This is a genomic window from Burkholderia sp. Bp8994 (assembly GCF_003853805.1).
Lineage (GTDB): Bacteria > Pseudomonadota > Gammaproteobacteria > Burkholderiales > Burkholderiaceae > Burkholderia.
This window is the reverse complement of record NZ_QTQH01000008.1, coordinates 112,174-166,404: the sequence shown is the minus strand read 5'-3', so window position 1 is coordinate 166,404 and position 54,231 is coordinate 112,174. Positions and strand designations below refer to the sequence as shown.

The 54,231-nt window shown below is 68.2% G+C and carries 58 protein-coding genes, 1 tRNA gene and 1 pseudogene (2 of these 60 cut by a window edge); 16 read left to right on the top strand and 44 right to left on the bottom strand.

Going from position 1 to position 54,231, the window contains the following annotated elements; translation table 11 throughout:
* The 4 genes in view from galE to DIE04_RS10745 are tightly spaced (at most 43 nt apart) and all read right to left on the bottom strand, a layout consistent with a single transcriptional unit that may run on beyond the window.
* On the bottom strand, window positions 1–651 hold the 5' portion of the coding sequence (gene galE, locus DIE04_RS10760) for a UDP-glucose 4-epimerase GalE (protein ID WP_044846276.1). 372 nt of this gene lie to the left of the window's left edge; 651 of the gene's 1,023 nt are visible here — the first part of the coding sequence; the start codon lies at window positions 649–651; the stop codon falls past the left edge of the window.
* Between the two features lie 14 nt (window positions 652–665).
* On the bottom strand, window positions 666–1,802 hold the full coding sequence (locus tag DIE04_RS10755; protein ID WP_124523347.1) for a glycosyltransferase family 4 protein: 1,137 nt from the start codon (window positions 1,800–1,802) through the stop codon (window positions 666–668).
* Between the two features lie 43 nt (window positions 1,803–1,845).
* On the bottom strand, window positions 1,846–2,670 hold the full coding sequence (locus DIE04_RS10750; RefSeq protein ID WP_044846274.1) for a glycosyltransferase: 825 nt from the start codon (window positions 2,668–2,670) through the stop codon (window positions 1,846–1,848).
* Entirely contained in the window at window positions 2,667–3,923 is a 1,257-nt protein-coding gene (locus tag DIE04_RS10745; RefSeq protein WP_124523345.1) for an oligosaccharide flippase family protein, read from the bottom strand. Before DIE04_RS10745 ends, DIE04_RS10750 begins: the two co-directional genes overlap by 4 nt.
* A 242-nt stretch (window positions 3,924–4,165) precedes the next feature.
* Between DIE04_RS10745 and DIE04_RS10740 the strand changes: the two genes are divergently transcribed.
* The 4 genes from DIE04_RS10740 (at window position 4,166) to waaA (ending at window position 9,063) form a co-directional block, all read left to right on the top strand.
* On the top strand, window positions 4,166–5,560 hold the full coding sequence (locus DIE04_RS10740) for a phosphomannomutase/phosphoglucomutase (RefSeq protein WP_124572996.1): 1,395 nt from the start codon (window positions 4,166–4,168) through the stop codon (window positions 5,558–5,560).
* Between the two features lie 177 nt (window positions 5,561–5,737).
* Entirely contained in the window at window positions 5,738–6,733 is a 996-nt protein-coding gene (waaC, locus tag DIE04_RS10735) for a lipopolysaccharide heptosyltransferase I (RefSeq protein WP_124487740.1), read from the top strand.
* 52 nt (window positions 6,734–6,785) lie between these two features.
* Window positions 6,786–7,670, top strand: coding sequence for a Kdo hydroxylase family protein (locus DIE04_RS10730; RefSeq protein WP_124521586.1), 885 nt, complete (start codon window positions 6,786–6,788; stop codon window positions 7,668–7,670).
* Between the two features lie 37 nt (window positions 7,671–7,707).
* On the top strand, window positions 7,708–9,063 hold the full coding sequence (gene waaA / locus DIE04_RS10725; RefSeq protein WP_124521588.1) for a lipid IV(A) 3-deoxy-D-manno-octulosonic acid transferase: 1,356 nt from the start codon (window positions 7,708–7,710) through the stop codon (window positions 9,061–9,063).
* Between the two features lie 61 nt (window positions 9,064–9,124).
* On the opposite strand, the gene ureG is transcribed toward waaA, so the two are convergent.
* The 16 genes from ureG to hemN form a co-directional block, all read right to left on the bottom strand.
* A complete protein-coding gene (ureG, locus tag DIE04_RS10720) occupies window positions 9,125–9,772 on the bottom strand; it encodes an urease accessory protein UreG (protein WP_044846268.1) in 648 nt (215 codons plus the stop codon).
* Between the two features lie 14 nt (window positions 9,773–9,786).
* Window positions 9,787–10,467: an urease accessory protein UreF gene (locus DIE04_RS10715; RefSeq protein WP_124522160.1), complete on the bottom strand. Its 681-nt coding sequence runs from the start codon at window positions 10,465–10,467 to the stop codon at window positions 9,787–9,789.
* Entirely contained in the window at window positions 10,454–11,062 is a 609-nt protein-coding gene (gene ureE / locus DIE04_RS10710; RefSeq protein ID WP_124572994.1) for an urease accessory protein UreE, read from the bottom strand. Before ureE ends, DIE04_RS10715 begins: the two co-directional genes overlap by 14 nt.
* An 18-nt stretch (window positions 11,063–11,080) precedes the next feature.
* The gene (gene ureC / locus DIE04_RS10705) at window positions 11,081–12,787 is read right to left on the bottom strand and encodes an urease subunit alpha (protein ID WP_044846265.1); all 1,707 of its coding nucleotides are present in this window, start codon (window positions 12,785–12,787) and stop codon (window positions 11,081–11,083) included.
* 28 nt (window positions 12,788–12,815) lie between these two features.
* Window positions 12,816–13,121, bottom strand: coding sequence for an urease subunit beta (locus DIE04_RS10700; protein ID WP_124521596.1), 306 nt, complete (start codon window positions 13,119–13,121; stop codon window positions 12,816–12,818).
* A 14-nt stretch (window positions 13,122–13,135) separates the two neighbouring features.
* A complete protein-coding gene (gene ureA / locus DIE04_RS10695) occupies window positions 13,136–13,438 on the bottom strand; it encodes an urease subunit gamma (protein WP_006406310.1) in 303 nt (100 codons plus the stop codon).
* 236 nt (window positions 13,439–13,674) lie between these two features.
* Window positions 13,675–14,550, bottom strand: coding sequence for an urease accessory protein UreD (locus DIE04_RS10690; protein ID WP_124521598.1), 876 nt, complete (start codon window positions 14,548–14,550; stop codon window positions 13,675–13,677).
* Window positions 14,551–14,723: 173 nt separating this feature from the next.
* Window positions 14,724–15,416: an urea ABC transporter ATP-binding subunit UrtE gene (gene urtE / locus DIE04_RS10685; protein WP_124521600.1), complete on the bottom strand. Its 693-nt coding sequence runs from the start codon at window positions 15,414–15,416 to the stop codon at window positions 14,724–14,726.
* Window positions 15,417–15,420: 4 nt separating this feature from the next.
* Entirely contained in the window at window positions 15,421–16,278 is an 858-nt protein-coding gene (gene urtD / locus DIE04_RS10680) for an urea ABC transporter ATP-binding protein UrtD (RefSeq protein WP_124521602.1), read from the bottom strand.
* Window positions 16,275–17,462, bottom strand: a complete 1,188-nt coding sequence (gene urtC / locus DIE04_RS10675) for an urea ABC transporter permease subunit UrtC (RefSeq protein WP_124572992.1) — start codon at window positions 17,460–17,462, stop codon at window positions 16,275–16,277. Before urtC ends, urtD begins: the two co-directional genes overlap by 4 nt.
* A 1-nt stretch (window position 17,463) precedes the next feature.
* Window positions 17,464–19,083, bottom strand: coding sequence for an urea ABC transporter permease subunit UrtB (gene urtB, locus DIE04_RS10670; RefSeq protein ID WP_124551309.1), 1,620 nt, complete (start codon window positions 19,081–19,083; stop codon window positions 17,464–17,466).
* 133 nt (window positions 19,084–19,216) lie between these two features.
* Entirely contained in the window at window positions 19,217–20,524 is a 1,308-nt protein-coding gene (gene urtA / locus DIE04_RS10665; RefSeq protein ID WP_124551310.1) for an urea ABC transporter substrate-binding protein, read from the bottom strand.
* 549 nt (window positions 20,525–21,073) lie between these two features.
* Entirely contained in the window at window positions 21,074–21,397 is a 324-nt protein-coding gene (locus DIE04_RS10660; RefSeq protein WP_006758748.1) for a rhodanese-like domain-containing protein, read from the bottom strand.
* A gap of 11 nt (window positions 21,398–21,408) precedes the next feature.
* A complete protein-coding gene (locus tag DIE04_RS10655; RefSeq protein WP_124487749.1) occupies window positions 21,409–22,065 on the bottom strand; it encodes a protein-L-isoaspartate O-methyltransferase in 657 nt (218 codons plus the stop codon).
* Between the two features lie 104 nt (window positions 22,066–22,169).
* Window positions 22,170–22,427 carry a hypothetical protein gene (locus DIE04_RS10650; protein WP_044846256.1) on the bottom strand — a complete coding sequence of 86 codons (258 nt, stop codon included), beginning with the start codon at window positions 22,425–22,427 and terminating at the stop codon, window positions 22,170–22,172.
* A gap of 72 nt (window positions 22,428–22,499) precedes the next feature.
* Complete coding sequence (gene hemN, locus DIE04_RS10645; RefSeq protein WP_124551311.1) at window positions 22,500–23,891, bottom strand: oxygen-independent coproporphyrinogen III oxidase; 1,392 nt, start codon at window positions 23,889–23,891, stop codon at window positions 22,500–22,502.
* A gap of 170 nt (window positions 23,892–24,061) precedes the next feature.
* On the opposite strand from hemN, the gene DIE04_RS10640 reads away from it, so the two are divergent.
* From DIE04_RS10640 to DIE04_RS10630, 3 genes are all read left to right on the top strand, one after another.
* Complete coding sequence (locus DIE04_RS10640) at window positions 24,062–24,373, top strand: YkgJ family cysteine cluster protein (protein WP_044846310.1); 312 nt, start codon at window positions 24,062–24,064, stop codon at window positions 24,371–24,373.
* A gap of 141 nt (window positions 24,374–24,514) precedes the next feature.
* Window positions 24,515–25,096, top strand: a complete 582-nt coding sequence (locus tag DIE04_RS10635) for a DUF1439 domain-containing protein (RefSeq protein WP_044846254.1) — start codon at window positions 24,515–24,517, stop codon at window positions 25,094–25,096.
* 78 nt (window positions 25,097–25,174) lie between these two features.
* Complete coding sequence (locus DIE04_RS10630; protein ID WP_044846253.1) at window positions 25,175–26,005, top strand: undecaprenyl-diphosphate phosphatase; 831 nt, start codon at window positions 25,175–25,177, stop codon at window positions 26,003–26,005.
* Between the two features lie 124 nt (window positions 26,006–26,129).
* Here the strand turns inward: DIE04_RS10630 and trmB are convergent, their stop codons facing one another.
* The 3 genes and pseudogenes from trmB to DIE04_RS10615 form a co-directional block, all read right to left on the bottom strand.
* Window positions 26,130–26,897 (bottom strand): tRNA (guanosine(46)-N7)-methyltransferase TrmB, encoded by a 768-nt coding sequence (gene trmB, locus DIE04_RS10625; protein ID WP_059605632.1) that lies wholly within the window; start codon window positions 26,895–26,897, stop codon window positions 26,130–26,132.
* Window positions 26,898–27,501: 604 nt separating this feature from the next.
* Window positions 27,502–28,218, bottom strand: a pseudogene (locus DIE04_RS10620) (tyrosine-type recombinase/integrase); the annotation flags it as partial.
* A gap of 226 nt (window positions 28,219–28,444) precedes the next feature.
* A tRNA-Gly gene (locus tag DIE04_RS10615) sits at window positions 28,445–28,519 on the bottom strand.
* A gap of 304 nt (window positions 28,520–28,823) precedes the next feature.
* Between DIE04_RS10615 and DIE04_RS10610 the strand changes: the two genes are divergently transcribed.
* The gene (locus tag DIE04_RS10610; protein WP_124522149.1) at window positions 28,824–29,168 is read left to right on the top strand and encodes a cupin domain-containing protein; all 345 of its coding nucleotides are present in this window, start codon (window positions 28,824–28,826) and stop codon (window positions 29,166–29,168) included.
* A 589-nt stretch (window positions 29,169–29,757) separates the two neighbouring features.
* Window positions 29,758–30,918 carry an enolase C-terminal domain-like protein gene (locus DIE04_RS10605; protein WP_124551319.1) on the top strand — a complete coding sequence of 387 codons (1,161 nt, stop codon included), beginning with the start codon at window positions 29,758–29,760 and terminating at the stop codon, window positions 30,916–30,918.
* Window positions 30,919–31,001: 83 nt separating this feature from the next.
* Here the strand turns inward: DIE04_RS10605 and DIE04_RS10600 are convergent, their stop codons facing one another.
* The 3 genes from DIE04_RS10600 to DIE04_RS10590 form a co-directional block, all read right to left on the bottom strand.
* Window positions 31,002–31,538 (bottom strand): chromate transporter, encoded by a 537-nt coding sequence (locus tag DIE04_RS10600; protein ID WP_124521610.1) that lies wholly within the window; start codon window positions 31,536–31,538, stop codon window positions 31,002–31,004.
* On the bottom strand, window positions 31,535–32,146 hold the full coding sequence (locus DIE04_RS10595) for a chromate transporter (RefSeq protein WP_124521619.1): 612 nt from the start codon (window positions 32,144–32,146) through the stop codon (window positions 31,535–31,537). The genes DIE04_RS10600 and DIE04_RS10595 overlap by 4 nt, the downstream gene beginning before the upstream one ends.
* Before the next feature lie 129 nt (window positions 32,147–32,275).
* A complete protein-coding gene (locus tag DIE04_RS10590) occupies window positions 32,276–33,031 on the bottom strand; it encodes a DeoR/GlpR family DNA-binding transcription regulator (RefSeq protein WP_124572988.1) in 756 nt (251 codons plus the stop codon).
* 81 nt (window positions 33,032–33,112) lie between these two features.
* Here DIE04_RS10590 and DIE04_RS10585 point away from each other — a divergent pair, with 81 nt between their 5' ends.
* Window positions 33,113–33,718, top strand: a complete 606-nt coding sequence (locus DIE04_RS10585; protein WP_124522144.1) for an NUDIX domain-containing protein — start codon at window positions 33,113–33,115, stop codon at window positions 33,716–33,718.
* 79 nt (window positions 33,719–33,797) lie between these two features.
* Window positions 33,798–34,682, top strand: coding sequence for a Sir2 family NAD-dependent protein deacetylase (locus tag DIE04_RS10580; protein ID WP_124521621.1), 885 nt, complete (start codon window positions 33,798–33,800; stop codon window positions 34,680–34,682).
* A 128-nt stretch (window positions 34,683–34,810) separates the two neighbouring features.
* On the opposite strand, the gene DIE04_RS10575 is transcribed toward DIE04_RS10580, so the two are convergent.
* Together DIE04_RS10575 and DIE04_RS10570 are read right to left on the bottom strand one after the other, a co-directional pair.
* Window positions 34,811–36,022 (bottom strand): S53 family peptidase, encoded by a 1,212-nt coding sequence (locus DIE04_RS10575; RefSeq protein WP_124521623.1) that lies wholly within the window; start codon window positions 36,020–36,022, stop codon window positions 34,811–34,813.
* Window positions 36,023–36,159: 137 nt separating this feature from the next.
* The gene (locus DIE04_RS10570) at window positions 36,160–36,378 is read right to left on the bottom strand and encodes a hypothetical protein (protein WP_124521625.1); all 219 of its coding nucleotides are present in this window, start codon (window positions 36,376–36,378) and stop codon (window positions 36,160–36,162) included.
* A 53-nt stretch (window positions 36,379–36,431) separates the two neighbouring features.
* On the opposite strand from DIE04_RS10570, the gene crcB reads away from it, so the two are divergent.
* Window positions 36,432–36,818, top strand: coding sequence for a fluoride efflux transporter CrcB (gene crcB / locus DIE04_RS10565; RefSeq protein ID WP_044846234.1), 387 nt, complete (start codon window positions 36,432–36,434; stop codon window positions 36,816–36,818).
* Window positions 36,819–36,842: 24 nt separating this feature from the next.
* Entirely contained in the window at window positions 36,843–37,193 is a 351-nt protein-coding gene (locus DIE04_RS10560; protein WP_124521627.1) for a DUF190 domain-containing protein, read from the top strand.
* Window positions 37,194–37,207: 14 nt separating this feature from the next.
* Here DIE04_RS10560 and DIE04_RS10555 read toward each other — a convergent pair whose 3' ends face one another.
* Window positions 37,208–37,771: a YggT family protein gene (locus tag DIE04_RS10555; protein ID WP_044846232.1), complete on the bottom strand. Its 564-nt coding sequence runs from the start codon at window positions 37,769–37,771 to the stop codon at window positions 37,208–37,210.
* A gap of 76 nt (window positions 37,772–37,847) precedes the next feature.
* Window positions 37,848–38,777 (bottom strand): Rossmann-like and DUF2520 domain-containing protein, encoded by a 930-nt coding sequence (locus tag DIE04_RS10550; protein ID WP_124521629.1) that lies wholly within the window; start codon window positions 38,775–38,777, stop codon window positions 37,848–37,850.
* Window positions 38,778–39,289: 512 nt separating this feature from the next.
* Between DIE04_RS10550 and DIE04_RS10540 the strand changes: the two genes are divergently transcribed.
* The gene (locus DIE04_RS10540) at window positions 39,290–39,583 is read left to right on the top strand and encodes a hypothetical protein (RefSeq protein ID WP_044846230.1); all 294 of its coding nucleotides are present in this window, start codon (window positions 39,290–39,292) and stop codon (window positions 39,581–39,583) included.
* A 103-nt stretch (window positions 39,584–39,686) separates the two neighbouring features.
* Here the strand turns inward: DIE04_RS10540 and DIE04_RS10535 are convergent, their stop codons facing one another.
* Complete coding sequence (locus DIE04_RS10535) at window positions 39,687–40,361, bottom strand: LysE family translocator (protein ID WP_124487761.1); 675 nt, start codon at window positions 40,359–40,361, stop codon at window positions 39,687–39,689.
* A gap of 34 nt (window positions 40,362–40,395) precedes the next feature.
* Complete coding sequence (locus DIE04_RS10530) at window positions 40,396–41,952, bottom strand: UbiD family decarboxylase (RefSeq protein ID WP_124487762.1); 1,557 nt, start codon at window positions 41,950–41,952, stop codon at window positions 40,396–40,398.
* Window positions 41,953–42,549: 597 nt separating this feature from the next.
* On the opposite strand from DIE04_RS10530, the gene DIE04_RS10525 reads away from it, so the two are divergent.
* On the top strand, window positions 42,550–43,677 hold the full coding sequence (locus tag DIE04_RS10525; protein WP_124521631.1) for a lytic transglycosylase domain-containing protein: 1,128 nt from the start codon (window positions 42,550–42,552) through the stop codon (window positions 43,675–43,677).
* Between the two features lie 119 nt (window positions 43,678–43,796).
* On the opposite strand, the gene DIE04_RS10520 is transcribed toward DIE04_RS10525, so the two are convergent.
* From DIE04_RS10520 to DIE04_RS10480, 9 genes are all read right to left on the bottom strand, one after another.
* Window positions 43,797–44,993, bottom strand: coding sequence for a pyridoxal phosphate-dependent aminotransferase (locus DIE04_RS10520; RefSeq protein ID WP_124521633.1), 1,197 nt, complete (start codon window positions 44,991–44,993; stop codon window positions 43,797–43,799).
* 69 nt (window positions 44,994–45,062) lie between these two features.
* Window positions 45,063–45,500, bottom strand: a complete 438-nt coding sequence (gene nusB / locus DIE04_RS10515; RefSeq protein ID WP_044846225.1) for a transcription antitermination factor NusB — start codon at window positions 45,498–45,500, stop codon at window positions 45,063–45,065.
* The gene (gene ribH, locus DIE04_RS10510) at window positions 45,497–46,015 is read right to left on the bottom strand and encodes a 6,7-dimethyl-8-ribityllumazine synthase (RefSeq protein WP_124521635.1); all 519 of its coding nucleotides are present in this window, start codon (window positions 46,013–46,015) and stop codon (window positions 45,497–45,499) included. Before ribH ends, nusB begins: the two co-directional genes overlap by 4 nt.
* 53 nt (window positions 46,016–46,068) lie before the next feature.
* Window positions 46,069–47,211 (bottom strand): bifunctional 3,4-dihydroxy-2-butanone-4-phosphate synthase/GTP cyclohydrolase II, encoded by a 1,143-nt coding sequence (gene ribBA / locus DIE04_RS10505; RefSeq protein ID WP_044846224.1) that lies wholly within the window; start codon window positions 47,209–47,211, stop codon window positions 46,069–46,071.
* A 187-nt stretch (window positions 47,212–47,398) separates the two neighbouring features.
* Window positions 47,399–47,917, bottom strand: coding sequence for a DUF1993 family protein (locus DIE04_RS10500; RefSeq protein WP_124487766.1), 519 nt, complete (start codon window positions 47,915–47,917; stop codon window positions 47,399–47,401).
* 182 nt (window positions 47,918–48,099) lie between these two features.
* Window positions 48,100–48,729: a riboflavin synthase gene (locus DIE04_RS10495; RefSeq protein WP_124521637.1), complete on the bottom strand. Its 630-nt coding sequence runs from the start codon at window positions 48,727–48,729 to the stop codon at window positions 48,100–48,102.
* A gap of 14 nt (window positions 48,730–48,743) precedes the next feature.
* Window positions 48,744–49,865: a bifunctional diaminohydroxyphosphoribosylaminopyrimidine deaminase/5-amino-6-(5-phosphoribosylamino)uracil reductase RibD gene (gene ribD / locus DIE04_RS10490; RefSeq protein ID WP_124487768.1), complete on the bottom strand. Its 1,122-nt coding sequence runs from the start codon at window positions 49,863–49,865 to the stop codon at window positions 48,744–48,746.
* Between the two features lie 15 nt (window positions 49,866–49,880).
* Window positions 49,881–51,164, bottom strand: a complete 1,284-nt coding sequence (hemL, locus tag DIE04_RS10485) for a glutamate-1-semialdehyde 2,1-aminomutase (RefSeq protein ID WP_124487769.1) — start codon at window positions 51,162–51,164, stop codon at window positions 49,881–49,883.
* Window positions 51,165–51,338: 174 nt separating this feature from the next.
* Window positions 51,339–51,791 (bottom strand): hypothetical protein, encoded by a 453-nt coding sequence (locus tag DIE04_RS10480; protein WP_124487770.1) that lies wholly within the window; start codon window positions 51,789–51,791, stop codon window positions 51,339–51,341.
* 247 nt (window positions 51,792–52,038) lie between these two features.
* On the opposite strand from DIE04_RS10480, the gene DIE04_RS10475 reads away from it, so the two are divergent.
* Entirely contained in the window at window positions 52,039–53,256 is a 1,218-nt protein-coding gene (locus DIE04_RS10475; protein WP_124487771.1) for a Bcr/CflA family multidrug efflux MFS transporter, read from the top strand.
* Window positions 53,257–53,276: 20 nt separating this feature from the next.
* Here DIE04_RS10475 and DIE04_RS10470 read toward each other — a convergent pair whose 3' ends face one another.
* The 3 genes from DIE04_RS10470 to DIE04_RS10460 form a co-directional block, all read right to left on the bottom strand.
* On the bottom strand, window positions 53,277–53,738 hold the full coding sequence (locus tag DIE04_RS10470) for a type VI secretion system amidase immunity protein Tai4 (protein WP_124487772.1): 462 nt from the start codon (window positions 53,736–53,738) through the stop codon (window positions 53,277–53,279).
* A gap of 73 nt (window positions 53,739–53,811) precedes the next feature.
* Window positions 53,812–54,168 (bottom strand): DUF1493 family protein, encoded by a 357-nt coding sequence (locus DIE04_RS10465; protein ID WP_124521639.1) that lies wholly within the window; start codon window positions 54,166–54,168, stop codon window positions 53,812–53,814.
* Window positions 54,168–54,231 carry the final stretch of an STM2901 family protein gene (locus DIE04_RS10460; protein ID WP_124487774.1) on the bottom strand. It continues 368 nt past the right edge of the window, so only the last 64 of its 432 coding nucleotides appear in the window; the start codon falls outside the window, past its right edge; the stop codon is at window positions 54,168–54,170. The genes DIE04_RS10465 and DIE04_RS10460 overlap by 1 nt, the downstream gene beginning before the upstream one ends.

Genomic DNA, 54,231 nt, shown 5'->3' with positions numbered 1-54,231 from the left:
CTTCTCGAGCTTGCCGACCGCGACCTGCGCGACGTACGGCATCAGGTTGTTCGGGATGCCGGCCGGATCCTCGCCGATCAGCCCGCTCGCATGCGCGCCGACCGGGTTGAAGTAGCGCAGCGTCGCGATGCGCCACGACGGGTCCGATACCTCGAGATCGCGCAGGACCTGCTCGGCGATCAGCTTCGACTGGCCGTACGGGTTGGTGGCCGACAACGGGAACGATTCGTCGATCGGCGAGCGCTCCGGCACGCCGTACACGGTCGCCGACGAGCTGAACACGAACTGCCGGACGTTGCGCTCGCGCATGATCTTGAGCACCGAGAGCAACCCGCCAAGGTTGTTCTGGTAATACTCGAGCGGCTTCGCGACCGATTCGCCGACCGCCTTGAGCGCCGCGAAATGGATCGTGCCCGTGATCGGATGCGCGTCGAACACCTTCGCGAGCGCGGCTTCGTCGCACACGTCGACCTGGTGGAACGCGGGCGTCCTGCCGGTGATCCGCTCGATGCGCCGGACGGACTCGGCCTTGCTGTTGACGAGGTTGTCGACGATCACGACATCGTAGCCGTTGTCGAGCAGCTCGACGGCCGTATGCGAGCCGATATAGCCCGCACCGCCGGTAACGAGGATGGTGCCTTTAGCGGTCATGCTGATGCGCTCCTTCAGAGTGTGATGCCGGTCAATGTATGAATGGTCTGCCGGTAGCGTTCGACGACTTGCTGCTCGTCGAATTCCGCGCTCACCTTGCGGCGGCCGCACGCGCCCATCGCGTCGCGTCCGGCGGTCCCGAGTTCGATCATGCGGATCAGCTGCTCCGCGAGGCTCGCACTGTCGCGCACGCGGCACAGGAAGCCGGTTTCGCCGTCGGCGACGACGTCGCGGCAACCCGGCACGTCGGTCGCGACGATCGGGCGGCCCATCGCGGACGCTTCCATCAGCGTGCGCGGCACGCCCTCGCGGTACGACGGCAGCACGACGCAGTCGGCCGCCGCGATGTGCGGGCGCACGTCGTGCGCCTCGCCAAGATACTCGACGACACCTTCGCCGACCCACACGTCGACGTCCGCGCGGCCGATCGCACTCGGATTGTCGACGCCGAGCGGCCCGAGCAGCTGGAAGCGCGCATCCGGGTAGCGATCCCGCACGACGCGCGCGGCCTCGACGTATTCGCGCACGCCCTTGTCCCACAGCAGCCGGCCGATCAGGATGAACACGGGGCCTCGGCCGGCGGGCAGCGGCACCGGTGCGAACTGGTCGAGATCGACGCCTTCGCCGTGCAGCAGCCGCGCGCGCTCGGGGTGCGCGAGCAGCTGCTCGTCGGTGAAGGTCGCGAGATCGTCGCGGTTCAGGAACCAGACTTCACGCGGAAAGCGGAACGCGAACCGGTACAGGCGCTTCGCGACGCTCGCCGCACGGCTTTTCTGGATGAACACATAGCCGAGGCCGGTCGTGACCGCGATCGACGGCACGCGCGCGAGCCACGCGGCGATCGACCCGTAGATGTTCGGCTTGATCGTGTAATGGAACACGAGATCGGGCTCGAGCGCGCGGTAATGGCGCACCAGCGCGGCAAGCGTGCCGAGATCCTCGCGCGGACTCGTGCCTTTCGACGCGACGGCGAGCGCGACGTAGCGGCAGCCCATCTGCTCGAGCAGCGGCACCGTGCGGTCGTGCGGCGCGATCACGATGACCTCGGCGCCGCGGGCGACGAGCGCACGGATCAGCCCGTGGCGGTACGTGTAGATCGCCCAGGCCGTGTTGCAGACGAGCGCGATGCGCAGCGAGGAGGTAGCGGACATGAAAAAAAGCAAAAAATAAAGCGTCGAAAATGCCGGAGGCGGGCTACGCGGACGGCCGCGCCGCGAACAGCGTCTGCTTGATCCGCTGCAGCGTACGGTACGGCGTCACGAAATGCAGCAGGTTCTTGGCGAGGCCGGCCCAGTCGTACGGGTTCAGCACGTTGAAGTGCCGCAGCAGCAGCGATAGCGTCGATATCAGCTGGCGGCGGCGCTTGGTCGCGCTGATCCCGCCCTCGTTGAGCTCGTAGTAGAGGCCGAGCTCGGGCAGGTTCGCGCAATCGTAGCGTTGCATTAACCGTAAAAAAAGATCGAGATCCTCGGCCGCGCGATACTTCGCGCGGTAATTGCCGACTTCGCGCACGGCGTCGATGCGCAGCATGACCGACGGATGCACGAGCGGCGAGCGCAGGAAGCGCGTGCGGCGCAGCGTGCGCGGGTCGGCGGGCGGGGTCAGCATGAAGCGCGGCTCGCCGGCACGCGACACGACCTGGGTCCACATGCCGACGCAGGCCACGCGCGGGTGCGCATCGAGATACGCGCGCTGCTTCGCGAGGCGCCGCGGCGCGGCGAGGTCGCCGGCGTCGATGCGGGCCGCGAAGCGGAAGCCGCGCGCCGCGAGCGCGTCGATGCCGGCCTCGAGCGCGCGCTCGATGCCGCCGTTGCGCGGCATGCGCAGCACCTCGACCGCAAGGCCGGGCAGGTCGGGCGCCACGATCGGCGGCGTGCTGCCGTCATCGACGATCAGCACGTGCACCGGCGCGTCCTCGCGAAACGACGCGAGGGTGCGCACGACGTCGTCGTGGCCGTTGTAGGCCGGCATCAGCACGGCCACGTCGTCGAGCGGGGGCGGGCAATCGGGAGACGTCATGGGCGCAGCTTGAAACGAATGTAATAAAAATTAACGGCGGCGGCGGCGAGATAGCCGGCCGCCAGCCCGACGAGCGCGCCGTACAGGCCGAGCCGGGGGATGGCGAACACGTTGACGAGCGCGGCGATCGCGAGCGCGAGCACCCATTTCGCCAGCAACACGAATTTTGCTTGATATTTGAGAACGATAAGATTGCCTATCGCCTCGATGCCGGCCGGCACGGACAGCCAGACCGCCCAGCGGAAGATGTCGACCGACGCCTCGTAACCGCGGCCGAACACCTTGCCGACGATGAGCGGCGCGGCCGCGTCCAGCACCAGCGCGCCGGCCATCATCAGGCCGGCGGTCATCGCGATCAGCCGGACGATGTTGCGGCGCAGCCGCGCGACGTCCTGCACGCGGTACACGAACGCGGGCGCGATGGTCTGCGCGAGCATCAGCGCGAGCGTGATCCAGTTCTCGTTGAGCTGCTGGGCCGCCGAGTAGCGGCCGAGATCGGCGAACGACACGTGACGCTCGAGCATCAGGCGGTCGAGCTTCAGGAACAGGTACATGCAGATCAGGCCTAGCCAGAACACGGTGCCGGCGGTGGCAAAGTGCCTGAACAGCGGTTTGTCGAACGTCCAGCCGAGCGCGCCGCCGTTACGATGGCGGAAGTAGAGCAGCAGCGCGAAGCCGATCACGGCGGCCTCCAGCGCCCACAGCCACGCGAAGCGGGCAGGGCCGGCGGCCGCGCGGACCAGCAGCCAGACGAGCAGCGCCTTCGCCAGCGCGGTGAGCATGCTGGTCACGAGCTGCGGCTTGCTGTAGGTCAGGCTCTGCAGCCACGCGTTGATCACGCCGACGAACGGCTCGCGGAACACCATCGTGACCGCGAGGCCCGCGAGCATCGCGCCGACCAGCGGGTCGAACGCGCCGGCGCCGATCGCGATCCAGGTCGCGACGAGCGCGACGGCGGACACGCCGATGCGCAGCACGAAGGCGCTGCCGAGCACCGCGCCGAGTTGCGCGGGCGGGCGCTGGACGATGGTCGGAACCAGGATTTCGGCGCCGCACACCCAGGTGAGCGGCGCCAGTACGAGGAGAAGCGTATTCGCATACTGCCATTTGCCGAACACGTCCGGCCCGAAATAACGGGCCAGAAGACCGCTGATCGCGATCGCGACGCCGATCTGCGTGAGCCGTTCGAGCCCCAGCCAGACGAGATTCGCGACGGCCTTCGCGACGTCCGGGTTGCCGAATCGCTTCAGCATGCGGGGCAGCCGCGCGAGCGGGAGGCGGCCGGCAGGGCGCCCGAAGGCGGCGGGTTGGCGGCGGCGGAGCGGCTAGGCATTAAAATGGACAAAATACGCGTCATCAAAACCCGCGATTATAAGTGGGATCGGGGCCGCTCCAGCCGTCCCGTTCCTTGTTCCGCAAGGCCCGCATGTACGATGGCCGGCATGCGCGAAAGGCGGCCAGATTATTTTCCATGCACGCAACCCAGAGAGAATCGATGATCTCCCAATCCATCTTCAAGGCATATGACATTCGCGGTGTGGTCGGCAAGACGCTCGACGCCGACACGGCGCGCGCGATCGGCCGGGCATTCGGCAGCGAAGTGCGCGCCCAGGGCGGCGACGCGGTCGTCGTCGCGCGCGACGGCCGCCTGTCGGGGCCCGAGCTCGTCGGCGCGCTCGCCGATGGCCTGCGTGCGGCAGGCGTCGACGTCGTCGACGTCGGCATGGTGCCCACGCCGGTCGGCTATTTCGCGGCGAGCGTGCCGCTCGCGCTGAAGGACGGCGAGCGCCGCGTCGATTCGTGCATCGTCGTCACCGGCAGCCACAACCCGCCCGACTACAACGGCTTCAAGATGGTGCTGCGCGGCGCGGCGATCTACGGCGAGCAGATCCAGGCGCTGTACCGCCGCATCGTCGACGAGCGCTATGAAACGGGCAGCGGCGCGTTCGAGCAGTTCGATGTCGCCGATCAGTACATCGCGCGCATCGTTGGCGACGTGAAGCTCGCGCGCCCGCTGAAGCTGGTCGTCGACGCCGGCAACGGCGTCGCGGGCCCGCTCGCGACGCGCCTGTTCAAGGCGCTCGGCTGCACGCTCGTCGAGCGCTTCACCGACATCGACGGCACGTTCCCGAACCACCACCCCGATCCCGCGCACCCGGAAAACCTGCAGGACGTGATCCAGGCGCTGAAGGATACCGACGCCGAACTCGGCTTCGCGTTCGACGGCGACGGCGACCGCCTGGGCGTCGTCACGAAGGACGGCCAGATCATCTTCCCGGACCGCCAGCTGATGCTGTTCGCGGAAGAAGTGCTGTCGCGCAACCCGGGCGCGCAGATCATCTACGACGTGAAGTGCACGCGCCATCTCGCGCAGTGGGTGAAGGCGAAGGGCGGCGAGCCGCTGATGTGGAAGACGGGCCATTCGCTCGTGAAGGCGAAGCTGCGCGAGACGGGCGCACCGCTCGCGGGCGAGATGAGCGGCCACGTGTTCTTCAAGGATCGCTGGTACGGCTTCGACGACGGTCTCTACACGGGCGCGCGCCTGCTCGAGATCCTCGCGAAGACGGCCGATCCGAGCGCGCTGCTCAACGCGCTGCCGGACGCGATGAGCACGCCGGAGCTGCAGCTCAAGCTCGAGGAGGGCGAGAACTTCCGCCTGATCGAGAAGCTGCAGAAGGAAGCGAAGTTCGACGGCGCCGACGAAGTCGTGACGATCGACGGCCTGCGCGTCGAGTACCCGGACGGCTTCGGCCTCGCGCGTTCGTCGAACACGACGCCGGTGGTCGTGCTGCGCTTTGAAGCGGAGACCAAGGAAGGGCTCGAGCGCATCCAGGCGGACTTCCGCCGCGTGCTGACGGCCGCGAAGCCGGACGTCGAGCTGCCGTTCTGAACCCCGGCGGCCTGCGGGCCGCCGCCGGTGCGACGACGGTAGAAGGATCGTCGCGCCATTCCCGAAAAGCGGCGCACGCTGACGGCGTGCGGCCGCTTTTTGCCTGTGTGCCTCCCCGGGCGCGATAAAATCGCGTCTTTATGCCTGTCGCCGGCTGTCCGCCGGCGTTTTTTCAGCGTGCAAAAGATCCTGATCGTGCGCGTGTCGTCGCTGGGCGACGTCGTGCACAACATGCCGGTGATCGCCGATATCCGGCGTCGCCATCCCGACGCGCAGATCGACTGGCTCGTCGAGGAGAGCTTCGTCGACCTCGTGCGGCTCGTCGACGGCGTGCGCGACGTGCTGCCGTTCTCGTTGCGCCGCTGGCGCAAGAAGCCGTTCTCGGGCGCGACGTGGCGCGAGATCCGCGCGTTCCGCAAGCGCCTCGCGGCCGAGCAGTACGACCTCGTGATCGACTGCCAGGGGCTCATCAAGACGGCCTGGGTCGCGAGCTGGGCGCGCGGCCCGCTCGCCGGCCTCGGCAATCGCACCGACGGCGCCGGCTACGAATGGCCGGTGCGCTTCTTCTATCGCAAGCGCGTGCCGATCGCGCCGCGCACGCACGTGGTCGAGCGTTCGCGCCAGCTGGTCGCGGCCGCGCTGGGCGACCCGGCGCCGACGCCGGCCGATCCGGTCGACTTCGGCCTCGATACGCGCGCGGCGGCGCGCGCGGTCGCGACGCTCGGCCTGAACCTGCCGGTGCCGTACGTGGTGTTCGTGCATGCGACGTCGCGCGCCGACAAGCAGTGGCCGGATGCCGCTTGGATCGAGCTCGGCCAGGCGCTCGTGCGGCGCGGCGCGTCGCTCGTGCTGCCGTGGGGCAACGACGCGGAGCGCGCGACCAGCGAGCGGCTCGCTCAGTCGTTCGGCGCGGCGGCGATCGTGCCGCCGAAGCTGTCGCTGCCGGCCGTCGTCGGCCTGATCGACGGCGCGGCCGCGACGGTCGGGGTTGATACAGGTCTGGTTCACATCGCGGCCGCGCTGAAGCGTCCGACGGTCGAACTGTACAATTTCGCGACGGCCTGGCGCACCGGCGGATACTGGTCGCCGAACGTCGTCAATCTCGGCACGGCGGGGCAGCCGCCGTCGATCGCGCAGGTGAAGGCGGCACTCGCGGGCTTCGGCCTGCTGTGATGCCCGTCATGCCTGTCCTGCCTGCCTTGCCTGTCACGCACGCGAACCGATCATGAGCGAATCCCAGATCATCGAAGTCCCGTCCGCCGACTGGAGCGGACACAACCTGTCGACGCCGCGCGAGCAGCTGCTCGCCGCGGTCGAGGAAGGCAAGGTGCTGTATTTCCCGCACCTGCGCTTCGCGATCGAAGGCGGCGAGGAAGCGTTGCTCGATCCGGCGCTCGCCGACCCGAAACGCAAGAACATCAGCCTCGCGCCGAACGGCGGCGCGCTCGTCGGCGTGCTCGGCGACAGCGTCACGCAATCGGCCGTGCGCGCGCTGGTCGCGCGCTTCCAGCAGCAGGCCGGCACGCTCGTCGACGGCCTGTTTCCCGAATACCGCGGCAAGCTGCGCGTCGCGCCGACGAGCCTGCGGCTGATGCAGGTCGAGACGCGCCAGACATCCTGGCGCAAGGACGACAGCCGGCTGCACGTCGACGCGTTCCCGTCGCGGCCGAACTACGGCGAGCGGATCCTGCGCGTGTTCACGAACGTGAACCCGGCCGGCGTGCCGCGCGTGTGGCGTGTCGGCGAGCCGTTCGAGGACGTCGCGAAGCGCTTCCTGCCGAAGATCCGGCCGCAGTTGCCGGGCTCGGCGTGGCTGTTGAACCTGCTGCACGTGACGAAGTCGCCGCGCAGCGCGTACGACCACCTGATGCTGAACCTGCACGACGGGATGAAAGCCGATCTCGACTACCAGAAGACTTGTCCACAGCAGACGATGCCGTTTCCGCCGGGCAGCGTGTGGATATGTTTCTCCGATCAGACTTCGCACGCTGTGATGTCCGGCCAGTTCATGCTCGAGCAGACCTTCTTCCTGCCGGTCGACGCGATGGTGCGTCGCGAATGCGCGCCGCTCGGGATTCTCGAGCGCCTGCAGGGCAGGGCGCTGGTTTGAGCGCGCCTTTTCACCGACGCAATACGAGGGCTGCTGCATGCTGAGGGCGATCTATCGCGCGCTGTGGTGGCTCGTCGCGCCGATCGCGGTGATCCGGCTCCTCGTGCGCTCGCGCAAGGAGCGCGGCTATCGCGAGCACATCGGCGAGCGCTTCGGCCACGTCGCCGGCCGTTCGCCGGACGATCGCGCGCCGCTGATCTGGGTGCATGCGGTGTCGGTCGGCGAGACGCGCGCCGCGCAGCCGCTGATCGACGCGCTGATGCGCGCGCGGCCCGACGCACGCATCCTGCTCACGCACATGACGCCGAGCGGCCGCGCGACCGGCGAGCAGATCTTCGGCGAGCGCGTGCTGCGCTGCTACCTGCCGTACGACATGCCGGGCGCGGTGCGGCGCTTCCTGCGCGCCTGGCGGCCGACGCTCGGCCTCGTGATGGAAACCGAGGTGTGGCCGACGCTGGTCGACGAGTGCCGCCGCGCGGACGTGCCGCTCGTGCTGACCAACGCGCGGATGTCCGCGCGCTCGCATCGGCGCGCGGCGAAGTTCGGCGCGGCGACGCGCGACGTGTTCGGCGGATTCTCGCGCGTGCTCGCGCAGAGCCCGGCCGACGCGGAGCGGCTGACGTCGCTCGGTGCACGCAACGTGGCGGTGCTGGGCAACCTGAAGTTCGACATGACGACGCCGCCGGAACTGGCGGCGCGCGGCCACGCATGGCGCGACGCGATCGGCACGCGGCCGGTGTGGGTCGCGGCCAGCACGCGCGAGAACGAGGAGGCGCTGGTGCTGCAGGCGTTCGCCGCGATGAAGACGGCCGGTGCGCTGCTGATTCTCGTGCCGCGTCATCCGCAGCGCTTCGCCGAAGTGGAAGCGCTGGTCGCGCGCAATGGGTTCAAGTGCGTGCGGCGTTCGGTGTGGAGCGCCGACGCCGCGGCGCTCGCGGCCGGCCGACCGGCCGCCGAACCGTTGCCGGCCGACGTGACGGTGCTGCTCGGCGATTCGATGGGGGAACTCGGCGCGTACTATGCGGCCGCCGACGTCGCGTTCATCGGCGGCAGCCTGCTGCCGCTCGGCGGGCAGAACCTGATCGAGGCGTGTGCGGTCGGCGTGCCGGTGCTGATCGGCCCGCACGTGTTCAACTTCACGCAGGCGACCGCCGATGCGGTCGCGGCCGGCGCGGCGATGCAGGTCGCGGATCCGCTCGATCTCGCGCACGTGCTCGATGCGCTGTTCGCCGACCACGCGCGGCGCGTCGCGATGGGCGCGGCCGGCGCCGCGTTCGCGTCGCGCCATCGCGGCGCGACCGCGCGCTCGGTGGACGTGCTCGCGGCGCTGCTGCCGCCCGTCGAGCGCGGCGGGCGTGCGATGCACGGCGCGGCCGACGCATCCGACGACTGAGCGGGCGGCGCAGGGCCGTCCCCCGGGCCGACGTGGCGGCGGCATGTCGCCGCCGCGTCGCTCACACCGTCAGCAATCCTTTCCTTTCGATGAACGCGACGACATCGGCGACGCCCTCGAGCGCCTTCAGGTTCGTCATCACGTAAGGCCGCTCGCCGCGCATCTTCTTCGTGTCGGACGCCATCACGTCGAGGTTCGCGCCGACGAGCGGCGCGAGATCCGTCTTGTTGATCACGAGCAGGTCGGACTTCGTGATACCGGGCCCGCCCTTGCGCGGAATCTTCTCGCCGCCGGCCACGTCGATCACGTAGATCGTCAGGTCCGACAGCTCGGGGCTGAAGGTCGCCGCGAGATTGTCGCCGCCCGATTCGATGAACACGATGTCGGCGTCGGGGAAGCGCGACAGCATGCGGTCGACGGCCTCGAGGTTGATCGACGCATCCTCGCGGATCGCCGTGTGCGGGCAGCCGCCCGTCTCGACGCCCATGATGCGTTCCTCGGGCAGCGCGCCCGCGACCGTCAGCAGGCGCTGGTCTTCCTTCGTATAGATGTCGTTCGTGATCGCGACGAGGTCGTAGCGCTCGCGCATCGCCTTGCACAGCATTTCGAGCAGCGTGGTCTTGCCGGAGCCGACCGGGCCGCCGATGCCGACGCGCAGCGGCGGCAGTTTCTTGGTGCGGCGGGCGGAGGAGGTTGCGGGTGCGTTCATGGCGTGGATCGGGTTCAGGAGCGGAACAACCGCGAATACTGGGTTTCGTGCCGTGCGGACAGGATGCCGAGCTGCGGCGCGAACGTGTTGATGGCGTCGGGCGGCGTCGCGAGCGCGCGGCGCACGGCCGCGTCGATCGCGCCGCGCAGCGCGACGATGATGCGCTGGCCGGCGAGCTGGCCGAGCGGCACCGCTTTCAGCGCGGCCGATGTCTGGTTCTCGACCCAGCCGAACGCGTATGCGGCGAGCGTGGCGTCGGCGCCGGCACCGTGTGCGGCGGCCGCGTATGCGAATGCGGTCGGCAGCGCGATCGGCGTGAGCGATGCGAGCGTCGCGCGGCGCGCGGGATCGCCCCATTCGAGCGACGCGCACAGTTGCGCGAGCGACCAGCCCATCTGTTCGGTCTCGCGGCGCAGCTCCGCCGATTCGCGGCTCGCGACGAACCATGCGTTCTCGCGCGCCAGCGCGTCGGCGTCGTGCGCGTGCCAGCGCGCGAGCTGGTGCGCGAGGAACGGCAGCTCGCCGTGTGCGAGCACGTCGGTCAGCCCGCTCGCGATCCAGTCGCACGCGGTGTCGGCGTCGCGGATCAGGTTCGCGTCGAGCGCGGCTTCGAGTCCCTGCGAATAGCTGAACGCGCCGATCGGCAATGCGGGCGACGCGAGATGCAGCAGCGCGACGAGCTCAGTGGTGGTCATGACCGTGGTGGCCGTGCGAGCAGCCGGGACCATGCTGATGATCGTGATCGTGATCGTGATCGTGCGAGTGCGAGTGGCCGTGGTGTTCGCCGAAGACCTGCTGCGCGAGCGCGTAGTCCTCGGCGAACGTCGCATCGTGCCCGTGCTTGTGGCCGCCACCATATGCGCCGGCTTCCGGCTGGAACGGTGCGCTCGTTTCTTCGACCTGCGTGTCGAGCCGGCGCAGCATGTCAGCGAGCACCGGATCGGCTTCGAGCTTCAGGTAACCGTCGCCGATCTCGACCGGCGTGTGACGGTTGCCGAGGTGATACGCGGCGCGCATCAGCGTGAGCGGGTCGGCCGCGCGCACCAGCAGCACGGTCTCGGAGGCAGCGGTGACGCGCACGAGCGCGCCGTCGTCGGCGACGAGCACGTCGCCGTCGCGCAGCACGGTGCCGCGCGGCAGCAGGACCGCGACGTCCTCGCCGGTGTCGAGCGTGGCCGCGAGGCGGCTCTTGCAGCGGGCGTCATAGGCGAGCGTGAGCGTCGGCGCGCGCGCGACGAGCGACGCGGCGAGCTTCACGTTCGGGGCAATGCGTTTGTCGAGGGTGCGCATGGAACGGAAAACCGGAAATCAGAACAGGAAATAGCGCTGCGCCATCGGCAGCACCGTCGCCGGCTCGCAGGTGAGCAGCTGGCCGTCGGCGATCACGTCGTAGGTTTCGGGATCGACGCTGATCGACGGGCGCCATGCGTTGTGGATCATGTCGGCCTTCGTCACGTTGCGGCAGTTGCGCACGGGCACGACGCGCTTCGCGAGCCCGTAGCGTTCGGCGATGCCCGCGTCGGCCGCCATCTGCGACACGAAGGTCAGCGACGTGCGCGCGAGCGCACCGCCGCGCGTGGCGAACATCTCGCGGTAGTGGACCGGCTGCGGCGTCGGGATCGACGCGTTCGGGTCGCCCATCTGCGCCATCGCGATCATCCCGCCCTTCAGGATCATCGACGGCTTGATCCCGAAGAATGCGGGCTCCCACAACACGAGGTCGGCCCACTTGCCGGGTTCGATCGAACCGACTTCGTGCGCGATGCCGTGCGTGATCGCCGGGTTGATCGTGTACTTCGCAACGTAGCGTTTCGCGCGGAAGTTGTCGTTGCGCGCGCCGTCCTCGGGCAGCGCGCCGCGCTGCACCTTCATCTTGTGCGCGGTCTGCCAGGTACGGATGATCACTTCGCCGACGCGGCCCATCGCCTGCGAGTCGGACGACAGCATCGACAGCGCGCCGAGATCGTGCAGGATATCTTCGGCCGCGATCGTCTCGCGGCGGATCCGCGATTCGGCGAACGCGAGATCCTCGGCGATCGACGGATCGAGGTGGTGACACACCATCAGCATGTCGAGATGCTCGTCGAGCGTGTTGATCGTGTACGGGCGCGTCGGGTTGGTCGACGACGGCAGCACGTTCGCTTCGCCGCACACCTTCAGGATGTCGGGCGCATGGCCACCGCCCGCGCCTTCGGTGTGGTACGTGTGGATCGTGCGGCCCTTGAACGCGGCGACGGTCGATTCGACGAAGCCGCCTTCGTTCAGCGTGTCGGTGTGGATCGCGACCTGCGTGTCGGTATCGTCGGCGACCGACAGGCAGTTGTCGATCGCGGCGGGCGTCGTGCCCCAGTCTTCATGCAGCTTCAGGCCGATCGCGCCGGCCGCGATCTGCTCGACGAGCGGCTGCGGCAGGCTCGCGTTGCCCTTGCCGAGGAAGCCGAGGTTGATCGGCCAGCCGTCGGCCGCCTGCAGCATCCGCTCCATGTGCCACGGGCCCGGCGTGCAGGTCGTCGCGTTGGTGCCGGTGGCCGGCCCCGTGCCGCCGCCGAGCATCGTCGTGACGCCCGACGCGAGCGCTTCGTCGATCTGCTGCGGGCTGATGAAGTGGATGTGCGTATCGATGCCGCCGGCCGTCACGATCAGCCCTTCGCCGGCGATCACTTCGGTCGCCGCGCCGATCGCGATCGTCACGCCGGGCTGGATGTCGGGATTGCCGGCCTTGCCGATCGCGGCGATCCGGCCGTGCTTGATCGCGATGTCGGCCTTCACGATGCCCCAGTGATCGAGGATCACCGCGTTCGTGATGATCGTGTCGGGCACGTCGGCGGCCACGCGCTGCGACTGGCCCATCCCGTCGCGAATCACCTTCCCGCCGCCGAATTTCACCTCCTCGCCGTAGGTCGTGAAGTCGCGTTCGATCTCGATCAGCAGTTCGGTATCGGCGAGCCGCACGCGGTCGCCCGTCGTCGGCCCGAACATTTCCGCGTACGCGCGGCGGCTCAAGCGTAGTGTCATGTGCTGTTCCTGAAGAGCGGGGCGCGGCTTACAGCGGCCCCATCACCTTGCCCTGAAAACCATAGACGGCGCGTTCGCCGGCCAGCTCGACGAGCTCGACGGTGCGCGTCTGGCCCGGCTCGAAGCGCACGGCCGTGCCGGCCGCGATGTTGAGCCGGAAGCCACGCGAGGCCGCGCGATCGAACGACAGCGCGTCGTTGACTTCGAAGAAGTGGTAGTGCGAGCCGACCTGCACCGGGCGGTCGCCGGTGTTCGCGACGACGAGCGAGATCGTCGCGCGGCCCGCGTTCAGTTCGTGCTCGCCGTCGTCGGTGAGGATTTCGCCGGGGATCATGCGTGCTACCTCGGTCACGGAATCGGGTGGTGGACGGTGACGAGCTTGGTGCCGTCCGGGAAGGTCGCCTCGACCTGGATGTCGGGGATCATCTCCGGCACGCCGTCCATCACGTCGTCGCGCGTGAGCAGCGTCGTGCCGTAGTGCATCACCTCGGCGACGGTCTTGCCGTCGCGCGCGGCTTCCATCAGCGCGGCGGTGATGAACGCGACCGCTTCCGGATAGTTGAGCTTCAGCCCGCGCGCGCGGCGGCGCTCGGCCAGCAGCGCTGCCGTGAAGATCAGCAGCTTGTCCTTTTCTCGGGGAGTCAGTTTCATGAAGGCAGTCGTTCAGGAAAACGTAATTTTTATCGGTGCGCGGGATGCCGGCGGGGGCGCGGTTCATCGTAGCACCGCGCCGTTGTTCCTGCGTCGTGTATCCGATATGTAAGCAGCAAGGTGCGTGCCATGTCGGTGCGGCGTGCGGCGATGCGCGATCGTGGTGCGCGATGCATGGATCGTGGGCAACGCGGGCGTCGCTGCTGCGCCGAAACGGTGCGTGCCGGGCCGCGTGCTCAGGTCTGCCAGAGGCGCAGCGGTCGCGCGTCGACACCGTGCACGAGCGGGCGCAGGTGGAGCCAGCAGTCGGTGAAGTGACGCTGCAGCGCTTCCATCGACGTCGACACCGCGCGCACCAGCACGACGCCCGGCGTCACGCAGGTCGCGCCCGCGCGCAGCGTGTCGTCGAACGGCATCCGCGCGGCAAGCGTTTCGGCGAGCGCGGCATCGCACGCGGCGCCGGCCGCCCACAGCGTGCCGTACACGGGAAAGCCGGCGAGGCCCTGCAGCGAGCCGCGCAGCGGATCGTGTGCGTCGAGCAGCGCGCGCTCGGTCCACAGCGGCCGGCCGTCGGCATCGACGAGTGCCGAACCCGACACGATGCGGCCCGCCGACCACGTTTCGCCGGCCGCCTGCCGGCCGAGCTGCGTCGCGTCCCAGCCGATCGCGCTCGCGCCCGCGCCGAGCGTCACCGTGAAGTCCAGCGCGGCGTGGGCCGCGTCGAAGAACAGGTTGTTCTGCGGCAGCCAGTCGAGCTTCGCGTGCGCGCCGACCGTGATGCCGATGCGTTGCGTCGCGTCGAGGCCGTTCGACTTGTACCACTTGGTCGCGCCGGGCGTCGTCAGCACCGCGTGCGTGCCGTCGCCGAGCGCGATGTCGATGTCGAGCCGGTCGCCGCCCGCGACACCGCCCGGCGGGTGGACGATGACCGCGTGGCAGATCGCGTCGCCTTCCGGATACAGCGGCCGCTGCACGCGCAGCGGGCCGTCGTGCAGCCGATGGACGAGCGTCGTGCGCGCGCCGTGCCGTTCGAAGCCGAGTTCGAGACGGCCGCGCCACGACTTGGCGACGGCGGGGCGGGACAGCGGGGCGTGGGAATCGAGGGCGGACATCGGCGGGAAGCAGGGAACGGGCGCGGTGATCGAGGATGCTACCGCAACACTATACGCTTGGGTGTTCGGGTTGCCGAACGTGGCGAAGGGGAGCGGCGACGGCGCCGGCCATCGCGTGACATGCGTCGACCGTCGGCGCCACGCGTGGGCGCAATCCTGCGCTGCGTGGCGCGCTACACCGCGATCAGCTCGCGCACGCCGTTCGTTTCCATGTCCCGCGCATCGCCGCCGGCGATGACCTCGCCGCGGCTCATCACCCAGTAATGGTCTGCGATCGAGCGCGCGAAGTCGTAATACTGCTCGACGAGCAGCACGGTCATCTTCGATTCGTCGACGAGCTGGCGCAGCGTGCGGCCGATGTCCTGGATGATCGACGGCTGGATGCCCTCGGTCGGCTCGTCGAGGATCAGCAACTGCGGCTCGCTCATCAGCGCGCGGCCGATCGCGAGCTGCTGCTGCTGGCCGCCCGACAGGTCGCCGCCGCGCCGGGCGCGCATGTCCTTCAGCACCGGGAACAGGTCGTAGATGCGGTCGGGCACTTTCGATGGCGCCTTGCGGCTTGCCGCGCCGACGAGCAGGTTCTCCTCGACGGTGAGCCGCGGAAAGATGTCACGGCCCTGCGGCACGTACGCGAGCCCGGCCGCGACGCGCGCATACGGCGGCAGTGCGCCGAGCGCGGTGCCGCGCCACGACACGCTGCCGCTCTTCGCGGCGACGACGCCCATCAGGCAGCGCAGCAGCGTGCTCTTGCCGACGCCGTTGCGGCCGAGCAGCACGGTGAGCTTGCCGTCGTCGGCGGCCAGCGTCACGTTGCGCAGGATGTGGCTGCCGCCGTAGTACTGGTTCAGTGCATCGATCTTCAGCATTGCGTCACCGTCCGAGGTAAGACTCGATCACCGCGTCGTCGCGCTTGACCTGGTCGAGCGTGCCTTGCGCGAGCACCGCGCCTTCGGCCATCACCGTCACGCGGCCCGTGTCGCCCGCGAGCGCCGCGACGAACTCCATGTCGTGCTCGACGACCATCATCGAGCAGGTGCCGCGCAGCGTGTTCAGCAGCTTCGCGAGCTCCATCGTCTCGTGGTCGGTCATCCCGGCCGCCGGCTCGTCGAGCAGCAGCAGGGCGGGGCGCTGCATCAGCAGCATGCCGATCTCGAGCCGCTGCTTCTGCCCGTGCGACAACTCGCCGGCCGCGCGATACGCGTCGCTTTCGAGGCCGATCAGCGCGAGCGTCTCCTCGATCTTCGCCTGCGCCGCGCGGTCGAGCCGCGCGCGCAGCGACGCGAGCCAGCCCTTGTCGGTCTGCATCGCCAGTTCGAGGTTTTCCCACACCGGATGCTGTTCGAACACGGTCGGCTTCTGGAACTTGCGGCCGATCCCCGCGCGCGCGATCCCGGGTTCGTTCATCCGCGCGAGGTCGATGGTCTGGCCGAGAAACACCTTGCCCGCATCGGGCCGCGTCTTGCCGGTGATCACGTCCATCATCGTGGTCTTGCCCGCGCCGTTCGGGCCGATCACGCAGCGCAGCTCGCCCGCGTCGATCGCGAGCGACAGCTTGTTCAGCGCGCGAAAGCCGTCGAAGCTCACCTCGATGTCCTCGAGGTAGAGGATCGTGCCATGCGACGTGTCGATGCCGGGCGGCGCCACGCGGCCCATCGATGCGCTGCCGCTGACGGCCAGCAGCTCGTCCTCGGGCGGTGGCGTGAACTGGTAGAGGGCGGTGCCGTTCATGCGCGTTTCCCCTTTGCGAGCAGCGTGTCGACGAGGCCCATGATGCCGCGCGGCAGCAGGAGCGGCACGAGCACGAAGATCAGGCCGAGAAAGAACAGCCAGTATTCGGCGAAGTACGCGGTAAAGAGGCTCTTCGCGCCGTTCACCGCGAACGCGCCGACGATCGGCCCGATCAGCGTGCCGCGCCCGCCCACCGCGACCCAGATCGCCATTTCGATCGAGTTGCCGGGCGACATCTCGCCGGGGTTGATGATGCCGACCTGCGGCACGTACAACGCGCCCGCGATCCCGCACAGCACGGCCGACAGCGTCCATACGAACAGCTTGTACGCGAGTGGGCTGTAGCCGAGGAACATCAGCCGCGTCTCGCCGTCGCGCACCGCGGTGACCACGCGCCCGAGCTTGCTGGTGACGATTGCGCGCGCGACGATGAACGCGAGCACGAGCGTCGCGAAGGTCAGCAGCAGCAGCACCGTACGCGTGCCGGGCGACGTGATCGGAAACCCGGCGATGCGCTTGAAGTCGGTGAAGCCGTTGTTGCCGCCGAAGCCCGTCTCGTTGCGAAAGAACAGCAGCATCGCCGCGAACGTCAGCGCCTGCGTGATGATCGACAGGTACACGCCCTTCACGCGCGAGCGGAACGTGAAGAAGCCGAACACCCACGCGAGCACGGCCGGCACGAGCACGACCAGCGCGAGCGCCCACGCGAGATGCTGCGTGCCGCTCCAGTACCACGGCAGTTGATGCCAGTCGAGAAACACCATGAAGTCGGGCAGGTCGCTGCCGTACTTGCCGTCGCGGCCGATCTCGCGCATCAGGTACATGCCGATCGCATAACCGCCGAGCGCGAAGAAGAGGCCGTGGCCGAGGCTGAGAATGCCGCAGTAGCCCCACACGAGATCGAGCGCGAGCGCGGCGATCGCGTAGCACATCAGCTTGCCGGCGAGCGTCATCGCATACGCGGACAGATGGAACGCGCTCGACTCGGGCGCGACCAGCGCGGCGAGCGGCACGCCGATGCCGATCGCGACGCACAGCGCGACGAGCGCGAGCCATGCGCGACGCGACAGCAGCGCGGGGCGGGGCGGCAGGCCGAGCGCGAATTTTTCTTCCGCACGCGCGGCGGCAGCGGGCTTCGGCGCGTCGGCGATCGGCTTCGACAACGAATCGGTGATTGAAGTCATGTCAGGCCTCCGCGCTGCGTCCCTTCGGGGCGAACATGCCCTGCGGACGTTTCTGGATGAACAGCACGATCATCACGAGCACCGCGATCTTCGCGAGCACGGCGCCCCAGAACGGCTCGATCGCCTTGCTGACGAGGCCGAGCCCGAAGCCGCCGAGCACGGTGCCGGCGATCTGGCCGACCCCGCCGAGCACGACCGCCATGAACGAATCGATGATGTAGTTCTGCCCGAGGTCGGGGCCCACGTTGCCGATCTGCGACAGCGCGCAGCCGCCGAGGCCCGCGATGCCCGCGCCGAACGCGAACGCATACGCGTCGACGCGCGCGGTCTTCACGCCGACGCACGCGGCCATCCGGCGGTTCTGCGTGACCGCGCGCACGAACAGGCCGAGCCGCGTCTTCGTCAGCACGCCCCACGCGACGCACACGACCGCGAGCGCGAACGCGAGGATCGCGAGCCGGTTGTACGGCAGGATCAGGTTCTGCATCACGGTGACGCCGCCGCTCATCCACGACGGGTTCACGACCTGCACGTTCTGCGCGCCGAACAGCATGCGCGTCGCCTGGATCAGGATCAGGCTCACGCCGAAGGTCGCGAGCAGCGTCTCGAGCGGGCGGCCGTACAGGTGCCGCAGCACGAGCCGCTCCAGCACGACGCCGACCAGCGCGGCCGCCGCGAACGAAACGGGCACCGCGACGAGCGGATACCAGTCGAACGCGGCCGGCGCGTAGCGCTGGATCAGCGTCTGCACGACATAGGTTGCGTACGCACCGATCATCAGGAATTCACCGTGCGCCATGTTGATCACGCCGATCAGCCCGTACGTGATCGCGAGCCCGAGCGCCGCGAGCAGCAGCACGCTGCCGAGCGACAGGCCCGCGAACACGGTGCCGGCGATTTCGCCGCGGCGCTGCAGCGCGTGCAATGCGTCGAGGCCTTGCTGCGCGGCGTCGCGCACGCGCGCGTCGGGTTCCGTGTAGCTGCCGTCGGCATTCTTCGCGACGAGGGGGCGCAATTGCTCGATCATGTCGAGGTCGCGGCGCGCGGCCACCACCTGCACGGCATCGAGACGCTTCGCCGGATCGGCGTCGTGCAGCGCGGCGATGGCCCACAGTGCGTCGAGGCGGCGTTTCAGCGCGGGATCGGTTTCCTTCGCGCGCGCGCGATCGATCATCGGCTTGAGCGCCGGGTCGGGCGACTTCAGCAGCGCATCGATCGCGTCGCGGCGCGCGGCGACGTCGGGCGACGCGAGGGCGAGGCCCGACAGCGCGCCGGCGATCTTCGTGCGCAGCAGGTTGTTCAGCATCACGGGCTGCGCGTCGCCGGCCGGCGTCGCGGCTTGCGTGAGCGCGTCGCGCGCGGTGTCGCCCGTCTGGATCAGCAGGCGGCCGTCGCCGGTCGCGAGCGCGTCGCCGCTCGACAGCGCATTGAGCAACGCGACGGCGCGCGGGTCGGCATCGGCGGCGAGACGGTCGACCGCGGCCGTCTTCGCGTCGAAGTCGTCGCCGGCGAGCGCGGCGGTATCGGCGGCCGTCAGGGCGAACGCGGCGCGCGGCAGTGCGCCCGCCAGCGCGGCACAGGCGACGACCGCGACGGCGGCGCGGCGAAAGCGTGTAGGCATCGGGAGATCCTGTCGGGCGTGGGAAAGCGGGTTCGTGCGGCGGTGCGCGTGCGATGCGTTACGGTGAGTACCGGCATTCGCGCACCGGCCTGCAAGCGGAGCGCCACGCCGGTGCGCCGCGCCCCGCATCGCATCAGGCCAGCGTCGCGCGCTGCCGGCGCAGGAACGCCGGGATCGAGCTGACGATGTCCGGCTTGCCCTGGTTGCCTGCGATGAACGGGCTCCACGGCTGCGCGCGCACCGCGGTCTTCGTCTTCCACACGACGTTGAATTGCCCGTCGCCGCGGATCTCGCCGATCATCACCGGCTTGTGCAGGTGATGGTTGCCGTCCATCGTGAGCGTGAAGCCCGAGGGGCCGGCAACGGTCTGGCCGATCATCGCGACGCGCACCTTGTCGACGTCGGTGCTCTTCGCCTTTTCGACGGCCTGCTTCCACATGTGGATGCCCACGTAGGTCGCCTCCATCGGATCGTTCGTCACGCGCTTCGCGCCGCCCGGCAGGTTGTTCGCCTTCACCCACGCGGCAAACTGGTCCTTGAACTTCGTGTTGGTCGGGTTCTTCACCGACATGAAGTAGTTCCACGCGGCGAGATGGCCGACGAGCGGCTTCGTGTCGATCCCGCGCAGCTCTTCCTCGCCGACCGAGAACGCGACCACCGGCACGTCGGTCGCCTTGATTCCCTGGTTGCCGAGCTCCTTGTAGAACGGCACGTTCGAATCGCCGTTGATCGTCGAGACCACGGTCGTCTTGCCGCCCTGGGCGAAGTTCTTGATGTTCGCGACGATCGTCTGGTAATCGCTGTGGCCGAACGGCGTGTAGACCTCCTGAATGTCGGCGTCCTTCACGCCCTTCGATTTCAGGAACGCGCGCAGGATCTTGTTGGTCGTGCGCGGATACACGTAGTCGGTGCCGAGCAGGAAGAAGCGCTTCGCGCCGCCGCCTTCCGCGCTCATCAGGTACTCGACGGCGGGGATCGCCTGCTGGTTCGGCGCGGCGCCCGTGTAGAACACGTTGCGCGACATTTCCTCGCCTTCGTATTGCACCGGGTAGTAGAGCAGGCCGTTCAGCTCCTCGAACACCGGCAGCACCGACTTGCGCGACACCGACGTCCAGCAGCCGAACACGCACGCGACCTTGTCCTGCGTGAGCAGCTGGCGCGCCTTCTCCGCGAACAGCGGCCAGTTCGATGCGGGATCGACGACCACCGGCTCGAGCTTGCGGCCCATCACGCCGCCGTTCTTGTTGATCTCTGCGATCGTCATCAGCGCCGTGTCCTTCAGCGACGTTTCGGAGATTGCCATCGTGCCCGACAGCGAATGCAGGATGCCGACCTTGATCGGGCCCGTGCCCGCATCGGCCGCGTGAGCGAACGGACTCTTGCCTGCCAGCGCGAGTGCACCGGCCATCGAACCGAACTTCAACAGACTGCGACGTTTCATCGGGATCCCCTTGTCATGTTGGATGTGCGTGCGCCGTGGCGGCGCCGGCATCGGAGTAACGCAAGGCATGTGCCAGTCGCGCCGATGCACGCCGGGCGTGCCTGTGCGGGGCGGCGCGGGGCGCCGGCGCGGTGCGCATGACGCGTCGTGCAGCATGCGCGATCCGTTGCGGTGCGCTCGCACGGGCGCAAATGGTGCACGGCGGGCGCCCGTGTTCGAGCGCGTGCGTCACACGTCGAAGGGGGGCGGCGCGGGATTGATGCGCACGCATCCGGCCGTGTCGTGTCGGCGTCGCGTGCACACGGCTTGGTCATGAAGTGCCAGGGGAAGGGCGAGGCGCTCCGCTCGACGGGTGCGTTGCCCGGGTTCTCGCCGCCTCGCGTCATCGAGCGGACGCGGATGGCCGGCGTGCGGAAACAAACGGAAGAGGATGGAACGGTGCAGCAGAAACGCAAACGGGCGCGCGATGCGCGCCCGTTCGGCGGGACTGGAGCGATCGGCTATTACTCGCCGGTCGCCGTGGCGGCGCGCGATGCGCCGCCGGGAAGGTCAGTAACGCGGTACGGACGGATCGACGTCACGCGACCACGCGTCGATGCCGCCCTGCAGGTTGTACAGCTTCGTGAAGCCGCGCGATTCGAGGAACATCGCGACTTGCGCGCTGCGCATCCCGTGATGGCACACGCAGACGATTTCCGCTTCGTCGTCGAGCTCCTCGCTGCGCGCGGGGATCTGCTGCATCGGGATCGACACGCTGCCGGCGATCTGCGCGGTCGAGATTTCCCACGGCTCGCGCACGTCGAGCACGACCGGCGCGGGGCGCGCCGGATCGCGAAGCCATTCCGCAAGCATCGCGGGCGTCAGGATCTGCATGGGGCCGCCGCTCAGAACTTGAAACGCGACGGTTCGATCGCGTTGACGAGGTGGTCGACGTAGGTTTCGAATACGTCGGCGACGCGGTACTGCTTCTCGTCGATGCGCGTGATGACCTGCGCCTTCATCACCGGACGGCCGCCGACGAACGCCGACAGGCGGCCGCCGATCTTCAGCTGTTCGAGCATCTGCTGCGGCACGACCGGCAGGCCGCCCGCGACGCAGATCACGTCGTACGGCGCCTTGTCGGGCCAGCCGAGCGAACCGTCGCCGAGTGCGACTTCCGCGTTCGTCACGCCGTCGTTGCGCAGGTTGTCGGCCGCGAACTTCGCGATGGCCGGATCGATCTCGACGGCCGTCACGTGCTGCGCGCGATGCGCGAACAGCGCGGCCAGGTAGCCCGAACCCGCGCCGATCACGAGCACGTTCTCGTGCTTCTTGACCGCCAGTTCCTGCAGCACGCGCGCTTCGACGCGCGGGAACAGCATCTTGCTGCGGCCGCCGGGCAGCGGCAGCTCGAGGTCGGCGAACGCGAGATCGCGGTGTTCGGGCGACACGTAGTGTTCACGCTTGACGATCGACAGCAGGCCCAGGACGTCCAGATCCAGCACGTCCCACGGCCGGATCTGTTGTTCGATCATGTTGAAACGCGCGTTTTCGATATTCATGGTGTGGTCACGCAGCCAGGTCGGCCATCAGCGGGGATAGAGAAACTTCGTGATTGTACCAAACGGGGCGGCGGCGAAGCCTTCAGACGGCCTGCAACAGACCTTTACGCCTTGCTCTTCTTGATCTGCGCCTCGAACGCGAGGTCGAGCTTGCTCGCCTTGCGCGGCTTTTTGGGGCCGAATTCGTCGACGAACCTGACGAATTCGTCGAGCGGCAGCGGCTCGCTGCGTTTCTCGGCGGTGCCGCCGGAGCGGTCGACCAGGTAGAACAGGCCGCCCGCCATCGCGACGGCGGCGAACTGCGGGTTGCCGGAACGGGTCTTGAGGCGTTCGACCGCGTGGGTTGCTTTGGTGGTGCGCATCGTGCGGGTTCTTGCAGGGGCGTGGAGCCCCTTACTTTATCAAACCGGCCGCCCGCATGCGGCCGTGCGGTGTCAGACGGTGCGCGAGTAGCGCTGATGCGGCGTCTGGCCGAGGTACGCGTCGAACGCCATCGCGATGTTGCGCACGACCATCCGGCCGGCCGCATGGATCGTCAGGCGGTCGCCGGCGACGGTCAGCAGGCCGTCCTGCTCGAACCCGCGCAGCGCGTCGAGCTCGCGCGCGAAGTGATCGGCGAAGCGGATCCCGTGCGCCGCCTCGATATGCGAGAACGGCAGTTCGAGGTTGCACATCAGCTGCGTGATCACGTCGCGGCGCAGCCGGTCGTCGGGCGTGAGCCGCACGCCGCGCGCGATCGGCAGCTGGCCCGCGTCGAGCGCGGCGCCATAGGCCGGCAGGTCCTTCGCGTTCTGTGCGTAGACGTCGCCGACCTTGCCGATCGACGACACGCCGAAGCCGATCAGGTCGGTATCCGCGCGCGTGCTGTAGCCCTGGAAATTGCGTTGCAGCGTGCCGTTGCGCTGCGCGCGCACGAGTTCGTCGGAAGGCCGCGCGAAGTGGTCCATCCCGATGTACACGTAGCCGGCCTGCGTCAGCATGTCGATCGCGAGGCCGAGCAGTGCGATGCGCGTTGCGGGCGGCGGCAGCGTCGCGTCGTCGATCTGCCGCTGCATCTTGAACAGGTGCGGCATGTGCGCGTAGCCGAATACCGACAGGCGGTCCGGCGCGAGCTCGATGATCGTCTCGAGCGTGCGCGCGAACACGGCGACCGTCTGGTGCGGCAGCCCGTAGATCAGGTCGACGCTGACCGATTGGAAGCCCGTCGTGCGCGCGGCCGACAGCAGGTCGGCCGTCATCGCGAGCGGCTGGACCCGGTTGATCGCCTGCTGCACGACCGGATCGAAATCCTGCACGCCGAGGCTCAGCCGGTTGAAGCCGATGTTGCGCAGGTGGACGAGCGTCGCGGGCGTGACCGTGCGCGGGTCGATCTCGATCGAGAACTCGGCGTCGGCGTCCGGCGCGAGCGCGAAATGTTCGCGGGTGGCCGCCATCAGCTCGGCCGTTTCGTCGTCGGACAGGAAGGTCGGCGTGCCGCCGCCCCAGTGAAGCTGCGTGACCGGGCGCGCGGGATCGAACAGCGCGGCCTGCAGCGCCAGTTCGCGCTTCAGTTGCTCGAGATACGGGCGCGCGCGGCGGCGGTTGTTGGTCGCGATCTTGTTGCAGCCGCAATAGAAGCAGGCCGTATTGCAGAACGGGATGTGAAAGTACAGCGACAGGTCGCTGGCCGACGCGCCGGGATCGCCCGCGGCGCGCACGTAGTCGGCCGGGTCGAATTCGTCGCGGAACTGCAGCGCGGTGGGGTAGGACGTATAGCGCGGCCCGTTCGCACCGTACTTCGCGAGCAAATCGGGACGGAACAGTGTGTCGGCAGAACCGGAACTCATGATGGTCTCGCGCTTTTTGGATGCTTTGGAGTATATGAACGCGCGTTCCGGCTGCATTGTGTAATAACGTCGCAGCCGGCGGTGGCACAATGCGCGGTGGGCTGCCGCACGCTGCGTCCGGTTGCCGCACCGTTTTTTGTTGTTCGTGAGAGAGCCGAGTGTCCGTCGAAATGCCTGTCCGTCCGGCGCCCGCCGAGGTCCCGCCGCCGCATGCGTGCCGCGAGGGGTGCGGCGCATGCTGCATCGCGCCGTCGATTTCCTCGCCGATTCCGGGAATGCCCGACGGCAAGCCGGCCGGCGTGCGCTGCGTGCAGCTCGGCGACGACCTGCGCTGCCGGATCTTCGGCCGGCCCGAGCGGCCCGCGTGCTGTTCCGGGCTGCAGCCGTCCGCCGAGATGTGCGGTGCGTCGCGCGACGACGCGCTCGCGTGGCTGACGCGCCTCGAGATCGCGACGCAGCCGTCGCCCGGCGCGGCCCGCTGACGCGCTGCCCGCGCTGTCGTTTGCCGGCACGCGCATGGAACCGGCGACGCGCGTCGAAGCACTAACTTGGGTCCCCGGCGCCACATGGGGCGGAGCCGATAACCGGACTGCCGCTTCGCCCGATACAGGAGATTGTTCAGCATGACCGCATCTTGCACGCCTGGCCGGCGCCGCTTCCTCGCCGCTTGCGCCGGCGCCATCGGCGTGTCGGTATCGCTCGCCGCCTGCGCGTCGACGTTTCCGTTCATTCCCGATCACTACACGTTCTCGCGCGGCGACGTGCAGAAGGCCGTCGCGCGCAAGTTTCCGTACCAGAAGACGGTCGCGCAGGTCGTCGACGTGTCGCTGGCGAATCCGGCCGTCAACCTGCTGCCCGACCAGAACCGCGTCGCGGTGCAGCTCGATGCGCATTTCGCGAGTCCGTTCCTGAGCGAACCGGTGAGCGGCAAGTTCACCGTGTCGGGCCAGCTGGCCTACGACGCGCCGAGCCGCTCGGTCGTGCTGAAGGCGCCGGCCGTCGACAGCCTCGTGCTCGACGGCAACGCGCAGATGTACGCGCAACAGGTCGGCGCGGCCGCCGGCCTGCTCGCGACGCAGGTGCTGACCAACTATCCGATCTATACGTTCAAGCCCGAGCAACTGCAATTTGCCGGCGTGAACTACGAACCCGGTACAATTACGATTCTTACAAACGGCATACGCGTGGCGATCGTCGAAAAGTGACGGCGCACCGCGCGCGGCCGGGCGGGCCGCGGCGGTGACGCGGCCCTTTCTTTCGACTACTTCGGAGTTGGGCCACGGATGGACTGGATCCTGATCTGCAAGGCATTGATCCTCGGCGTCGTCGAGGGGCTGACGGAATTCCTCCCGGTGTCGAGCACCGGCCACCTGATCGTCGCGGGCAGTTTCCTGAATTTCAACGATGCGCACGCGAAGACCTTCGACGTCGTGATCCAGTTCGGCGCGATTCTCGCGGTCTGCTGGGAATACCGGCAGCGGATCGTGTCCATCGTGTCCGGGCTGCCGAGCCGGCCCGACGCGCAGCGCTTCACGCTGAACGTCGTGATCGCGACCATTCCCGCGATCGCGCTCGGCCTGCTGTTCGAGAAGAAGATCAAGGCCGTGCTGTTCTCGCCGGTGCCGGTCGCATTCGCGCTCGTCGTCGGCGGCGCGATCATCCTGTGGGCCGAGGCGCGGCAGCGCGAACGCAGCGAGCCGCCGCGCGTGCAGTCGGTCGATGCGCTCACGCCGCTCGATGCGCTGAAGGTCGGCCTCGCGCAATGCTTCGCGCTGGTGCCGGGCATGTCGCGCTCCGGCTCGACGATCATCGGCGGGATGCTGTTCGGCCTCGACCGGCGCGTCGCGACCGAATTCTCGTTCTTCCTCGCGATTCCGATCATCTTCGGCGCGACGCTCTATGAAACCGTCAAGGACTGGCAGGCATTCACGGTCGACTCGCTCGGCCTGTTCGCGCTCGGGCTGGTTGCCGCGTTCGTCAGCGCGTTCGTGTGCGTGCGCTGGCTGCTGCGCTTCGTCGCGACGCACGACTTCACCGTGTTCGCGTGGTACCGGATCGCGTTCGGCCTGTTCGTGCTGCTGGTGGGCTACAGCGGGTGGCTGAACTGGGCGTGATGCCGGTGCGGGGGCGCAGGTGCTCCCGACAGATGGATGAAGAACGGCCCGATCGGCAAGATGCCGGTCGGGCCGTTTTTCATGGCGCGGCGCGCAGCGTGCGCCATGCCGCCGCGAGCCGTGTTCAGCCGGCGCGCTTGCGGAACACCAGGTCCCACACGCCGTGGCCGAGCCGCAGCCCGCGCCGTTCGAACTTCGTGACGGGGCGGTAGTCGGGGCGCGGCGCGTAGTCGGCGGCCGTGTTCTCGAGCGTCGGTTCGGCGCCGAGCACTTCCAGCATCTGTTCCGCGTAGTTCTGCCAGTCGGTCGCGCAATGCAGGTACGCACCTGGTTTCAGGCGCGATGCGAGGTGCGCGACGAGCGGCGGCTGGATCAGCCGGCGCTTGTGGTGACGCGCCTTGTGCCACGGATCCGGGAAGAAGATGTGCACGCCGTCGAGGCTTTCCGGCGCGAGCATGTGCTCGAGCACTTCGACCGCGTCGTGCTGGATGATGCGGATGTTCGGCAGGTCCTGCTCGCCGATCAGCTTCAGCAGCGCGCCGACGCCCGGCTCGTGCACCTCGACGCCGAGGAAGTCGTCGCCCGGGCGATGCGCGGCGATTTCCGCGGTCGACGCGCCCATCCCGAAGCCGATTTCCAGGATGCGCGGCGCGCGGCGGCCGAACACGGCGTCCCAGTCGGGGATTTCAGCGGCGTACGGCACGACGAAGCGCGGGCCCAGATCGTCGAGCGCGCGACGCTGGCCGGTCGACACGCGGCCGGCGCGCGTCACGAAGCTGCGGATGCGGCGTCGGTGCAGCGGATTGACTTCGTCGGCGCCGTCGGCGGCTTCGTCGGGAAGGGCGGCGTCGTCCGGCGGCAGGCCGGCTTCGTTCGGATCGTCGTGCATCATCGGTGACAGAGAAAGGCTTGGTTCGGGCGCGGGCCCGTTACGCCCGCTACGCGCAGCGGTGCTGCCGGATGGACAGGCAGATGGTACAAAAAAGCCGCCTTCGACGAGGCGGCTCTTGCGCAGGCTGCCGAGCAGCCGAAGGTGGAGCGGGCGATGGTAACAGCAAAAACCCCGCAACTTGTTGATAAATAAACGCTTTCCTCAATTCGAGATGGAGGAAAGTACTTAATTATCTACTTGTTCAGGCCATCTTTCAAGACTCATTGGTCAGCACGTTCCATCGGATGCTCCTTCGCAGCTATCCGTGTCGACGGAGCTATTCGGCAGTTCCGTTTTTCTATCGCTTCAGATACACCGCCGTAATCTGCGTGCGCTCATGCCTCAGCTCGCGGCTGATGGCCTGCCGCGCCTGCGCATCCAAGGTGCGCTGCGCGGGCGTCAAGCCCCACACCACCAGCCAGGGTGGACGCACGGGCTCTGAAAACATGCACGAGGCGCAGAGCAGGCAACACCCGGCCACACAGGACCCCAATCGGCTGAAGGAAGGCTGTACGTGCGCCAAGACCAACGGCAGCATCAGCTTCGCCATGGGCAGCGAGACGCTCAGGCGAATCGCCAATGTGGTTTGCTGCCGAATCGGCCCCTTGCGCAGCGTTTGGAGGAAAGCCGGCAACTGACCCATACGAAGGAACGGATTGTGTTCCACCGGGGGCAAGGGTACGGCGACAACGTCCAGATCGGTGGCAGGATTTTTCTCCAAGTCGGGGACGACGACGAGGGCGAAACGGAACATCTGGGCGAACCAGGTCCGCACCTTTTCGGCCACGGAATAGGACTTGCGCGCTTCGATTCGCTGGATGACTTCGAGCAGATGGCCGCGTGTCACATCGTAGATAGACAACGAGCGCAGCAGGGGCAGAACGTCGTTGTCGAAGCCGCGGCGGATTTGCGAAAGTGTGCTCTGCCGGCCGTCAGGCAGGACAATCGACCGGTGAGCCAGCCATTGCTCGAAGACAGCCGCGAAGGTGTTGTCGCTGGCCAGGCGCGCGCTCCGTTGCTTCTTCTTGCGCTCGATGTGCGGATTGATGCCCTTGGCGAGCTGCGAACGCGCCTCATCGCGCATCGTCCGTGCTTCCTGCAGCGACACCTCCGGATAGGTCCCGAATGAGATCGGCCGTTGCTTGCCTGCCCAGTAGTAGCGGAAATGCCAGGCGCGACCGCCTGTGGCTGTAACCTGGAGGAAGAGACCGAGCGAGTCCCGGAGGGTGTACTTTTTGCCCGTCGCTTTGGCGTGACGGACCGCGAAATCTATAAGAGACATGTCATCGACTCCTGAATCGAAGTTCAGGGTGATGCTGTTCTATCGTCGCTCACGCTCCCACAAACAATGCGGAACTGCTCGCCACCGCAAAAAACTACTTAAAAACCTACTTGTTTTGGGTGGCTTTTGGTGGCTCAGTATGACTCTTGGTGGAACTCAAAAGGCCGAAAAACCCTTTGAATTCAACCGACTACAGAAGTCACTGGAGCGCAGTGGAAACTAAGCGTGGAGCGGGCGATGGGAATCGAACCCACGTCATCAGCTTGGGAAGCTGAGGTAATGGCCATTATACGACGCCCGCAGAACGGGTAATTCTACAGGGTTTGGCGCGGATGTTGCAAGCGAGGCGTTTTGAGGCGTTTTGGCCGCCGGCCTTGAAACCGGCGTGGCCCGGTGGCGGTGCGATCGATCGCCGGTAACGAGCGTCAAGGATCGGTCTGCAGCGGTCCGTCAACGCAAGGCCGTCCGGAAAATGCGCTGGCGGCGCGCCTGCATGCGGGCCCGTGTCGAAAATGGACGAGTCGGTGTCGGACGCATACAAGCTGCGGTGCAGCTTTCGAACTAACGTGACAGACCTCTTACCCGATCGTTAGTCTGGAGCTGACATGTCCGATTTCATCACCGTTCTGCGCAAAACCTGCCCGACCCCGGTCGTCGACGCGACCAAGTGGAAGCGCATCGGCGGCGATCCGCACACCGTGAACCTCAACGCCTACGTCTCCAAGGACGGCAGCAAGATCATGGGCACCTGGATCTGCACGCCGGGCAAGTTCGAGGTGAACTACGAGAAATGGGAGTACTGCCACTTCCTCGACGGCTACTGCATCATCACGCCGGAAGGCGAGGAGCCTGTGCACCTGAGGGCCGGCGACGTGTTCGTGATCGAACCCGGCATGAAAGGAACGTGGGAAGTGGTGGAGACGGTGCGCAAGTACTTCGTCTTCGCCTGAGCGTGTGGATCGGTTCGGGCTGCGCCAACGCGCCGGTCGCACCGACGCGTTGAGCCGCACCTTCAGCCGATACCGACGAACAGCGGATTCAGCCGGGGATCGCCAGCAGCGAACCCCGGCCCAACAAAATAAAACGCGTTCCGGGTCGGAAACAGCTCCCGAGCGTGGTCGCACGCCCGGCCGGTTCCACTATCGCGCGGATCGCGCCGGGTGACGCGCTGTTCACCCGCCTGTTCACCGGCAGCGACATGTTTCGCATGCGATGCCGATCGGCGCGGCGGTGCCGCGGTACAAGCGTAAATCGCGGGGGCGCCATTGGATCTCGGCGCACGTTGCCGAGGCCGCGCATGGCCGACGCGCAAGTGCACGTGTCACGCGCCTCGCGCATGACGGAGCACGCATGCGCGCACCGATGCAGTACGGCACGATTCGGACGCTGTCGCTCAAGTCGCATGACTTCACGGCATCGCGACGATCGCGAGCATGCAGGGCATCGCGCAAGCGCCTATGATGCAGCGATCCGCCCGTCACGCCGGCTGCCGCGCGTGCATGGCCCGCGAACGCCGAACGTTTTCCCGGAACCCCGACCATGCGCATCACCGACATCCGCGAGCAGGCGATCCCGGTTTCCCGCTATGCCGATCCGGCGATTCCGTCGGGCGGCCTGACGACGAGCGTCGTCGCGATCGTCACCGATGTCGTGCGCGATGGCCGGCCGGTCACGGGCTATGGCTACGCGTCGGTCGGCCGCCATGCGCAGGGCGGGCTGATTCGCGAACGGTTCGCGCCGCGTCTGCTGGCCGCCGCGCACGCCATCGCCGACGACGCCGGCACGAACCTCGATCCGTTTCGCGCATGGCGCGCGATGATGGCGGGCGAGAAGCCCGGCGGGCACGGCGAACGCTGTGTCGCGGTCGGCGTGCTCGACATGGCGATCTGGGATGCCGCCGCGAAGATCGCGGGCCTGCCGCTCCATCGCTTCGTCGCCGACCGGCTCGCGCGCCACGCGGCGCCCCGCGTGCGCGTCTACGCGGGCGGCGGCTACCGCTATCCGCACGACGATCTCCCGCACCTGTCGGACGAGATGCGCCGCATCGCCGATCTCGGCTACACGCACGCGAAGATCAAGATCGGCGGCCCGGATATCGACCAGGACACACGCCGCGTCGAAACCGCCGCGGCCTGCCTTGCCGACAGCTCGCATCTCGCGGTCGACGCGATGAACGCGTACGACGCGACGAGCGGCCCCGCTGCCGCCGCGCGGCTGGCCCCGTTCGAACTCTGGTGGTTCGAGGATCTGTGCGACCCGCTCGACCTGCCGCTTCACGCGGACCTGACTGCGCAATACACGCCGCCGGTCGCGGCCGGCGAGGCGTTGTTCTCGCTCGCGGAAGCGAAGCTGCTCGAGCGCTACGGCGGCCTGCGCCCGGACCGCGACGTCCTCGTGTTCGATCCGGTGCATTGCTATGGCCTGCCGGGCTACCTGCAGATCGTCGACCATTTCGTGTCGAACGGCTGGCGGCGCGATGCGTTCTGGCCGCATGGCGGTCATCTGTTCTCGCTGCACGTCGTGTCGGCGCTCGGGCTTGGCGGCGCGGAAGTCAGCCCGTTCGCGTTCCATCCGTTCAGCGGGCTGGCGGACGGCGCAACGGTCGACGCCGGCTACACGCCCGTGCCGCAGGCGCCGGGCATCGGTTTCGAGCTGCATGCCGATGCCTGTCGCGCGTTTCGCTCGGTCGCGGGCCGCTGACCGGCGCCGCCGGTGTCAGCGCGCGTCGATCGCGAAGCGGGCCGTGCATGCTTTGGCGGGCCGGCTTGGCGCGGATGCCGCCGTCAGCCGATCGCGTGCACGCCGACCAGCAGCAACGCGCCGACGACGATCAGCAGCAACGCATGAATGCGCGTGCCCATCACGCACACGGTCGACCCGACCGCGATCGCCCGCGCGGCCCAGCCGCCGTCGAGCGCGCGCAGCAGCACCCAGACCGACGCGAGGATCATGCCGGCCGCGACCGGGCGCAGGCCGGCTTCGAGTGCGATCTGCCAGCGTGCGCCCTGGTGCCGCCGCCACAGATGCGCGACGCCGTAGATCAGGAACGCGGTCGGCCCGAACAGCGCGAGCGTCGCGATCACCGCGCCCCAGAAGCCCGCCACCTGCCAGCCGATCAGCGTCGCGAGCAGCGAGCCGGGGCCGGGTGCCATCCGCGCGATCGCGAAGTCGTTCACGAACTGCGTGGCCGTCATCCAGTGATGCACGTCGACGACCTGCCGCTGGATGTCGGCGATGATCGCCTGTCCGCCGCCGATCGTCGCGATCGACAGCGGCGCGAATACGCCGAACAGGGCGGCGTAGCGTGACGGGGCAGTCATCGTTCGGCGCTCCCGCCGGTGGCGGCGCCCGCACGGCGGTATTCGAGCGCGACGCTCAGCGTGCCGCCGATCAGCACGGTCCAGACGAGCGGCCAGTGCAGCACCGCCACCGACACGAACGTGAGCGTCGTCACCGCGAACGGCAGCGCGCGGCGCGGCAGCCGGCGCACCGCGGTGATCGCCATCGAGATCGACAGCCCGATCGCCGCGGCGGCCGCGCCCGCGAGTGCGACATGCGTGAGCGGAAAACGCGTGAGCGTCGAGAACGCGACGCCGAACAGCACGATCAGCACGGCCGGCGGTGCGATGATGCCGGTGAAGCCGGCCACCGCGCCGCGCCATCCGGCCAGCCGGTAGCCGATCCAGATTGAGAGGTTCTTCACGTTGACGCCCGGCAGCGCCTGCGACAGCGCGAGGCCGTTGAGGAACGCCTCTTCGTCGAGCCAGCGCCGCTCGTGCACGAAGTCGCGCATCATGCGCCCGCTCAGCCCGCCGCCGAAGCTGGTGAGGCCGATTTGCGCGAACGCGATGAACAGCGCGAGGACGCCGGGGGGCGGGGCAGCGCCGTCGGGCGGCGCGGGTGCGATCGGGGTGGCGGGCGAAGACATCGGACGGACAAGGCGCGGCGGGTGGGCAGTCGCCCATGGTAGCAAGCGGTGCCTGTCAGCACGCTGACATCGGGCCGGCGAGGATGCTTGCGCAACGACGTCGGCGCGCCCGCCGAAACCGGCGCGCGGCTAGGCCCGCACGACCGTCACGCCCGCGGCCTCGATCGGCTCGGTCAGCGCCGCATCGGTTTCCCGTTCGACCACGATGACCTGTGCGAGCGCGAGCTCGCCGATCACGAACTGCGACGCCGCACGCAACTTGGATTGCGACGCCAGCACGATCGTCTCGCCGGCTCGCGCGGCCAGCGCGCGCTTGATCGCCGCTTCCTCGAAGTCGCCGGTGCTGAGCCCCGCGACCGGATGAACGCCCGTGACGCCCATGAAATACAGGTCGGCGTGGATGCGCGCGATGCCTTCCATCGCCGCGGCGCCCACCGCGACGATCGAATGCTTGTACAACCGTCCGCCGATCAGGATCACGTCGATCGACGGATGCGCGGCCAGCGCGACGGCGACGCTCGGGCTGTGCGTGACGATCGTCGCGCGCAGGTCGGGCGGCAACTGGCTGACGAGCAAGGCCGAGGTCGTGCCGCCGTCGACGATCACGACCTGTCCGGGCGCGATCATCTGCGCGGCGCGGCGTGCGATACGCCGCTTTTCCGCCGTGTCGAGCGTCTCGCGCTGCGCGAACGGCGCGACGGCCGGCGACGCCGGCAGCGCGCCGCCGTGCACGCGTTGCAGCAGGCCTTCGGCCGCCAGCTCGCGCAGGTCGCGGCGCACGGTGTCCTCGGACACGCCGAATTGCGCGCTCAGTTCGACAGCCAGCACCTGGCCGTCGCGGGCGAGCGCGTCGAGGATCGCTTTCTTGCGTTGGGTCGTCAGCATCGTGTTTGCACGAAATTTCTTGAAATTGCACGAATATGCACGTTACCATGAGTGCCATCACTTGTCGAATGGGAGGCCGCCATGGCCGCAACGCGGGACCGCGTCCGCATCGTCGATACGACGGTGCTGTCCGATGACTGGTATGTGCTGAAGAAGGTCACGTTCGATTTCCTGCGCCGCGACGGCACGTGGCAGCGCCTCAGCCGCGAAACCTACGATCGCGGCAACGGCGCGACCATCCTGCTGCGCAACGCGGCGACGGGCGACGTGCTGCTCACGCGGCAGTTCCGGATGCCGGCGTTCGTCAACGGACACGACGGGATGCTGCTCGAAGCCGCCGCGGGCCTGCTCGACGACGCGACGCCCGACGCACGCATCCGTGCCGAGGCCGAAGAGGAAACCGGCTATCGCGTGCGCGGCGTGCGCAAGGTGTTCGAGGCGTTCATGAGCCCGGGCTCGGTGACGGAGAAGCTGCATTTCTTCGTCGGCGAATACGATGCGTCGCTGCGCACGGGCGACGGCGGCGGGATCGCGGAGGAGGGCGAGGATCTCGAGGTCGTCGAGATGCCGCTGCACACGGCGCTGGATGCCGTCGAGCGCGGCGAGATCGTCGACGCGAAGACGATCATGCTGCTGCAGTACGTCGCGCTGCGTGAACCCGCGGGCGGGCGCGCAACGACGGGATGAGGCCGCGGCGCGGCACTCGAACGGGCGTATGATCGCGCGACGCCATTCGTACACCGTTCGACGCTACCGCTGCGCCATCATGCCGATTTCCGATTCGCCCGACTCCATCGGTTCCGCCGATTCCAATGCCGCTGCCGCGCCACTGCCGGCGCATCTGGTCGCGTCCGCCGTCGAGGCGCTCGCGCGGGCCGATGCGCTGCTCGTGACGGCCGGCGCCGGCATCGGCGTCGATTCGGGGCTGCCCGATTTCCGCGGCACGGACGGCTTCTGGCGCGCGTATCCGGCGCTGCGCCACGAGCGTTTCGAATTCCACGAGATCGCGTCGCCGCAGGCGTTCCGCGCGCATCCGCAGCTTGCGTGGGGCTTCTACGGGCACCGTCTCGAACTCTACCGTCGGACGGTGCCGCACGCGGGCTTCGCGATCCTGCGGCGCTGGATGGACGCGATGCCGAACGGCGGCTTCGTGCTGACGAGCAATGTCGACGGCCAGTTCCAGAAGGCCGGCTTCGATCCGGCGCGTGTCGTCGAGATTCACGGTTCGATTCATTCGATGCAATGCCTGCGACCCTGCTCGGACGACACGTGGGACGCCGCGCCGTTCACGCCCGACGTCGACGCAGCCGCGTGTCGGCTGGTCGGCGAGTTGCCGCGCTGCCCGCGGTGCGGCGGCCTCGCGCGGCCGAACATCCTGATGTTCGGCGACCACGGCTGGCTCGGCGAACGCTACGACGCGCAGGAGCGGGCGCTGCACGACTGGATCGCGCAGGCAGGACGGGTGAGCGTCGTCGAGATCGGCGCGGGCACCGCGATTCCGACCGTGCGGCTGCTGAGCGAACGGCTCGGCGCCGACGTGATCCGCATCAACGCACGCGAAGCCCATGCGCGCCGCGCGGACGTGATCGGGCTGAAGGGCGGCGCGCTCGCGACGCTCGCCGCGCTCGACCGCGCGTGGCACGGGGGTTGAACGCCGCACCCCGGTACGGGCTGCGTTCGCCCGTTGCGGTTGGCCGACGAGCGCCTGCACGAGTGCCGGGGCTTGTCGCACGGCACGGCGATTGAACGCCGCACCCCGGCACGGCCTGCGTTCACCCGTTACGGCTGGCCGACGAGCGCCTGCACGAGTGCCGGTGCTTGCGGCGAACCGAGGCCGGTCACGTAGTCGTAGCCGCCCGCGGCGTTGCAGATGCTGCCGCAGCTGCCGTTGGACCCGGTCGTGACGTCGTGATAGTCGCTGCCGTAGGCGTTTTTCCCGACCGTATAGAGCGTGTTGTAGGTACCGCTCAACGGGCTTTTGCCGGCCGCCGCGCGCAGCGAATTCGCGATCGCGACGAGTGCCGACCATTGCGGCGCGCCTGCGCTGGTGCCGCCGACCTGGAACCAGCCCGCCTGCCCCTGGTAGGTGACCGAGTCGTACACCGCGAAACCGCTGGACGGGTTCGCGTCGTAGCTGACGTCGGGCACGCCGCGCTTGCCGGCGACCGGCACCGGCCAGGCGGTCTGGCCGGCCGGTTCGCCCTCGACGGAACTCACGCCGCCGCCGCTGCCGCTCCACGCGGCCTCGCCGACGTAGGCGCCGGATACGTCGGTGGACAACGTCGTGCCGCCCACCGCCACCACGTACGGCGACGCCGCCGGGTACTCGGTGCCGGTGCCGCTGTCGCCGGACGACGCGACGAACGTGACACCCGATACGTTGAAGTGGCTGTCGAAGCCGGTTTCGCTGTTGAACTCGTTGCCGCCGAAGCTCATCGACACGACCGACGCGCCGCGCTTGACCGCGACGTCGACCGCGGCCATCAGGTCGTTGAAGCTGGCCGACGCGGCCTCGACGAGCACGATTCTCGCCTTCGGTGCGATCGCATGCACCCATTCGACGTCGAGCGATATCTCGAGCGCCCAGCCCGAATCGGCCCTGGGCCGCGCGCCGCGTGCATATACCTTGGTGAAGCAGCCGTTCGCCGTGGTGCAGGCCGGCAACGAGAACGCGTTGCTGAACACGCCGAGATCGGACTCGATCCGCGGGTCGTCGTATGCGTCGACGATCGCAACGACCATCCCGTCGCCCTGGTTGGCGATCGTGTCGAATCCGTACGCGTGCCGGGTGAGCGCCGGCGTGAGGCCGGCCACCGTGGCCGTGCTTGCGCGCGGTTTCGTATGGAACGGCGGACGGGCGAATCCCTTGGGTGCACGGGCGCCCTCGACGTAGGGCGGCGGCCCGTTGTCCGCGGCGAGCGCGACGCTCGACGCGAGCAGCGACGCGCACAGCGCCGGTATCAACATGGAAGACAGGCGGATATTGTTCATTCTTCGAATCTCCATGTCGATGGAGTAGCGGGCGAAACAATTCTACGAAATCGGCTGCGTAAATTGCATCGGATATCGAACGAATACGGGAATATCTGATGAGGGTAAATACGTGAAATACCAATGGAATGCGGCGTTCAAGCGCTGGCGTGCCGCCCGACGAAGCTGATCTTTCCGGTATTAAAAATCTGATAAATAATCGACGCCGGTTTGATTTGTAATGTCCGGCGTAATCGATTGGAAAAAATCGATTGCGGCACGGATGCCGGAACAATGAAATGCGTGATGCCGGTGCGACGCGATGCGGGCCCCGTCCGCCGGTCCTCCGGCATTGCCGTCGCGGCGCGATTGCGCATACAGTTCGGCGTAGGCCGCATCCGCGATGCGGGCTCGTCAGCGAGGAGCTCCCTTGTTCTATTCGATGGTCGCGATCTTCGTCGGCGCCGGGCTCGGCGCATTGCTGCGCTGGTTTCTGAGCCTTGCGCTCAACGCGTTCTTTCCCGCCGTGCCGCTCGGCACGCTCGCCGCGAACCTGATCGGCGGCTACGTGATCGGCGTTGCCGCCGTCGTTTTTACCACCCGCGTCGGGCTGCCGCCCGAGTGGCGGCTGTTCGTGATCACCGGCTTCCTCGGCGGCCTCACGACGTTCTCGACCTATTCGGTCGAAGTGATGACGCACGCGGTGCAGGGCGAATTCGGATGGGCGTTCGCGGTGGCTGCCCTACACTTGACTGGATCGTTCACGCTGACGGCGCTCGGCATGTGGACCGCGCGCGCGTGGTTCGCGGCGGCCTGAGCGCGCCGGCACCGGGAGGACGCGATGGACAGGGTCTTCTTGCGCTTCTACGTGCACGAGCAGCACCGGCTGCACTGGAAGCCGCTGTGGGAGTGGTTGCTGGAGGAGGGAAACCGGATGGGGGTCGCGGGCGGTTCGGCGTTTCGCGCGATGGCCGGCTTCGGCCGGCATCGGGTGCTGCACGAGGACCGCTTTTTCGAACTGCAGGGTTCGCTCGCGGTCGAGGTCGAGTTCATCGTCACCGACGACGAGGCGAAGCGGCTGCTCGAGCGCGTGTCGCGCGAGAAAGTGCGCGTGTGCTACGCGATGATTCCGGCGAATTTCGGCGTGATCGACACGCTCGAGGCGCCGCCGGCGCAGGGGCCGGCAGCGTAGCGCGACACGTCGGATCAGATGCCGAAGATCGTCAGCGACACGGCGGCGCGCGTGACGATCATCAGCAGCACCTGCACGATCACGAACAGCAGGATCGGCGACAGGTCGATGCCGCCGAGGTTCGGGATCACACGGCGCAGCGGGTTCAGGAACGGTGCGGTGAGCTGGTAGAGGATCGGCATCGCCGGCGAGCGCGGATTGAGCCACGACAGCAGCGCCATCAGGATCGTCATCCAGATCACGAGATTGAGCGCCCACTTCACGACGGTGAGCAGCGCGACCACGACGAGCGTCGCGATCACCGAGGCCGGGTCGAAGCCGGCCATCACGACCATCAGCACCACATAGACGAGCGCGGTGAGCAGCGCTGCGACGACGCTTGCCCAGTCGATGCCGCGCACGCCCGCGATCACGCGGCGCAGCGGCAGCACGAGCCAGTTGGTCGCCTGCAGCACGGCCTGCGTGACGGGGTTGTACGGCGGCACGCGGACGGCCTGCATCCAGACGCGCAGGATCAGCGCGGCGCCGAACAGCGTGAAGACGGTATTGAGCAGAAAACGGGCGATCTCGCCGAACATCGTTGGCATCCTTTTTATACAGTCGAGTAGCGTGCGGCCGCCAACGCCGGATGGCGGCGCATCGGCCGACACCTTATCACGCCTCGTCCCGCGGCGGGGAGGGGTGCCCGGTCGTGCGCGCGAGCGACGTTTCGACGGCCTGCGTGAGCGCCGGCAGCGCGGCCGGCGGCGCGGCGCGCTTCGCCGCGAGCGCGACCGCGCGGCGGGTCATCAGCGCGTACAGCGTCGCGTGATCGCCGCCGCGCGCCTCGAGCAGCGCGAGCTGACGCTCGACGATGCCGGTGTCGCCGCGCGATACCGGGCCCGCGAGTGCGTTCGCGAGGCCCTTGTCGCGCGCGGTCTCGATCGTGCCGGCGAGCATCGGCAGCAGCGCGCGCAGCGCCGCTTCCTCGTCGAAGCCGAGGCCGCGCCACAGCTCGACCGCCTCCGACAGCCCGCACAGCGCGAAGCTCGCCGCGTAATGGGCGGCCGCGTGATAGAGCATCCGGCCGCCGGCCGGAATCGACAGCGGATGGCAGCCGAGTGCGTCAGCAAGCCGCAGCAGCGTCGCGTGCAGCGCGCCGTCGGCTTCGAGCGTGACCGAGCAGCCGTCGATGCGGGCGAGATCGGCGTCGGTGCCGCCGAACAGGTAGAGCGGATGGAAGCCGCCCGTGGCCACGCCTTGCCGCTTGGCCGGATCGAGCAGCTCGACCGCCGACGCACCGCTGCAGTGGACGAGCGCCTGGCTCGCCGCGCGCGCCGCGTCGAACCGCAACGCCGCGGCGGTCGACGCGAGATGGTCGTCGGGCACGGTGAGGAAGATCAGGTCGGCGGCGTCGACGACCTGCTGCGGCGTGTCGACCGCGCGGCAGCCGTCGATGCGCGCGGCGAGCGCCGTGGCCGATTCCGCCGTGCGGCTCGCGATCGCGACGACCGGAAAGCCGGCCGCCGCGAAACGCAGGGCAAGGCAGCGCGCCAGGCGGCCGGCGCCGATGAAGCCGAGGCGGGGCGTGTCGGGAAGGGACATGGTGGGTCACGAAGCGAAAACGGAGCAGCCGCCAGTATCGCAGGAATGACGGGGCGGCCGCGCAAGGGCGGCGTCGGGCGAGGACGACCTGGAAGACCGCGTGCGACACGGGGTAGCGGTAAATTCGCGCGGCCGTTTTCGCCGCCCGCGACGATCGCGTGATTCGGCCCCGAATCACGCGGGGGCCACATCCCCGTTGAATTGTCGGCGTCTTGTCTCAAATTTGTAATCGTTCATTACGGAAGCGTGCCCGCCGTGCTTGCCGGATCCGGTAAGACTGACCGGACAATGTGTCGCGCTTTCACTGGTCGGACGGAATCACGCGACCGGCAAGCGATGTCAAGGATCCGCAAGGCCACGCCGCACGGTGTTTGCAGCCGGATGGAATTGCAATTTGCAACAAATGCGCGATACGCGCGCGGCGGGTTTTCGCTACATTGCTTGCATGCGACGTGCATGCCCGCCGTTGCCGACAGGAGCGCACAAATTACCGCTCCAGCAGGAGAATCGAAGTGAAAAAGCTCATTCCGTTCATCGCCGCCGCCGCGCTGGGCCTGGGTGCCGCGAGCGCCGCGCAGGCCCACGTGTCGATCGGGGTCGGCATCGGGGTTCCGATCGCACCTGCGTATCCCGTGTATGCGGCGCCGCCGCCCGTGTACTACGCACCGCCGCCCCCGCCCGTGTATTACGCGCCGGCGCCGGCCTACTATGCACCGCCCCCCGTGGTCGTCGGCGGCTACTACGGCCGTCCGTACTGGCGTCACGGTTACGGCGGCTGGGGCCACCACGGCTACTGGCGTCGTTGACGCATTCCGCGCGGCGGCCTGACCGCGCGCGGCAAAACGGCGCAACGTCCCGCGTGGGGCGTTGCGCCGTTTTTCATTGGGCGCGCGATCCGGTGCGCGCCGGTTACGACACGGCGTGCGCGATCAGGTCGCGATAGCCGCCGACGATCACGCTGTACGAGAAATACGCGAACAGCAGCGCCGACGCGACGTGGCATGCGCGCATCAGCCCCGCGCCCGCGCGCTTGCGGCCCTGGCTCGCGAGCGTGCACATGAACAGCGTCCACGCGAGGCCGCCGAGGAAGAAGCCGGACAGGAACACCGACGCCGTGGCCGGCGTGGTCGCGCCGGCTTTCGCGATCAGCGCGCCGCCGACCGCCGCGAACCACAGGATCGCGCTCGGCGACGACATCGCGAGCAGCATCCCGCGCATGAAGCTGCGCCGCGCACTGGCACGCGGCTGCGGCGTGTCGTCCGCATCGCCGTCGTCGGTGCCGCCGGCCGGCGCGAGCGCTTCACGCGCCATCTTCCACGTGAGGAACAGCAGCACCGCACCGCCGCCGATCCAGACGATCCAGCGCACGGTCTCGAACTGCAGCAGCACGGCCATGCCGGCGAGCGCGAGCGCCGCGTAGACGAGGTCGCCGACGCACGAGCCGACGCCGAGCCAGAAGCCGGGCCGGAAGCCGTGCGACAGCGTCAGCGACAGCATCGCGACGTTGACGAGGCCGATGTCGAGACATAGCGAAAGCGACAGGAAGAATCCGTCGGACAGCATCGAGGCGGGAGGAAAGCTCATCGTCGTTCTTGTCGGGTGCGTTCAGCGCGCGGACTTACAGTCCGATCTCCTGCCAGAGGCGGTCGACGCGCGCCTTCACGGCGGCGTCCATCTCGATCGGGCGGCCCCATTCGCGGTTCGTCTCGCCGGGCCACTTGTTGGTCGCGTCGAGCCCCATCTTCGAGCCGAGGCCCGCGACGGGCGACGCGAAATCCAGATAGTCGATCGGCGTGCTGTCGACCATCACGGTGTCGCGCACGGGGTCGACGCGCGTCGTGATCGCCCAGATCACCTCGTTCCAGTCGCGGATGTTCACGTCCTCGTCGACGACCACGATGAACTTCGTATACATGAACTGCCGCAGGAAGCTCCACACGCCGAACATCACGCGCTTCGCATGGCCGGCGTAGCTCTTCTTCATCTGGACGATCGCCATCCGGTAGCTGCAGCCTTCCGGCGGCAGGTAGAAGTCGGTGATCTCGGTGAACTGCTTCTGCAGCAGCGGCACGAACACCTCGTTGAGCGCGACGCCGAGCACGGCCGGCTCGTCGGGCGGCTTGCCCGTATAGGTCGAGTGATAGATCGCGTCGCGACGCATCGTGATGCGCTCGACGGTGAACACCGGGAACCACTCCTGTTCGTTGTAGTAGCCGGTGTGGTCGCCGTACGGGCCTTCGAGCGCATGCTCATAAGCGGCCGACGCGTTGCCGGCCGGCCGCGGCGGTGCGCCGGCCGGGGCGGGGGCGGGCGCGCCTTCCTGCGGATAAATGAAACCTTCGAGCACGATCTCCGCGCGGGCGGGCACCTGCAGCGTGTCGACGCCGGGCGTCAGGCACTTCGCGAGCTCGGTGCGGCTGCCGCGCAGCAGGCCGGCGAACTGATACTCGGACAGCGAATCGGGCACCGGCGTCACCGCGCCGAGCGTCGTGGCCGGATCCGCGCCGAGCACGACCGCGACCGGATATGGCTTGCCGGGGTTCTTCAACGCGAATTCGCGGAAGTCGAGCGCGCCGCCGCGATGCGCGAGCCAGCGCATGATCAGCTTGTTGCGGCCGATCAGCTGCTGGCGATAGATGCCGAGGTTCTGGCGCGGCTTGTTCGGCCCGCGCGTGACCGTGAGGCCCCACGTGACGAGCGGCCCCGCGTCGCCGGGCCAGCAGGTCTGGATCGGCAGCTTGTGCAGGTCGACGTCGGCACCTTCCCAGACGATCTCCTGGCACGGCGGCGACGACACCGATTTCGGCGCCATGTCCCATACGGCCTTCGCGAGCGACAGCAGCTTGCCGGCGTCCTTCAGGCTCTTCGGCGGATCCGGCTCCTTCAGCGCGGACAGCAGCCGCCCGAGGTCGCGCAGCGAGCCGAGCGCGGCGTCGTCGCCGGCATCGACGCCCATCCCGAGCGCGACGCGGCGCGGTGTGCCGAACAGGTTGCCGAGTACCGGGAACGCATTGCCGGGCGGCGCGGCGAACAGCAGCGCCGGGCCGCCGGCGCGCAGCACGCGGTCGCACAGCTCGGTCATTTCGAGCACGGGCGACACGGGTTGCGTGACGCGCCGCAGTTCGCCGAGCGCCTCGAGGCGCTGGATGAAATCGCGTAAGTCTTTGTATTTCATGAACAAGGTCCGGGCCGCCCGCAAGGCGGGCAGCGATGGGCGGGCGCAGCGGCCGGCTGCGGCCCCGAATCGAGCGCAGATTTTACCCGGGCCGCCGCGCGCACGCCCGGGCGGAGAAAAAAGTGGACCGCGCGGAGAGCCCCTACGGCAGGGGGCTTGCGATCTGAAGGGCGGTTCAAAATTACTTTTTGTTATAATTTGAAGGTTTTATAGTGTTGACGATCTATAAAACCCTGCTAGAATCCGCTCACATTGGCTGCAGGGTAAAAGGCTTCGAGCCGCCAATCACCGATCTTTGACGCAGCGCGTCACCGTCCGCCGAAACCTGCACGGCGTATTCGACGGCCTTTGTCGTAGTCCCAGCCAGCGCCACCAGACGCTGGTTTTTTGCGTGGGTGCCACCGCGTATGCCCGCCTCGCCCAATGTGCGAAGGTGCCGGCCGTCTTATACCGTGGCCTCGAACGGTACTTATACCGTTTCCCCGATGCCTGCATGCCCCGACCAAGGCGTGCGGCGTCGTGATTCCGCGGCGCGTTTTCTGTCTCGCCATCGAGCCGAGCGAGTCGCACGAGTCATGTTCATGGGAGATGATCTGAATGAACGCTTGGTTATCGTGGCGTCCCAGTGAGCAGCATGCACAGATCGTGCGCAACATGCTGCGTCGCGGGACGCGTGTCAGTCACCATTTATTCAGCGTCGTCGGCTGTTTCGCCGTCGCGATCGCACTGGCCCTGTGGCTGCTGCCGACCGTGCGCGGGAACCTCGCCGCGAAGCTGATGCCGGTCGTATCCGCGGCCGTGCAGGCCGGTCCGGCCCGTCTGCTGACCGGCCATCCGCTGCCGAACTTCGCGCCCGCCGGCGCGCAGCCGCAGCAGGAAGAGGCTCCCGAGACGGATGCGCTCGCCGTCGGTCTCGACGTGGCACCGGAAACCGCCGCGCAGAGCGATGCGTCCGATCCGGCCCGCAACGGCCCGTCGCCTGTCGCGCTCGCGAAACTGATCCCGTCCCAGCGGGTCCCGGCCGATGCGCGCGACGACCGTGCGCTCGCGTCGAACCGCCAGCAGGCGCTCGTCGCCACCTACCTGTCGCGCCGTTACCGGGTCGCCCAGGAGCCGCTCGGCCAGCTCGTCAAGGCCGCGTTCCAGACCGGCCACGACGTCGGCCTCGATCCGCTGCTGCTGCTGTCCGTGATGGCGATCGAATCGGGCTTCAACCCGTACGCGGAAAGCGGCGTCGGCGCGCAAGGCCTGATGCAGGTCATGTCGAAGGTCCATTCCGACAAGTTCGAATATTTCGGCGGTACCGACACCGCACTGCAGCCGCTCGCGAACCTGCAGGTCGGCGCGCTCGTGCTGAAGGACTGCATCGCCCGCGGCGGCTCGCTTGCGAACGGCCTGCGTCTGTACAACGGCTCGACCAACCCGGACGACACCGTGTACGGCTCGAAGGTCATGGCCGAGCGCGGCCGCCTGCGCGATGTCGCGCACGGCCGCAGCGTGCCGGTCAATGCGCCGCAGGCGCCGGCCCAGCCGTCGAAGCCGATCGTCACCGCGGCCGTGACGGCGGCGGCAGGCAGCACGAAGCGCATGCACGCGACGCTCGACGCAGCGCAGCCGATCGCCGCGAAGGCCGCCGCGGCGCCGAAGGGCGCGCCGCAGCAGGACGACGCAAGCGTCGACACCGCGAAGCAGGCGCACGGCGATCATTCGGAGCTCGGCGCGTAAGTCACGCAACGCCCCGCGGTTCCGGCAGGACTCAAGCAAAAAGGCACCCGTTCGGGTGCCTTTTCGTTTTGGCGTGGACGGTAGCGTCCGGCACGCCGGCCGGGAGGGCCGCTCGGACGTCAGTGCTGGCCGAACAGCGTCGCGAGCCGCTCGACGGCCTCTTCGAGGCGCGAATAGGCGGTCGCATAGGACAGCCGGATATAGTCGCGCGGCGCATGCACGCCGAAATCCATGCCCGGCACCAGCACGACGCCCGCGTCGTGCAGCATCGCCTGCGTGAGCGCCGCGCTGTCGCCGGCCGCCGGATGGGCGACGCCGCCGCAGTGCGCATAGACGTAGAACGCGCCGTCCGGCATCACCGGCACCGTGAAGCCGAGCCGTTCGAGCGCCGGCGCGATGAAGTCGCGGCGACGCTTGAATTCGAGGCGACGCGCCTCGTAGATGTCGAGCGCCGCCGGTTCGAAGCACGCGAGCGCCGCGTGCTGCGCGAGCGTGGACGGGCAGATGAACAGGTTCTGCGACAGCTTTTCGAACGTGCTCACGAGCGCGGGCGGTACGACCAGCCAGCCGAGCCGCCAGCCGGTCATGCTGAAGTACTTCGAGAAGCTGTTGACGGTGACGACATCATCGCCGTATGACAGCGCCGACACGGGCGCCGCATCATAGCTGAGCCCCTGGTAGATCTCGTCGACGATCGTGAAGCCGCCGCGTGCGCGCACGGCTTCGACGATCCGCTTCAGTTCGTCCGGCTCGAGCGACGTGCCGGTCGGGTTCGACGGCGACGCGAGCAGCACGCCGCGCGTGCGGCTGCCCCAGCGCGTGCGGACGTCGTCCGCGGTGAGCTGGAAGCGCGCTTCCGGGCCGCTCGGCACGAGCACCGGGAGGCCTTCGGCCGCCGCGACGAAGTGCCGGTTGCACGGGTACGACGGGTCGGGCATCAGCACCTCGTCGTCGCGGCCCACGAGCGCGAGGCACGCGAGCAGCAGCGCGGCCGACGCGCCGGCCGTCACGACGATCCGCTCGGGGCTGATCGTGAGGCCGTACGCGCGCGCGTAGTGCGCGGCGATCGCTTCGCGCAGCGGCGCGATGCCGAGCGCGCTCGTGTACTGCGTGACGCCGCGGCGCAACGCGGCCGCCGCCGCCTCGACGACGGGCTCCGGTGCGGTGAAGTCCGGCTCGCCGATGCCCATGTGGATAACGTCGCGCCCGGAGGACTCGAGCCGCTGTGCCTCCTTCATCAGTTCCATCACGTAGAAGGGCTGGATCGCGTCGACGCGTGCGGCGAGCGTGACGAGCGAATCGGCAGTGGTATTCATCGGTCGGGCGGAGCGGGGAGGGGAGGGAGAACGAAAAACGGGCGCTCGCGCGCCCGTCTACCTGCGGAATCAGCCGTTGCGGCGCGCCTGCGTTTCGGCGGGGCGCAGCTTCGCGGCGAGCTTGTCGAGCACGCCGTTGACGTACTTGTAGCCGTCGGAGCCGCCGAACGTCTTCGCGAGTTCGACTGCTTCGTTGATGATCACGCGGTACGGCGTTTCGACATGATGCGTGAGCTCGAACGTCGCGATCAGCAGCACGGCGCGTTCGACCGGCGACAGCTGGTCGACCGGACGGTCCAGCGACGGCGTGAGGGCTTCGACGAGCGTCGCATGCTCGCGAATCACGCCGTGCAGGATCGCGTCGAGCAGCTCCTTGTCGGCCTTGTCGTAACCGAGCGCGCCGCGCAGTTGCGCGTCGATCTCGCCGGGGGCCGCGTTCGACAGCAGCCACTGATACAGGCCCTGCGTCGCCAGCTCGCGCGATTGTCGGCGGGCGCTCTTCTTCATGCGCGCTCCTCTTCGTCGTCTTCGTCTTCTTCGTCCTCGTCCTCATCGTCGCCGAGCTGGTCGAGTGCCATCGTCAGGTTGGCCATCTCGACCGCGACGCGCGCGGCGTCACGACCCTTTTCGGTCATGCGCGCGACGGCCTGCTCGTCGTTTTCGGTCGTCAGGACCGCGTTCGCGATCGGCAGGTTGAAGTCGAGGCCGATGCGGGTGATGCCCGCGCCGCTTTCGTTCGACACGAGTTCGAAATGGTACGTCTCGCCGCGGATCACCGCGCCGAGCGCGATCAGTGCGTCGAACTGGCCGCTTTCCGCGAGCTTCTGCAGCGCGAGCGGGATTTCCAGCGCGCCGGGCACCGACACGAGCAGCACGTCTTCACCGGAGACGCCGAGGCGCTCGAGTTCTTCGACGCACGCATCGGCGAGGCCGTTGCAGACGGGTTCGTTGAAGCGGGATTGCACGATGCCGATACGCAGGCCGTCGCCTTCGAGATTCGGTTGGTATTGTCCGATTTCCATGATCTGGTCCGTGGTGTGGATGAACGGTTATAGGGCGAAAGCGTCGTGGCGGGTTACGCGTGGGACGCCGGGCAGGACTTGGCTTCGCCGCCGGGCATCGGAATGAAGCCCGTGACTTCGAGGCCGTAGCCGGACATGCTGCCCAGCTTGCGCGGATTCGACAGCACCTGCATCCTGGCGACGCCGACATCGCGCAGGATCTGCGCGCCGATGCCGAACGTCTTGAAATCGACCGGCCGGCGCTTCAGCGCAGCGGCCTTTTCTTCCTCGTCGAACGCCTTGAAGACGTCGATCAGATGTTCCTTCGTGTCGCCGCAGTTGAGCAGCACGATCACGCCGAGGTCGCGTTCCGCGATGTCGCGCATCGCCGCGTCGAGCGTCCACGAGTGTGTCGAGACGCCCGTCTCGAGCAGGTCGAGGACCGACAGCGGCTCGTGCACGCGCACGGGCGTATCGACGTCGGGCGACGGCGTGCCGCGCACCAGCGCGATGTGCGGCGAGCCGCTCGGCTGGTCGCGGTACAGCACCGCGCGGAACGTGCCGTGCGCGGTCTGCATCGTGCGCTCGGCGATCCGCTCGATGATCGATTCGGTGCGGCTGCGGTACTGGATCAGGTCGGCGATCGTGCCGATCTTCAGGCCGTGTTCCTTCGCGAACTCGAGCAGGTCGGGCAGGCGCGCCATCGTGCCGTCGTCCTTGATGACCTCGCAGATCACCGCGGCCGGCGTGAGCCCGGCGAGCGCGGTGAAGTCGCAGCCGGCCTCGGTGTGGCCGGCGCGCACCAGCACGCCGCCCGGCTGCGCCATGATCGGGAACACGTGGCCCGGCTGCACGATGTGCTCGGGACGGACGTCGTGCGCGACCGCCGTGGCGATCGTATGCGCGCGGTCGGCGGCCGAGATGCCGGTCGTCACGCCTTCGGCCGCTTCGATGCTGACCGTGAACGCGGTGCCGTACTGGGTGCCGTTGCGGTAGGTCATCAGCGGCAGGTGCAACTGCTTGCAGCGTTCCTGCGTCAACGTCAGACAAATCAGGCCGCGGCCGTACTTGGCCATGAAGTTGATCGCTTCCGGCGTGACGAATTCGGCGGCGATCACGAGGTCGCCTTCGTTTTCGCGGTCTTCTTCGTCGACCAGGATCACCATCCGGCCGGCTTTCAACTCCGCGATGATGTCGAGCGTGGAGGCGAGCGTCATAAGGGGGCGAGAAAGAGGAAAGTGCGTATTTTACGCCAGCCGGGCCGCGTTTCGGCTGGCACCGGCTGCGCGCGGCCGGCGAGCGCGCCGAAACGCGGCGCGACCGGCCTGCGAGGCGGGCCTGCCCGGGCCGCCGCGGCCCGCCCGATGTCAGGCAGCCGCAGGCTGGCCGGGGCCCCGCCGTGCGTCACGCGTGGTCGTTGCGGCCGCCGAGGTAGTCGAGCTTGCCGAGTTCGACGCCGCTGTGACGCAGGATGTCGTACGCCGTCGTCACGTGGAAGAAGAAGTTGGGCAGCACGAAGTTCAGCAGGTACGACTGCCCGGTGAACTCGATCGGACCGACACGCATCTTGAGCACGACCTGGCGTTCTTCGCTGCCGTCGATCTGCGCGGCGTCGAAGCCTTTCAGGTAGTCGATCGTCTTCTGGATGCGCGCATGCAGTTCGTCGAACGTCTGCTCGACGTCGGGGAAGCTCGGGATGTCGACGCCGGCGAGCCGGGCGGCGCAACCCTTGGCCGTGTCGGTCGCGATGTACACCTGGCGGACGAGCGGCAGCATGTCCGGATAGAGGCGTGCGCCGATGAACACCGACGGGTCGATTTGCTTCTCGGCCGCATGCGCCTGCGCCTTGCCGAGGATGTGCTGCAGGTTGGTCAGGCCGCGGATCAGGACGGGCAGCGAAGCCTGGTACATCGAGATGGACATGGGGACGACTCCTGGAGGAAAAGGGGCAGCCGGTACGCGGCGCACCGTGCGTCGCGGCGCCGAAAACGCTGCCGTTGCATCTTAGCGCGACGGGATGGCGCGTGCGCGTCGTTGGCCATCAGGCCAGGTGCCGCGCCGAGCCGCCAGCCGCCAATCCCTGCCCAGGGGGCGGAACCGCCGGATCAGTCCTGATGCACGCCCTGCGATGCCGACATCATCCGCTCGACATACCGCGCGATCATGTCGATTTCGAGATTGACCTTGTCGCCGGCCGTCACGTGACGCAGCGTCGTGACCTCGACCGTATGCGGGATCAGGTTGATCGAGAATTCGCAGCCGTCGGCGCGATCGTCGACCGTGTTGACGGTCAGGCTCACGCCGTTGACCGTGATCGAGCCCTTGTACGCCAGATAGCGGCCGAGCTCGCGCGGTGCGACGATGCGCAGCTCGTGCGACTCGCCGACCGGCGCGAAGCGCGTCACGGTACCGAGGCCGTCGACGTGGCCCGACACGATGTGCCCGCCGAGGCGGTCGTGCGCGCGCAGCGCCTTCTCGAGGTTCACTTCGCCGGGTTGCGCGAGCCCGACCGTGCGGTTCAGGCTTTCGCGCGACACGTCGACGTCGAATCCGGTGCCGGTCTTGGCGATCACCGTCATGCACGCACCCTGGATCGCGATGCTGTCGCCGAGCGCGACATCGGCGAGGTCGAGCCCGCCGGCCTGTACGGTCAGCCGCACACCCGCGTCGGGCGACGCGCCGAGCGGGGTGATCGATTCGATGCGGCCGACGGCCGCGACAATTCCGGTAAACATCGTGACGGCTCCGTTCAATGCGTGGCAGGGGGCGGCGCGACACGCGCCAGGATCCGCAGATCGTCGCCGATCCGCTCGACGCTGTGGAACGCGAGCCGCGTGCGGGCGTCGAGGCTCGCCGGTGCGGCGAGGTCGAACATGCCGGCCGCGTCGCTGCCGAGCAGGCTCGGCGCGAGATAGACCAGCAGCTCGTCGACGCACTGCTCGCGCAGCAGCGAGCCGTTCAGCTTGTGGCCGGCCTCGACGTGCAGCTCGTTGACGCCGCGCGCGCCGAGCGCCGCCAGCATCGCGGGCAGGTCGACCTTGCCGTGCGCATTCGCGAGCGGCACGATTTCCGCGCCGCGCGACTTCAGCACGTTCGCGCGCACTTCGCCGGCGGCATCGAGCCGGCCGCAGAAGATCAGCAGCGGCGCGCCTTCGAGCAGGCGCGCATCGAGCGGCAGGTCGAGGCGGCTGTCGACCAGCACGCGCTGCGGCTGGCGCGGCGTGTCGATGCCGCGCACGGTCAGGAGCGGGTTGTCCTCGCGTACGGTGCCGATCCCGGTGAGGATCGCGCACGCGCGCGCGCGCCAGGCGTGGCCGTCGAGGCGCGCGGCCTCGCCGGTGATCCACTGGCTTTCGCCGGACGGCAGCGCGGTGCGTGCATCGAGCGACGCGGCCGTCTTCATCCGCACCCACGGGCGGCCGCGCGTCATACGCGACACGAAGCCGATGTTCAGTTCGCCCGCTTCATGCGCGAGCAGCCCGCAGCGCACGTCGATGCCCGCGTCGCGCAGCATTCCGAGGCCGCGCCCGGACACCTGAGGATTCGGGTCTTCCATCGCCGCGACGACCTTCGCGACGCGCGCGTCGATCAGCGCGTTCGCGCACGGCGGCGTGCGGCCGAAGTGGCTGCACGGCTCGAGCGTCACGTACACGGTGGCGCCGGCGACGTCGTGGCCGCGCGCGCGCGCGTCCTTCAGCGCCTGCACTTCCGCGTGGTCCTGGCCGGCCGGCTGCGTAAAGCCTTCGCCGATCACGTCGCCGTCCTTGACGATCACGCAGCCGACGCGCGGGTTCGGCGCGGTCGTATACATGCCGCGCGCCGCGAGCGTCAGCGCGCGCTGCATGTGGGCGAAATCGGTATCCGAGAACATGCGTGCGGACCCGGGTCAGGCGGCCAGCGCCGCGAACGCGCGGCGCGCGGCCGCCAGCGTCGCGTCGATCACCGCGTCGTCGTGCGTGCTCGACACGAAGCCGGCCTCGTACGCGGACGGCGCGAAGTACACGCCTTCGTCCAGCATCAGGTGGAAGAAGCGGTTGAAGCGCTCGGTGTCGCTCTTCGTGACTTCCGCGAAGCTGGTCGGCACGCGCTCGGCGAAGTACAGGCCGAACATCGCGCCGATCGAGTCGGCCGCGAACGGCACGCCGGCCGCGCGCGCTTCGGCCGCGAGGCCGTCGGCGAGGCGCTTCGTCTGCGCGGTGAGCGCGTCGTAGAAGCCGGGCGCCTGGATCAGCTGCAGCGTCTTCAGGCCCGCGGCGACCGCGATCGGGTTGCCCGACAGCGTGCCGGCCTGGTACACGCCGCCGAGCGGCGCGAGGTGGGCCATGATGTCGCGGCGGCCGCCGAACGCGGCAGCCGGCATCCCGCCGCCGATCACCTTGCCGAGGCAGGTGAGGTCGGCCGCGATCCCGTAGTACGCCTGCGCGCCGCCGAGCGCGACGCGGAAGCCGCACATCACCTCGTCGAAGATCAGCACGGCGCCGTGCTTCGTGCACAGCGCGCGCAGCGCGTTCAGGAACTCGGGCGTGCCGCGCACGAGGTTCATGTTGCCCGCGACGGGCTCGACGATCACCGCGGCGATCTCGTGGCCGAACGCGCCGAACGCTTCTTCCAGCGCGGCGACGTTGTTGTATTCGAGGACGGTCGTGTGCTTCGCGATGTCGGCCGGCACGCCGGCCGACGTCGGGTTGCCGAACGTCAGCAGGCCCGAGCCGGCCTTGACCAGCAGGCTGTCCGCGTGGCCGTGGTAGCAGCCCTCGAACTTGACGATGCGGCTGCGGCCCGTGAAGCCGCGCGCGAGACGCAGCGCGCTCATCGTGGCCTCGGTGCCGCTCGACACCATCCGCACCTGCTCGATCGACGGCACCAGCTTGCAGATTTCCTCGGCGATCTCGATTTCCGCTTCGGTCGGCGCGCCGAACGAGAAGCCGTCGGCGAGCACGTTCTGCACGGCCGACAGCACTTCCGGATGGACGTGGCCGACGATCATCGGGCCCCACGAGCCGATGTAGTCGATGTACTGCTTGCCGTCGGCATCCCAGAAGTACGGGCCTTGCGCGCGCGACACGAAGCGCGGCGTGCCGCCGACCGAACGGAAGGCGCGCACCGGCGAGTTGACGCCGCCCGGGATGGTCTTCTGGGCGCGTTCGAAGAGGATCTGATTGTTGGACATGTGCGAAACCTGCGAGAGAAGGGCGCGGGGGCCTGTGCACGGGCCGCGGCGCCTGAGCGGAACGATCGTCTGATTGTACCGGAGACGCGCCCGGCGGGCCCGCGGCCGGGTCTGCGGCCTTTGCGCGCGTGGGGGATTGGCCGGCGCGAACGGCGCGCGGCCGATCCGGCCCGCTTATCGTGGCGACCGGCGCTTGCCGGTCAGCTCGGCCCAGCGCTTCTCGAGCGGGCCTTCGACCATCGGCTTGATCGACGTGCCGGAGGATTGAGCGTCCCAGGTCTGCACCGAGTACGGATGCGCGCGCAGCGCGTCGCGCGGGATCACGACGTCCTGGTGGGCGTCGACCAGCCAGTCGTAGACGAAATCGATGCACAGCCGGTAGCCGCGCTTCGTCGCCGGGTCGGGCACCTCGTAGGGCGCGCGCGTCACGTAGCCCGAGCCGAACACGCCCTTCGGCTCCTGCGCGACGCGGTGCAGGAACACACGGTCGCCCGGCAGGATGCCGCGCGCGAAGCCGCAGCCCCACACGTCGTGCACGGCATCGCCGGCCTTCACGCGCGCGGCGACGTCGGGCAGCTCGGGCCACGGCCATTTCTTGGGGCTCCAGATCAGCAGGAAGGCGGTCATCGGGTCGGTCGTGCGTCGGATTGATCAGACAAGAGAGGCGGGGAGCAGCAAGCTTAATCGAATCCGCGCGCGGTCTGCCGCGACGCCGGTCATGCGCGCGTGTTCCAGCCTGGCGCGGCAGACCGCGCGCGGCACGCGAAAAAGTTGCGCGTACAATCATGTGCTTGAACGCGCCGCTTGCGGCGTAGCCTCCCGTCTTCACCGCCACGCGTGCCCCGATGCGCGCGGGCCTCCATTGCGGATACCCATGTCCCACGTCGTCCGGCGCCGGCCCGATGCCCGGCTGATCCTGTTGCTCGGTGCTCTCGCCGCCTGCGGGCCGATCGCCACCGACATGTACCTGCCGAGCCTGCCGTCGATCGCCGACGGCTTCTCCGTGAGCCCCGGCGCCGCGCAGCGCACGCTGACGAGCTTCATGGCCGGCTTCTCGATCGGCATGCTGCTGTACGGTCCGCTGTCCGATACGTGGGGCCGCCGGCCCGTGCTGCTCGGCGGCATCGCGCTGTTCACGCTCGCGAGTGTCGGCTGCTTCGTGTCGGGCTCGATCGACATGCTGATCCTCGTGCGCTTCCTGCAGGCGCTCGGCGCGGGCGCCGCGTCGGTGCTCGCCCGTGCGATCGCGCGCGACGCGCACGAGCCGACCGATGCGGCGAAGGTGCTGTCGATGGTCGCGATCGTCACCGCGGTCGGGCCGCTGCTCGCGCCGCTGATCGGCGGCCAGATCCTGCGCTTCGCCGGCTGGCGCGGCGTGTTCGTCGTGCTGGCCGCGTTCGGCGCGCTGTGCGCGGCGACCGCGTACCTGCGCGTGCCCGAAACCTGGCCGAAGGAGCGGCGCAAGAGCACGGCCGTGCTCGCGTCGTTCGCGTCGTACGGGCGCATCCTGTCCGATCCGGTCGCGTGGGGGCACATGCTGTGCGGCGGGATGGCGTTCGCGTCGATGTTCTCCTACATCACCGCGACGCCGTTCGTGTACATCGAGTATTTCCACGTGTCGCCGCAGCATTACGGGCTGCTGTTCGGCCTGAACGTCGTCGGGATCATGATCGGCAACTTCGCGAACACGCGGCTCGTCGGCCGCGTCGGCTCGCTGCGCCTCATCGCGACCGCGTCGCTCGTGAGCTGCGTCGCGTCGCTCGCGGTCGCATTCGTCGCGCTGACGGGACTGGGCGGGCTGTGGTCGATCGTCGTGTGCCTGTTCTTCGTCGTCGGCGTGGTCGGGATCCTGTCCGCGAACTGCACGACCGACCTGATGCACCGCTATCCGCACAACGCGGGTGCGTCGGCGGCCGTGTTCGGCGCGATGCAGCTCGCGCTCGGCGCGCTCGCGAGCATCGCGATCGGCGCACTGGCGGACGGCACGCCGTTCGCGATGGGTGTGACGATCGGCGTCTGCGGCGTGCTGTGTTTCGTCGGGCGTTACCTCGTGCTGCGCTGGCATGGCCGGCCGGTGAAAGCGGGGGCTTGAGCGGTGCGGGAGGATCGGCCTCACCTGGAGCGGTCTGACGAGCGATTATCGAGTCGATAGCTGCGCTTCGGGTTGATGACGAACCGTTTGACCTGAGCGTCGAGTTCCTTGCTGTGGTACAGGTCCAGGCATTTCAAAAAATCGAACCCGACGCCTTTGATTTCGGACTCGACGATCGGATTGCGATAGTCGCGTGCAAGAAAACGATTGACTAGCGATTTGCCCGCGTCGGGATTCCGTTCAAGATCGAAGTACGTCCAGTCCATCAGCGCACTCGCGCTGCATCCCGCGTCCATCGCAGCGGACGGTTCATTCCGATACGCGGTCGCGACACACTCGGCGAGCACCATGTCCTTGTAATTCTGGGCGTAGGTTCGGGCGCTGGCTTGTGGCGACGATGTCGTATCTGTTGCATGGCCCGATTGTGCCGCCAACGTCAGTGCCAAAAATATCACACGCTGGAACAGCGGATTTTGTCTCATGGCAGGCTCCAGACGCGTGCACAGATCCAACACATCGCCTAAAAAATAAACCGGTCTATTTGGCGAGGTACGATCAGCGCGGCAGACTTTCCAAGCGCTGATTGTTCCACTCTCCATCCAAAATAGCCTGATAGAGCATGCCTAGAGTCAGTGGCACTTTGTCATATTTTTCTCGGCGTTTTCTGGAGAAAGCCATCCGCGCCACTTCAATCAAGCTGAAGCCCTCTCCTGAGAAGTAGCGATTGAACTCAAAATCTCCAACTTGCACCGGAAACTTATCGAAGAAGCTCTCCATAAACTCGATCGCATCGTCGCCAGTGATATCCAAATCACCCTCGATGGCATGACCTTTTGTGAGAATTTTTTGGGGACTAACACCGGCCTCCCTTCTCACAAAATCCTGAAACTCGTTCCATGTAAATTGGCTCATCAGAACACCTTGTCCTCAGGCTTAACAAGCGCGTTATAGCGCGACACGGAACGAATGCTGATC

What these genes read in the sequence shown, in the direction of transcription:
- DIE04_RS10755 (WP_124523347.1), bottom strand. Translation starts at nt 1,802, where the DNA reads ATGTCCGCTACCTCCTCGCTGCGCATCGCGCTCGTCTGCAACACGGCC.
- DIE04_RS10750 (WP_044846274.1), bottom strand. Translation starts at nt 2,670, where the DNA reads ATGACGTCTCCCGATTGCCCGCCCCCGCTCGACGACGTGGCCGTGCTG.
- DIE04_RS10745 (WP_124523345.1), bottom strand. Translation starts at nt 3,923, where the DNA reads ATGCTGAAGCGATTCGGCAACCCGGACGTCGCGAAGGCCGTCGCGAAT.
- DIE04_RS10740 (WP_124572996.1), top strand. Translation starts at nt 4,166, where the DNA reads ATGATCTCCCAATCCATCTTCAAGGCATATGACATTCGCGGTGTGGTC.
- DIE04_RS10730 (WP_124521586.1), top strand. Translation starts at nt 6,786, where the DNA reads ATGAGCGAATCCCAGATCATCGAAGTCCCGTCCGCCGACTGGAGCGGA.
- waaA (WP_124521588.1), top strand. Translation starts at nt 7,708, where the DNA reads ATGCTGAGGGCGATCTATCGCGCGCTGTGGTGGCTCGTCGCGCCGATC.
- ureG (WP_044846268.1), bottom strand. Translation starts at nt 9,772, where the DNA reads ATGAACGCACCCGCAACCTCCTCCGCCCGCCGCACCAAGAAACTGCCG.
- DIE04_RS10715 (WP_124522160.1), bottom strand. Translation starts at nt 10,467, where the DNA reads ATGACCACCACTGAGCTCGTCGCGCTGCTGCATCTCGCGTCGCCCGCA.
- ureE (WP_124572994.1), bottom strand. Translation starts at nt 11,062, where the DNA reads ATGCGCACCCTCGACAAACGCATTGCCCCGAACGTGAAGCTCGCCGCG.
- ureC (WP_044846265.1), bottom strand. Translation starts at nt 12,787, where the DNA reads ATGACACTACGCTTGAGCCGCCGCGCGTACGCGGAAATGTTCGGGCCG.
- DIE04_RS10700 (WP_124521596.1), bottom strand. Translation starts at nt 13,121, where the DNA reads ATGATCCCCGGCGAAATCCTCACCGACGACGGCGAGCACGAACTGAAC.
- ureA (WP_006406310.1), bottom strand. Translation starts at nt 13,438, where the DNA reads ATGAAACTGACTCCCCGAGAAAAGGACAAGCTGCTGATCTTCACGGCA.
- DIE04_RS10690 (WP_124521598.1), bottom strand. Translation starts at nt 14,550, where the DNA reads ATGTCCGCCCTCGATTCCCACGCCCCGCTGTCCCGCCCCGCCGTCGCC.
- urtE (WP_124521600.1), bottom strand. Translation starts at nt 15,416, where the DNA reads ATGCTGAAGATCGATGCACTGAACCAGTACTACGGCGGCAGCCACATC.
- urtD (WP_124521602.1), bottom strand. Translation starts at nt 16,278, where the DNA reads ATGAACGGCACCGCCCTCTACCAGTTCACGCCACCGCCCGAGGACGAG.
- urtC (WP_124572992.1), bottom strand. Translation starts at nt 17,462, where the DNA reads ATGACTTCAATCACCGATTCGTTGTCGAAGCCGATCGCCGACGCGCCG.
- urtB (WP_124551309.1), bottom strand. Translation starts at nt 19,083, where the DNA reads ATGCCTACACGCTTTCGCCGCGCCGCCGTCGCGGTCGTCGCCTGTGCC.
- urtA (WP_124551310.1), bottom strand. Translation starts at nt 20,524, where the DNA reads ATGAAACGTCGCAGTCTGTTGAAGTTCGGTTCGATGGCCGGTGCACTC.
- DIE04_RS10660 (WP_006758748.1), bottom strand. Translation starts at nt 21,397, where the DNA reads ATGCAGATCCTGACGCCCGCGATGCTTGCGGAATGGCTTCGCGATCCG.
- DIE04_RS10655 (WP_124487749.1), bottom strand. Translation starts at nt 22,065, where the DNA reads ATGAATATCGAAAACGCGCGTTTCAACATGATCGAACAACAGATCCGG.
- DIE04_RS10650 (WP_044846256.1), bottom strand. Translation starts at nt 22,427, where the DNA reads ATGCGCACCACCAAAGCAACCCACGCGGTCGAACGCCTCAAGACCCGT.
- hemN (WP_124551311.1), bottom strand. Translation starts at nt 23,891, where the DNA reads ATGAGTTCCGGTTCTGCCGACACACTGTTCCGTCCCGATTTGCTCGCG.
- DIE04_RS10640 (WP_044846310.1), top strand. Translation starts at nt 24,062, where the DNA reads ATGCCTGTCCGTCCGGCGCCCGCCGAGGTCCCGCCGCCGCATGCGTGC.
- DIE04_RS10635 (WP_044846254.1), top strand. Translation starts at nt 24,515, where the DNA reads ATGACCGCATCTTGCACGCCTGGCCGGCGCCGCTTCCTCGCCGCTTGC.
- DIE04_RS10630 (WP_044846253.1), top strand. Translation starts at nt 25,175, where the DNA reads ATGGACTGGATCCTGATCTGCAAGGCATTGATCCTCGGCGTCGTCGAG.
- trmB (WP_059605632.1), bottom strand. Translation starts at nt 26,897, where the DNA reads ATGATGCACGACGATCCGAACGAAGCCGGCCTGCCGCCGGACGACGCC.
- DIE04_RS10610 (WP_124522149.1), top strand. Translation starts at nt 28,824, where the DNA reads ATGTCCGATTTCATCACCGTTCTGCGCAAAACCTGCCCGACCCCGGTC.
- DIE04_RS10605 (WP_124551319.1), top strand. Translation starts at nt 29,758, where the DNA reads ATGCGCATCACCGACATCCGCGAGCAGGCGATCCCGGTTTCCCGCTAT.
- DIE04_RS10600 (WP_124521610.1), bottom strand. Translation starts at nt 31,538, where the DNA reads ATGACTGCCCCGTCACGCTACGCCGCCCTGTTCGGCGTATTCGCGCCG.
- DIE04_RS10595 (WP_124521619.1), bottom strand. Translation starts at nt 32,146, where the DNA reads ATGTCTTCGCCCGCCACCCCGATCGCACCCGCGCCGCCCGACGGCGCT.
- DIE04_RS10590 (WP_124572988.1), bottom strand. Translation starts at nt 33,031, where the DNA reads ATGCTGACGACCCAACGCAAGAAAGCGATCCTCGACGCGCTCGCCCGC.
- DIE04_RS10585 (WP_124522144.1), top strand. Translation starts at nt 33,113, where the DNA reads ATGGCCGCAACGCGGGACCGCGTCCGCATCGTCGATACGACGGTGCTG.
- DIE04_RS10580 (WP_124521621.1), top strand. Translation starts at nt 33,798, where the DNA reads ATGCCGATTTCCGATTCGCCCGACTCCATCGGTTCCGCCGATTCCAAT.
- DIE04_RS10575 (WP_124521623.1), bottom strand. Translation starts at nt 36,022, where the DNA reads ATGAACAATATCCGCCTGTCTTCCATGTTGATACCGGCGCTGTGCGCG.
- DIE04_RS10570 (WP_124521625.1), bottom strand. Translation starts at nt 36,378, where the DNA reads ATGCGCAATCGCGCCGCGACGGCAATGCCGGAGGACCGGCGGACGGGG.
- DIE04_RS10560 (WP_124521627.1), top strand. Translation starts at nt 36,843, where the DNA reads ATGGACAGGGTCTTCTTGCGCTTCTACGTGCACGAGCAGCACCGGCTG.
- DIE04_RS10555 (WP_044846232.1), bottom strand. Translation starts at nt 37,771, where the DNA reads ATGTTCGGCGAGATCGCCCGTTTTCTGCTCAATACCGTCTTCACGCTG.
- DIE04_RS10550 (WP_124521629.1), bottom strand. Translation starts at nt 38,777, where the DNA reads ATGTCCCTTCCCGACACGCCCCGCCTCGGCTTCATCGGCGCCGGCCGC.
- DIE04_RS10535 (WP_124487761.1), bottom strand. Translation starts at nt 40,361, where the DNA reads ATGAGCTTTCCTCCCGCCTCGATGCTGTCCGACGGATTCTTCCTGTCG.
- DIE04_RS10530 (WP_124487762.1), bottom strand. Translation starts at nt 41,952, where the DNA reads ATGAAATACAAAGACTTACGCGATTTCATCCAGCGCCTCGAGGCGCTC.
- DIE04_RS10525 (WP_124521631.1), top strand. Translation starts at nt 42,550, where the DNA reads ATGAACGCTTGGTTATCGTGGCGTCCCAGTGAGCAGCATGCACAGATC.
- DIE04_RS10520 (WP_124521633.1), bottom strand. Translation starts at nt 44,993, where the DNA reads ATGAATACCACTGCCGATTCGCTCGTCACGCTCGCCGCACGCGTCGAC.
- nusB (WP_044846225.1), bottom strand. Translation starts at nt 45,500, where the DNA reads ATGAAGAAGAGCGCCCGCCGACAATCGCGCGAGCTGGCGACGCAGGGC.
- ribH (WP_124521635.1), bottom strand. Translation starts at nt 46,015, where the DNA reads ATGGAAATCGGACAATACCAACCGAATCTCGAAGGCGACGGCCTGCGT.
- ribBA (WP_044846224.1), bottom strand. Translation starts at nt 47,211, where the DNA reads ATGACGCTCGCCTCCACGCTCGACATCATCGCGGAGTTGAAAGCCGGC.
- DIE04_RS10500 (WP_124487766.1), bottom strand. Translation starts at nt 47,917, where the DNA reads ATGTCCATCTCGATGTACCAGGCTTCGCTGCCCGTCCTGATCCGCGGC.
- DIE04_RS10495 (WP_124521637.1), bottom strand. Translation starts at nt 48,729, where the DNA reads ATGTTTACCGGAATTGTCGCGGCCGTCGGCCGCATCGAATCGATCACC.
- ribD (WP_124487768.1), bottom strand. Translation starts at nt 49,865, where the DNA reads ATGTTCTCGGATACCGATTTCGCCCACATGCAGCGCGCGCTGACGCTC.
- hemL (WP_124487769.1), bottom strand. Translation starts at nt 51,164, where the DNA reads ATGTCCAACAATCAGATCCTCTTCGAACGCGCCCAGAAGACCATCCCG.
- DIE04_RS10480 (WP_124487770.1), bottom strand. Translation starts at nt 51,791, where the DNA reads ATGACCGCCTTCCTGCTGATCTGGAGCCCCAAGAAATGGCCGTGGCCC.
- DIE04_RS10475 (WP_124487771.1), top strand. Translation starts at nt 52,039, where the DNA reads ATGTCCCACGTCGTCCGGCGCCGGCCCGATGCCCGGCTGATCCTGTTG.
- DIE04_RS10470 (WP_124487772.1), bottom strand. Translation starts at nt 53,738, where the DNA reads ATGAGACAAAATCCGCTGTTCCAGCGTGTGATATTTTTGGCACTGACG.
- DIE04_RS10465 (WP_124521639.1), bottom strand. Translation starts at nt 54,168, where the DNA reads ATGAGCCAATTTACATGGAACGAGTTTCAGGATTTTGTGAGAAGGGAG.